The following is a 57671-nucleotide window of genomic DNA, read 5'->3' as shown; positions in this document are numbered from 1 at the left end:
ATATTAAAGCGGAAGCCAGGGCTCTGGCGGACTGTGAGCCTATGCTCGCCAGTTTCTATCACGCGACGTTACTCAAGCACGAAAACCTCGGCAGCGCTTTAAGTTACATGCTCGCCAACAAGCTGGCTTCGCCGATTATGCCTGCCATCGCTATCCGCGAAGTGGTGGAAGAAGCCTACGCCGCAGACCCGGAAATGATTGCCGCCGCCGCCTGTGATATTCAGGCCGTGCGTACCCGTGACCCGGCGGTCGACAAATATTCTACGCCGCTGCTGTACCTGAAGGGCTTTCACGCCTTACAGGCCTACCGTATCGGCCACTGGCTGTGGGCGCAGGGGCGACGTGCGCTGGCCATTTTCCTGCAAAACCAGGTATCGGTGTCGTTCCAGGTGGATATTCACCCGGCGGCGAAGATTGGCCGCGGCATCATGCTTGACCACGCGACCGGCATTGTGGTGGGCGAAACCGCGGTTATCGAAAACGATGTCTCTATCCTGCAGTCCGTGACCCTCGGCGGTACCGGTAAAACCAGCGGCGACCGTCACCCGAAAATCCGCGAAGGCGTGATGATTGGGGCCGGGGCGAAGATCCTCGGAAATATCGAAGTGGGTCGCGGGGCGAAGATCGGCGCGGGCTCGGTGGTGCTTCAGCCGGTTCCACCACACACCACCGCTGCGGGCGTACCAGCGCGTATCGTTGGCAAGCCGGAGTCGGATAAACCAGCGATGGATATGGACCAGCACTTCAACGGCATCAATCACGGATTTGAGTACGGCGACGGGATTTGATTCCTTGCCTGGTGGCGCTGCGCTTACCGGGCCTACCAAACCGTAGGCCGGATAAGGCGTAGCCGCCATCCGGTAAATATCAACTGCGCAATACCGCGGCTTTCCCGGCGTCGCTTCGCTCGGCCGGGCTACCTTTAACTGTAGCCCGGGCAAGGCGCATCGCGCCGCCCCCGGGAATGCGCTAGCTGCGCAATACCGCGCCCGGATACCCCAGCTGGCGCCACGCCTCATATACCACCACCGACACTGCGTTCGACAGGTTCATGCTGCGGCTGTCCGGCATCATTGGAATACGAATTTTTTGCTCCGGTGGCAGCGCGTCCAGAATGGTCGCCGGCAGCCCACGCGTTTCCGGGCCAAACATCAGATAGTCACCGTCCTGATAGCTCACCGCGCTGTGGGCGGGCGTGCCTTTGGTGGTCAGGGCAAACAGACGCTGCGGGTTTTCGCTCTCAACAAAGGCGGCGTAATTGGCATAGCGCGTGACGGCGGTGAACTCGTGGTAGTCCAGCCCGGCGCGGCGCAAACGCTTGTCATCCCAGGCAAAGCCCATCGGTTCGATGATATGCAGACGAAAGCCAGTGTTGGCGCACAGACGGATGATGTTCCCGGTATTAGGTGGGATTTCAGGTTCGAATAAAACGATGTTAAGCATGCTGCCCCCTTGGATTGCGGGGCAGGATAGCAGAATTTGGGGAAACCCTCACCCCGGCCCTCTCCCTGAAAGGGAGAGGGAGCAGAGCAGGTCTGCGGGTGAGCAAACGAAACCGAACAATCCCCTTGCCCCTAGGGGGATGCGGGTGTGCAAACGATACTAAACGGTCCCCTCGCCCCTACGGGGAGAGGGTTAGGGTGAGGGGAAAAAACCGCACGACCCTACGCCGCGCTCCCCTGCTGAATAGCCCCAAACGTCTGTGCCACTTCCACACTCTGCACCAGCGAATCACGGCTAATCTCTTTAATCGATTTCGCCCCGGTCAGCGTCATCGCCACCTTCATCTCTTTCTCAACCAGATTCAGCAGGTTAGCGACACCTGCCTGGCCGTGAGTCGCCAGCGCATACAGATACGCACGGCCTAACAGCACGCTGTCCGCGCCCAGCGCAATCATGCGCACCACGTCCAGGCCGTTGCGGATACCGCTGTCGGCCAGGATCGTAATATCGCCTTTCACCGCATCGGCAATGGCCGGCAGCGCGCGAGCGGAGGAGAGTACGCCGTCAAGCTGGCGGCCGCCGTGGTTGGAAACGACGATCCCGTCGGCACCAAAGCGCACCGCGTCGCGGGCATCTTCCGGGTCGAGGATCCCTTTGATCACCATCGGGCCGTCCCAGAACTCACGGATCCACTCCAGGTCTTTCCACGAGATGGACGGATCGAAGTTATTCGCCAGCCAGCCGATGTAATCTTCCAGCCCGGTTGGCTTGCCGAGGTAGGTGGAGATATTGCCTAAGTCGTGCGGGCGACCGTTCAGGCCCACGTCCCACGCCCACTGCGGATGGGTGGCGGCCTGCCAGTAGCGGCGCATGGCGGCGTTGGGGCCGCTCATGCCGGAGTGGGCGTCGCGGTAGCGTGCGCCGGGGGTTGGCATATCAACGGTAAAGACCAGCGTTGAACAGCCTGCCGCTTTGGCGCGCTCCAGCGCGTTGCGCATAAAGCCGCGATCGCGCAGCACGTACAGTTGGAACCACATCGGGCGCTTGATGGTCGGGGCGACCTCTTCAATCGGGCACACCGACACGGTGGAAAGCGTAAACGGAATACCTTTGGCATCGGCGGCGGCGGCGGCCTGCACCTCACCGCGACGAGCGTACATGCCGCACAGACCAACCGGCGCGAGCGCCACCGGCATCGAGAGCTGCTCTTTGAACAGCGTGGTTTCCAGGCTCAGGTCGGACATATTTCTTAAGATGCGCTGGCGCAGCGCCACATCTGACAGGTCTTCCACGTTGCGGCGCAGGGTGTGTTCCGCATACGCGCCACCGTCAATATAGTGGAACAAGAACGGCGGCAGGATGCGCTGGGCGGCGGCGCGATAATCGCTCGCGGCGGAAATAATCATGCTTTTTTCTCCCTGGAAAGTTCAGTGTGGTCGTCGGGCAGGCGGGTAATCCGCGCCTGGCGGGCCAGGTCTTCATCGAAACGTTTAATGGTGGTGTGGACAAAGCCGAGATGCGCCATCATCGCCTGACGAGCACCTTCGGCATCGCCAGCGGTGATGGCGTCGAGGACGGCCAGATGCTGCTCGGTGAGCTTCGCAAACACCGGCGGCACCAGATACATGCGCTCGCGACTCTGAATCACCGAAGATTGCAGCAGGTCGAAGAAGCCACGCATGGTTTGCAGCAGCACCACGTTGTGAGATGCCTCTGCGATGGCCAGATGGAAGCGAACGTCGGCCTGTGAGGCGAGGTCCGGGTCGTCGCTCTGGGTGGCTTCAAAGCAGAGGCGGATTTTTTCTTTATCGGCCTCGGTCGCGCGCATCGCGGCGTACCAGGCGGTGCTGGCTTCGATGGCGTGGCGGGCTTCGAGGATATCGAAGCTGTAGTCCGGGTCATCGGCCAGCAGGGTTTTCAGCGGTTGCACAATATTCTGTTCAGACCAGCCCTCATGCTGCCAGCGCACGAAGGTGCCGCCGCCGCGACGACTAAGCAGTAATCCTTCGCTTACCAGCTTCGCCAGCGCTTCGCGCAGTGAGTTGCGCGAGACGCCGAGCTGGGCTGCCAGCTTCCTTTCGGCGGGTAATCGCATACCCGCTTCCAGTTGCTGTTCTTCAATCAATGCCCGCACGCGGCAGGCGACATCGTCTGACAGACGTTTGGGCACGATTATCACGGGATCATCCAGGTTAAGACGTACGCCTGCAGCGTGGTAATCACGCCCACCATACAGGTGAAGATCAGGCTGTGTTTCACGGTAAAGCGGAACAGGTCAGACTCTTTGCCCACCAGACCCACCGCCGCACAGGCAATGGCGATAGACTGCGGTGAAATCATCTTCCCGGTCACGCCGCCGGTGGTGTTGGCAGCAACCAGCAGCACGTCCGACACGCCAATCTGCTGCGCGGCGGTAGCCTGAAGCGCGGCAAACAGGGCGTTGGAGGAGGTGTCTGAACCGGTCAGGAACACGCCGAGCCAGCCGAGGAACGGTGAGAAGAAGGTGAACGCATGGCCGGTATGCGCCAGCGCCAGTGCCAGCGTCGACGACAGGCCGGAGTAGTTCGAGATAAAGGCGAACGCCAGCACCATGCCGATGGAGTAAATCGGTAACGCCAGCTCTTTCAGCGTGGAGCCAAAGGTGCTGATGGCATCTTTCGGCTTCATGCGCAGCCAGACGATAGAGAGCAGGGCGGCAAACAGAATCGCGGTGCCGGTCGCTGACAGCCAGTCAAATTTATAAACCGCCGCATAAGCCGTGGCCTGACTGACTACCGGAGGCATACGCGCAACCAGCTTGTCGAGGTACGGTACCGAAATGTTAATTACCAGGTCATACAGCGCGCCGCCCGGGGCAAACAGCGCTTTGAATGGCGGAATGCTCCACAGGGTGACGGTCGCGGTCAGGAACAGGAACGGCGACCAGGCGCGAACCACTTGTCCTGCGGTGTAGTGAGTGCGCGACAGGTTCATATCGACCTGCGAAGCGCCCATATCGCCAAAGCGGAAAATACGTACCGGCTGCCAGCGCTTGAGGAACAGCGTCAAACACACCAGAGAAACCAGCGAAGAGATGATGTCCGGCAGTTCCGGCCCGAGGAAGTTGGAGCTGAGGTACTGGGCGATAGCAAACGAACCGCCCGCGACCATCACGGCAGGCCAGGTCTCTTTGATGCCGCGCCAGCCGTCCATAATCGCCATGATCCAGAACAGCACGATAATGGTCAGGAACGGCAGCTGACGGCCAACCATCTGGCCGATTTCAAAGCTGTCCAGGCCGGTGACTTGCCCGGCCACCAGGATGGGAATACCCATCGCGCCGAACGCTACCGGCGCGGTGTTGACGATAAGGCACAGGCCTGCGGCATACAGCGGGTTAAAGCCAAGGCCAACCAGCAGCGCGGCGGTAATCGCCACCGGTGCGCCAAAGCCTGCCGCCCCTTCGAGGAATGCGCCGAAGGAAAAGCCGACAATCAGCATTTGCAGACGCTGGTCCGGGGTAATCGAGAGGATCGACGAACGAATAATGTCGAATTGCCCGGTCTTCACCGAGATTTTGTAGACGAAGACGGCGGCGATAATAATCCAGGCAATCGGCCACAGGCCGTAGAAGAAGCCGTAAACCACCGACGCCAGCGCGCGGTCAACCGGCATCTTGTAGAACAACAGCGCCACGGCCAGCGCGATAAATACCGTCCAGCTTGCCGCGACATAGCCTTTCAGCTTGAGCTTAATCAGCGCGAAGAAGAAGAACAGGATCGGAAGTGATGCGATCAGGCTGGACAGCCAGATATTCCCGGCCGGATCGTAGTTTTGTTGCCAGAGGCTCATGCAGGTCTCCAGGGGGCCACACGCGCCGGTTGCGGTGAGTCTATGCTCAGCTCTGCGTCACGGTTTATGTAAAATTGGCCCTGCCAATATGGTGATGTAGGGGTAATGCCAATGAATGGTTAACTAAATGTTATGTTCTAGCAATGTGTTTGTGACTAGAAATAATGGAATTGTGAACCAATAGCGATTTGGTTGTGAAATTGGTTGGGCCAATTGCGGGAGAGATTTTTGGGGGGGGAGGAAAGGCAACCTTCTCCCGGCGGGAGAAGGTTCAGGGGAGAGACTTAGAACTCGCTCTTCGCGAACCCGGTCATCTCCTGCAGGCCCATTTCGCGGCCAAGGGCGCTCATTGGGTGCACAACGACCAGACCACGGACGCTTTTCTTCAGCTTGCCCATGTCGGCCTGTTCTTTTTTGGTAATCGCGCGGCTGAACGGCAGTTTGGTCAGCTGCTGCGCTTCTTTACTGAGTTTCTGAGTACGCACTTCACGCAGACGCGCGATTTCCGTTTCAAGCTTAGTTTTTTCAACCTCAAGCTCGGCGTACTTCTCGGCGCCTTCCACCAGGGACAGCGCTGCCTGCTGGTGGCGAATCGCATCAAGCAGGTCGCTCAGGCGTTTAATTTCGTTTTTTTCGATTTCTTTCATGTTGCTGGTATCTGATAACAAATAGACGTAATAGCCTCTAGTATGCGCGTTGTCGCTCATTTCTGGTAGTTAATTATACAAAATGGAGAAGTTTCTTTGCGTGATAATAAGCATATTACTCAAGTAATGACATGAATTATAAAGTGATTTCTGAAATGAGTTAACGCGATCGCTTTTTTGAAAATAAGTGACAAAAATCCGCACATTTTCCTTAACCTGGTTGGCGTTGATTAACCATTCTTAAAGTAAGGTTAAACGATGAGGAGGACGTGCGATGAGCAATAAAATGGGTGAAAACATTCCGCAGATTATCGATAAAGCGGTCGATTTTATGGCCTCCAGCCAGGCGTTTGTCGAATACCTGCACAAAAAGCCGCATAACGATCGCGTGCCGGAGGATATTCCGGAAGATAAAGCCGAGATGTTCCTTGAGCGTCTGGCCTACTATCGCAACCTGTACCGTCCGGTAGATTCTCAACACAAATAGCGTCGGTTTGGGCTGTTTCTCAAACGGGTAATGCACTGGGTATTACCCGGGATATACTTTGCCTCTCTCCAGAAATAAAAATTACCCCGCCGGGTGATGGCGAAAATAGCGTTTGAATATTATTTTCAACATATCGGTCAGTCGTGTCTTCGGCCGCCAGACATCTCAAAAACCCGAATAGCGTGAATCTGAGGCAGGTATGTTTCTAAACTATTTTGCGTTGGGTGTGCTCATCTTCGTCTTTCTGGTGCTGTTTTACGGAATCATCATGATCCATGATATTCCCTATAACATCGCGAAAAAACGCAACCATCCCCATGCCGATGCGATTCATACTGCCGGGTGGGTTAGCCTGTTTACTCTGCACGTGATATGGCCCTTTCTATGGATCTGGGCGACGCTCTACCAGCCCGACCGGGGGTGGGGCATGCAGGCGCATATTCCCGCGCCAGAACCCCAACCGCCCGCTGACGATACTCTCGCCCGGCTTACCCAAAGGGTGACGGAGCTTGAGCAAAAGCTGGCGGACATTCGCCCCTCGGCTGACACGACTGCGGAGCAATAAACATGGATCTGCTGATTGTTTTGACCTACGTCGCGCTCGCGTGGGCGGTATTTAAAATATTCCGTATTCCGGTGAATCAATGGACGCTGGCAACCGCGGCATTGGGCGGTATCTTTTTAGTTAGCGGACTTATTTTATTAATGAACTATAACCACCCTTATACCTTTACGGCCCAGAAGGCGGTGATTTCCATTCCAATTACGCCGCAGGTCACCGGCGTCGTCAGCGAAGTAACGGATAAAAATAACCAGCTGATTAAAAAAGGCGAGGTGCTATTTAAACTCGACCCGACCCGCTATCAGGCACGGGTAGACCGCCTCCAGGCCGACCTCGTTACCGCCACGCACAATATCGATACCTTAAAAGGCCAGCTTTCCGAGGCTCAGGCCAACACCACGCGAGTCTCGGCGGAGCGCGACCGTTTGTACAAAGACTATCAGCGTTACCTGAAGGGCAGTCAGGCGCGGGTGAACCCTTTCTCTGAAAGCGATATCGACAACGCCCGACAGAACTATTTGGCCCAGGATGCGATGGTCAAAGGCTCGGTTGCCGAGCAGTCGCAGATTAAGAGCCAACTGGACAGCATGGTTAACGGCGAGCAATCGCAGATTGTCAGCCTGCGCGCACAGTTGGCGGAAGCCAAATATAACCTCGACCAGACGGTGGTTCGCGCACCCAGCGATGGTTACGCCACGCAGGTGCTGATCCGCCCTGGTACTTACGCCGCCGCGCTGCCGCTGCGCCCGGTGATGGTGTTTATCCCGGAACAGAAACGGCAAATAGTGGCGCAGTTCCGCCAGAACTCGCTGCTGAGACTGGAAGCGGGTGATGATGCCGAAGTGGTGTTTAACGCGCTACCCGGCCAGGTGTTTCACGGCAAACTCGCCAGTATATTACCGGTGGTACCAGGCGGTTCTTATCAGGCACAGGGAGCACTGCAATCGCTCACGGTGGTTCCGGGCACCGACGGGGTGATGGCGCTTATCGATTTGGACCCTAATGCCGATGTTGATGCGTTGCCGGACGGCATCTACGCCCAGGTTGCCGTTTACTCTGACCACTTCGCCCACGTCTCGGTGATGCGTAAAGTCCTGCTGCGCATGACCAGTTGGATGCATTATCTCTATCTGGATCACTAGGCGGGCAAAAACCAGAGGGCGAATGCGGCGACCTGAGCCATACTGATCTCTTTGTTGGCGCAAAGGAGATGAAGATGAAACTGGTCGGCAGCTATACCAGCCCATTTGTACGCAAAATATCGATCCTCTTACTGGAAAAGGGGATCGCTTTTGAGTTTGTTAACGAACAGCCCTACAACGCCGAAAACGGCGTGGCGCAGTATAACCCGCTGGGCAAAGTGCCCGCGCTGGTGACGGATGACGGCGAGTGCTGGTTCGACTCCCCGATTATCGCCGAGTACATCGAGCTGTTGGGCGTGGCGCCGGAGATGGTGCCGCGCGACCCGCTAGCCGCGCTGAAAGTGCGTCAGATGGAGTCGCTGGCCGACGGCATTATGGATGCGGGGCTGGCGTCGGTCCGCGAGCAGGCGCGCCCGGCGGCACAGCAGTCGGAAGCCGAAGTGCTGCGCCAGCGCGAGAAAATTCGCCGCAGTCTGGACGCGCTGGAAGGCTATTTGGCGGACGGTACGCTGAAAACCGATACCCTCAACCTGGCCACCATTGCCATTGCCTGTGCGATTGGCTACCTGAACTTCCGCCGCATTGCGCCGGGCTGGTGCGTGGATCGGCCAAATCTGGTGAAGCTCGCCGAAACGCTCTTCCTGCGTGAAAGTTTTGCGCGCACCGAACCGCCAAAGGCTTGATTGAACGCTATAACGCGGAGCTGCTGTACATTGTACAATCCCTCCCTTATGACTCCCTCTCCCGTCGGGAGGGGTAACATTTAACCGTCAGGCCTACTCATGACTACCGATACCCGTTCGCTCTACAGCCAGCTTCCGGCGACCGATCGCCTGCTTCGCGATCCCGCTTTTGCCCGTTTACTCGATACCCATGGTCACTCGCAGGTGGTGGAACAACTCCGCCAGATGCAGGATGAGGCGCGCCTTTGCATTCGCGAGCAGCAGATGCTTCCCGCCTGGTGCGACGATTGGGCGCAGGAGACGCAGCGCCGTTTGAACCGTGATGCACAAAGCGCGTTGCGCCCGGTGATTAACCTGACGGGGACGGTACTGCACACTAATCTTGGGCGCGCGCAGCAGGCGCAGGCGGCGATTGCTGCTGTGACCCAGGCGATGCGCGACCCGGTGACGCTGGAGTACGATCTCGACGGCGCAGGGCGAGGGCACCGTGATCGCGCGCTTGCCGATCTGCTGTGCCGTTTAACCGGTGCGGAAGATGCCTGCATTGTGAATAACAACGCCGCGGCGGTGCTGCTGATGCTGGCGGCGACGGCGGCGGGAAAAGAAGTTGTGGTTTCACGCGGTGAGCTGGTGGAGATTGGCGGGGCGTTTCGCATTCCCGACGTGATGCGTCAGGCGGGCTGCGTTCTGCATGAAGTGGGCACTACCAACCGCACTCATGCGAAAGATTACCGTCAGGCCTTCAACGACAACACCGGGCTGCTGATGAAGGTACATACCAGCAACTACAGCATTGAAGGCTTTACCAAATCGGTAGAAGAAGCGGAACTGGCGGAGATTGGCCGCGAGCTTGGCGTGCCGGTGGTGGCAGATCTCGGTAGCGGTTCGCTGGTTGATCTCAGCCGCTACGGCCTGCCGAAAGAACCCATGCCGCAGGAGATGATTGCCGCAGGCGTCAGCCTGGTCAGTTTCTCCGGCGATAAGCTGCTCGGCGGCCCGCAGGCCGGGATTATCGTTGGCAAAAAGACGCTGATAGCCCAGTTACAGCAGCATCCGCTTAAACGTGCGCTGCGCGCTGATAAAATGACCCTCGCCGCGCTGGAAGCCACGCTGCGCCTCTATTTACACCCGGAAAAGTTGGCGGCAGAGCTGCCGACGCTGCGCCTGTTAAGCCGCCCGGTTGAAGAGATTCACCAGCAGGCGTTACGCCTGCGCGAGCCGCTGTTGCAGCGCTATGGCGATGAGTTTGCGGTGCAGGTCATGCCGTGTGCGTCGCAGATTGGCAGCGGTTCGCTGCCGTCTGAAAGCCTGCCGAGCGCCGCGATTGCGCTGACGCCGCTTGATGGCAGAGGCAGCCGGCTGGAGGCGCTTTCCAGCGCCTGGCGCAGCCTGCCCGTTCCGGTCATTGGCCGTATTTATGATGGGCGTCTGTGGCTCGATTTACGCTGCCTTGAAGATGAACCCCGATTCCTGGAGATGTTGCTGAAATGATTATTGCCACCGCCGGTCACGTTGACCACGGCAAAACCACCCTGCTGCAGGCGCTCACCGGTATTAACGCCGACCGCCTGCCGGAAGAGAAATCCCGCGGTATGACGATTGACCTCGGTTACGCCTACTGGCCGCAGCCGGATGGGCGCGTGCTGGGCTTTATCGATGTGCCAGGGCATGAAAAATTCCTCTCCAATATGCTGGCAGGCGTGGGTGGCATTGACCATGCCCTGCTGGTGGTGGCATGCGATGACGGCGTGATGGCACAAACCCGTGAGCATCTGGCGATCCTCCAGTTGACCGGTAACCCGACGCTGACCGTCGCATTAACTAAAGTCGACCGCGTTGATTCCGCGCGTATTGACGAAGTTCGCTGTGAAGTCGCCGATGTTCTGCGTGAATACGGCTTTGAACAGGCGACGCTGTTTGAAACCGCTGCGATGGAAAACCGCGGTATTGATGAGCTGCGCGACCATTTGCGCCAGCTGACCGCCCGCGAGCACCCGGAAAACCAGCGTTTTCGTCTGGCGATTGACCGCGCGTTTACCGTTAAAGGCGCAGGGCTGGTGGTGACCGGCACGGCGCTGTCGGGCGATGTGCGCGTGGGCGACACGCTGTGGCTAACCGGCATGAACACGCCGATGCGTGTGCGCGGCCTGCATGCGCAGAATCAGCCGGTCGAACAGGCCCACGGTGGCCAACGTATTGCGCTGAATATTGCCGGGGCGGCGCAAAAAGAAGATCTTAACCGTGGTGACTGGCTGCTGAGCGAAGCGCCGCCCGCACCGTCTGAACGGGTGATCGTCGAGCTACAAAGCCATGTGCCGCTGACCCAGTGGCAGCCGCTGCATATCCACCATGCGGCGAGCCATATCACCGGGCGCGTGTCGCTGCTGGAAGATAACCTGGCCGAACTGGTGCTCGACGCGCCGCTGTGGCTGGCGGATAACGACCGGCTGGTGCTGCGCGATATCTCAGCAAAAGTGACGCTGGCCGGGGCGCGCGTGGTGACGCTCAATTCGCCGCGTCGCGGCAAGCGTAAACCTGAATATCTGGCGTGGATTGCCGCACTGGCGCTGGCCAAAGAAGATGCGCAGGCACTGGCGGTGCATCTCACCCGCGACGCCGTTAATCTGCGTGATTTTGCCTGGGCGCGCCAGTTGAGCACTCAGGGCCTTGAGAAGCTGATTGCCCAGCCGGGCTTTATTCTCGCGGGCGATAGCCTGCTGGATGCGCCGCTGGCGGCCCGCTGGCAGCGCAAACTGCTGGACGCGCTGGCGATTTATCATGAGCAGCACAAGGATGAGCCGGGGCCAGGCCGCGAGCGCTTACGCCGCATTGCGCTGCCGATGGAAGACGAAGCGCTGGTGCTGACGCTTATCGAGCAGATGCGTGAAAGCGGCGTGATTGCCAGCCACCATGGTTGGCTGCATCTGCCGGACCATAAAGCGGGCTTTACCGATGAACAGCAGGCAGTGTGGCAGAAAGCCGCGCCGCTGTTTGGTGATGAACCTTGGTGGGTGCGTGATCTGGCGACGCAAACCGGTACTGATGAAAACATCATGCGCAGCGTGTTACGCCTGGCGGCGCAGCAGGGGATGATTACCGCGATTGTCAAAGACCGCTACTATCGTAACGACCGGATTGTGACCTTTGCGAGCATGATTCGTGAGCTCGACCAGGAGAAAGGCTCGACCTGCGCGGCGGACTTCCGCGACAAGCTTAACGTCGGCCGTAAGCTGGCGATTCAAATTCTCGAATATTTTAACCGTATTGGTTTTACCCGCCGTCGCGGGAATGACCATTTATTACGCGATGCGCTACTGTTCCCGGATAATAAAAATTAACAAAACACTGCGAAAAGATATCAAATAAAATACATGGATATATAAAACTCTAAAAAGCACACCATAAACAATAACATGGTGTGCATTTTGTTTTATTAATAGATAAAAATGCCAACTTGATCGGGTTTTCTCGATAAATATTGCTATAGCCTCGACAGCCTGCTTATTAAATAAAGGAACTATCATGGCTGCATCGACTTTCTTCATTCCATCTGTGAATGTCATCGGTAATGGCGCGTTAAATGACGCAATGAGCACAATGAAAGAGTACGGCTATCGCCGTGCGCTGATTGTCACCGATGCAGTGCTGAACAAGCTGGGCGTTGCCGGTGATATCCAGAAACGTCTGCAGGAATTCGACATCATGAGCGTGGTGTTTGATGGCACCCATCCAAACCCTACAACGGTCAACGTTGAAGAGGGTCTGGAAATGCTGCGCGCCAATGATTGTGATTGCGTCATCTCCCTGGGCGGCGGTTCTCCGCACGACTGCGCGAAAGGGATCGCGCTGGTGGCTGCCAACGGCGGCGATATCCGTGATTACGAAGGCGTTGACCGCTCTGCGAAGCCTCAGCTGCCAATGATCGCGATTAATACCACGGCGGGCACGGCGTCTGAAATGACCCGTTTCTGCATCATCACCGACGTCACGCGTCATATCAAAATGGCGATTGTCGACAAACACGTGACGCCAGTGCTGTCCGTTAACGACTCTTCCCTGATGGAAGGCATGCCGAAAGGGCTGACCGCCGCCACCGGTATGGATGCGCTGACCCACGCGATTGAAGCCTACGTTTCTATCGCCGCCACGCCGATTACCGACGCCTGCGCGCTAAAAGCGATCACCATGATTGTTGAAAACCTGCCGACCGCCGTTGAACACGGTAGCAACAGCGAAGCGCGTGAAGCGATGGCCTACGCGCAGTTCCTGGCGGGCATGGCGTTCAACAACGCTTCCCTGGGCTACGTTCACGCAATGGCGCACCAGTTGGGCGGTTTCTACGACCTGCCGCACGGCGTTTGCAATGCGGTACTGCTGCCACACGTTCAGGTGTTCAACAGCAAAGTGGCTGCTGCGCGTCTGCGTGATTGTGCGAAGGCGATGAATATCGATGTGAGCGCGATGAACGACGAGCAGGGTGCGGCGGCATGCGTTGATGCGATCCGTAAACTGGCGCGCCAGGTGAATATCCCTGCCGGCCTGCGTGACCTGAATGTGAAGGAAGAGGATATCCCGGTGCTGGCAACCAACGCGCTGAAAGACGCGTGCGGTTTCACCAACCCTATCCAGGCCACCCACGACGAGATTATGGCGATTTTCCGCGCGGCGATGTAATTCGGGCTCGGTAATAAAAAAAAGCAGAACGCTCGCGTTCTGCTTTTTTTGTGCCTGATGGCGCTGCGCTTATCAGGCCTACCGCTCTGGGTCGATGAGTGAGAGGCGTACTATCAGTGGGCGGAACTGGCTATAGAACCATAGCCCTGCCCAGCTCAGGCTGCCGAGAACGCCGGTAAACATCAGCGCCATCAGCGCAAACAGGCAGGGGCTGATAATCAACGTGCTAGCGCCATGTATCACTTCCCCATTCCAGCGAACGGCGAACAGCGTAATCCCAATCGCGCCGAGAATACCGTTCAGGATACCTATCGGAACGAGTGAGCAGAGCAGCCCCAGAAGGTAGATTTTATAAATTGAGCCAGCGCTGATTTTCTTTAAAGCGACGGTTTTGAATTCATCCATGTGATTGTGTTTATGCGTTATTTATCGAATGAGAACACTATAAATTATCTGGCGGTGGATGAGGTAGGCAGGATCGCCATTATGGGATGAACCTACAAATAATCATAGCCCGGCCAAGCACAGCGCCGCCGGGGAACCCGGAGTCGGCGTATTCACGCCTCGTCCGGGCTACGGGTCGTAGGCCTGATAAGCGCAGCGCCATCAGGCAACATATCGCACGATCACTCAGCCTGTTTCTCTTCGTTGACCCAAATCCGCATTTCTCCCTCGCCACGGTTCGCCCAGCTAAACCACGGAATAAAGGTCAGCGTTTGCGTCTGACGCTCGGCGGGTGCCGTGTCGTAATGCCACAGCGACTGTTTTTCTGGATGGCGCGTGGTGTACTTCACGCCCTGCGCCTGTAGCAGCACCTTGTGGGCGAAAATGCCTTTGCCTTCCAGCTCGGTAAACGTTGCGTTATCCGGCAGCCATAGATTATGCAGCTCCTCGCCGTTGTCGTCCTGCTCCAGGCAGTAGACCAGCGGCCCGCGTTTCACGGCGACTTTCCCAGCGACGTGGCGCACCAGCGGGTTACCGTAGACGCGGCGCACCGGCATCGGCATTGTCAGGGTGAGCGTATCGCCCTCAACCCAAGTGCGGCTGATATGCAGATAGCCTTTTTTCACCGTCCCCGCGACGTCACGACCGTTCAGCGCCACCTGCGGCGCGCTGCACCAGTCCGGCAGACGCAGCGCCAGCGTGTGGTTCAGCGGCTCCGGTGAATCAATGGCTACCTTGACCTGATCCTGCCACGGGTAGTTACCGCTAATTCGCAGCCGCAGCGTTTGCTCACCCACCGGCACTTCTACACTGTTACCAATGTAGAGGTTTACGTACAGCGCATCTTCGCGCGGCGTGTAGATATAGTGGCCGATGGAGGTCAGTACGCGTGCGATATTCGGTGGGCAGCAGGCGCAGCCGAACCAGCGCTGGCGCACGGGCTTCACGTGGTCGTAGATGTGGTTAAACTGCAGCGTTTTCGGGTGCACTTCCAGCGGGTTAACGTAGAAGAAGTGCTTACCGTCCAGCGCCATGCCGCCGAGCACCGTGTTATACAGGGCGCGCTCCATAACGTCGGCATACTGGCTGTCGCCTTCCATTTCCAGCATGCGACGGGCGAACATCATCAGGCCAATCGAGGCGCAGCTTTCGGCGTAGACCGTGTCGTTCGGCAGGTCGTAGTCGCTGCTAAAGGCTTCCCCGCTGCTCTGTGAACCGATGCCGCCAGTAATGTACAGCTGGCGCTGCGCCATGTTGTTCCACAGGCGCAGACAGTCCTGGCGTTTACTTTCGTCGTGGCTTAGCCGGGCAAGGTGCGCCACGCCGGTCATCAGGTAGACAAAGCGTACCGCGTGGCCGATAGCGGTTTGCTGCTCGGCCAGCGGCTGATGCGCCTGGCTGTAGGCTTTGTCTTTCACCATCCACGCCGGGCCATAGGTGTGCCAGTAGGATGTTTTACCGCGCTTCTCGTATTCATCGTCATAGAAGTGCGGCTGTTTGCCGCGCTCTTCGACGAAATAGTTCACCAGCGCCATATAGCGCGGTTCCTGAGTCACTTCGTACAGGCGCATCAGCGCCAGTTCGATCTCCGGATGGCCCGGATAGCCGTGGATCTGCTGCTCACTGGTACCGAAGACCTGGTGGATATGGTCAGCCAGACGGCATACCACCTCGAGCAGGCGGCGCTTGCCGGTGGCCTGGAAGAAGGCCACGCCCGCTTCAATCATATGCCCAGCGCAGTAAAGCTCGTGGCATTCGGCCAGGTTGGTCCAGCGCTCATCGGGCGCTTTTGCCGTAAAGTAGGTATTGAGATAACCATCTTCGCACTGGGCGGCGGCAACCAGTTCGATAACCTCATCGGCGGTGCGTTCAAGCTCGGCATCCGGCTTCTGGCACAGCGACCAGGCGACGGCTTCCAGCCACTTCGCCACGTCGCTGTCCTGGAAGACCATGCCGTAAAACTCCCCCTCCTGCTGGCCTGCGGCAATGCGGAAATTCTCTATCGCATGGCTCGGTTCGGCGTCGTCTATCCGGTCATTCAGCGCATCCCATTGATACGGGATCACCACATCGCGTACCAGCTGCTGGTACTGGGCGAAAAACGGGTCATTCACTTTCAACGTATGCAGATCGACTTCCATAACGGACATGACAAACTCCTTAAGACGAAACGTGACGCGCGCGCAGGTCGGTAGCAATGCGCGACATCATTGGGTTATTGAGCTTGCAGGCGCGGATGGAGAACGCCAGCAGCAGGTGGAACAGCGCCGGCAGAAGCGTTTCCATCGAGGATATTCCCGCCAGCGAGGATGCCGTCTGGTTTCCGGCACCCGGCTGATAAGCCACGTAGATAAAGACAAGGCTGATAATGCCCGCGCTGGAGGCCCAGGCCAGCTTGATGAAAAACAGGTTAAAGGCGAAGTTCATCCCGGAAGAGCGCACGCCGGTTTTCCACTCGCCGTAGTCATCGGAGAAGGCCATCAGCGAGAAATGCAGCGGCAGCGTGAAGCCGAGAATAATGCCGTTGCCGAGAATGACCGCGAGCCACAGGGTCTGATAGGCGGGGCCGGTGGGTAAAAACCACATTCCTACGGCGAGCGCCGCCAGCACCAGATTGGTGTAGTAATAGAGTTTGACGGTATCAAAGCGGCGCGACAGAAAGTTGATGATCACCGACCCGAAAATCGATGCGAAGGTCACCATGGTGAAGAACAGCGAGGTGTAGCCGGTCGAGCCGCCCAGCACGTAGGTGATGAAGTACATGTAGCCGCCGCCGCGAATATTAAAGACGTTAATCAGCAGGAATGACATCACCAGCATCAGCAGTAGCTGATCGTTTTTACGCAGCCCGGCGATGTGCTCGCGTAGGGTGAATTTGCCCATCATATCCAGCGACACGCGCTCGCGGACCCAGAAAAAGCAGCACAGGAACATTACCGCGGCAATCGCGCACAGCACGGCGACGCCGTATTGATACCCCTGCGCGGTATTGCCCTGCCCAAGCGCTTTCACCAGCCACGGCAGGCCAACGGAGACCAAAAAGCCCGCCACGCCGCACAGTACAAAGCGCCATGCCTGGCAGGAGATGACCTCGCTGTGGCGGGTGGTCATGGTGTTGATGAGCGCGCAGTAAGGCACGTTGATGGCGGTGTAACTGACGGAGAGCAGCAAATAGGTGCCGAAGGCCCACGCAATCTTCACGCCCATGCTGGCATCGGGCACGGTGAAGGTGAGCACACCCACAATCGCAATCGGAATCGCAATCCACATCTGCCATGGACGGAATCGGCCCCAGCGGCTCTGCGTGCGGTCGGCCAGCACGCCCATGATTGGGTCGGAAATTGCGTCAAAAACGCGCAGTGCCAGGAATAGCGTGCCGACCAGGGCAGGCGTCAGACCGAAAACGTCGGTATAAAAGAAGGTCAGGAAGTTCATGATCAGGCAGGTAATGACGGTGCCGCCTGCATCGCCAAGGCCGTAGCCGATTTTCTCCCGAACGGTTAACTTCTCGTCCAGGGTACCCGGCACAACCTCGCTGGTGGAAATGGGTGTAGCGGTCATGGGATGCTCCTCGCAATGTGGAGATGTCTGCTTTTAGTAGGGATATTGTTGTAGTGTCATGACCTGTTTAATTTTGCCTGGAAAACGGTGACCAACAAGGTCACAAAGAAGTATAAAAAGTGGGTAATTCCGACCTGATTGGAAAAGTGTGAAGGCGATCGAGCGTAAACGACTTTAATTATTAATAATCAATTAGAAAGAGTGTTTTTGCTCCACGAAAAAGCGGGATTATTAATATTTATGCTCAATCTATCCATAGCGCTTCCGATTAAGGTGCAAAACGGCGGGCTTTTTATCTCTCGGGGCGTGGGGCGTCACCCGGCCCGCAGGCTGCGTTCGTGGGAGGTGCTGTTTGTTGAGAAAGGGACGTTAGCGATTCAGGAAGAGGATCGTACTTTTCACGTTGCTGCGGGGGATAGTCTGCTGCTCTGGCCCGGTCGACGGCACGTTGGCCTCGAGGATTTTCCCGCCGATCTGAAATTCTACTGGCTGCATTTCGAGATTAACGCCTCGACGCCGCCACACCCGCTGGTCACGCATTTAGCTATTCCTCAGCAGACCACGCTACACGACCCTCAGTACCTCACATCGCTGTTTCGCCAGTTTCTCAACGAGCAGGAAAAAATTCAGCGTAACGCCTCGCTGGAACTCATTTTGCTTTTGATCTTGCAGCATATTTCGCTTTCAGCACAGCAGGCGGAGCCAAAGGATGAAGGCGGCGCGGCGCTGGCATGGAAAGCGCAGCAGGTGATTCACACGCGCTACCATCTCCCGCTGTCGACCTCCATGCTGGCGCGAGAACTGCACTGCAACGCGGACTATCTGGGGCGCGTTTATCGCCGCGTTTTCCACCTCACCATCACCGAAGCCATTCATCGCCAGCGGGTGAGGGCGGCGGAGAAGCTACTGAGCAATCATGCGCGTTCACTGAAGGAGGTCGCCGAACAGTGCGGTTTCGCTGATGTGGGGTATTTCCGACAAATCTTCCGCAAGCACACCGGGCTGACGCCCGCTGTGTGGAAGCGGCGGTACTGTAAGGAACATATCAATTCGGCCTGAGGCAAACGACTGAATTGACTCTGGCATTTAGCAAAAAATGCCCATTCCCCACGTCGGATCAAAGCGAATCGCCCCGCCGCTCTGGCACTCTTAGGGTTTATCTCTCGCAACGGAGTGGGGAATGAACCCGTTTATTGTCGCTGATTCCTTAAAGTGCATTGGCTGTCGAACCTGTGAAGTGGCCTGCGTGGTGGCGCATCAGGATGAGCAGGCGTGCGCTAGCGTCTCGCGCGAGGCGTTTCTTCCCCGCATTCGGGTGGTGAAGGGCGGGACGTTTTCCACGGCGGTGGCCTGCCACCAATGTGAAGATGCGCCGTGCAGTAACGTGTGTCCTACTGGTGCGATCCGGCGTGAAAATGGCATGGTTGCTGTTCAGCAGGCACTATGCATCGGCTGTAAGAGCTGCATGCTGGCGTGTCCATTTGGAGCGATGAACGTCAGTGTGCAGGCTCGACGACCACAGGCGATAAAGTGCGATTTATGCCGTCACCGTGAAGAAGGCCCTGCCTGTGTGGCGGCGTGTCCGACCGGAGCGCTGGCCTGTGTTGACGTTAGCCAGCGCCCGGTGCCGGGATTAATGTAGGTTGTTGAAGTTCCAGCTGAACGTCAGGCTGTAGCGCCAGTCACGATTGTGGCTGTCGGTTGGCACATCGCCCACCGGGCGCGCGGCCTCGACCGTCAGGCTGTAGTGCTTGTTGTCGCCAAACATCACCCCGGTGGCAACAGACGCAAGCCGCTGATGTGGGAGACCTGGCGCGTTGAACCAGGTCTGGGCGGTGTCGGTCAACACGTACGGCTGCACGGTGGCAACCCAGCTGTTCTCTTTTATCGGGTGCACGTAGCGAAGCTCAACCTGCCCACCATAACCGTAGTCACCGCTGGCCTCTCCGTCCTGGTAGCCGCGGCCAAAGCGCTGGGCACCGAAGCTGACGCGTTCAGGTTCGGGTAAGTCGTTATCTGACCAGTCGCCTTCCATCGAGGTGGAGAGCCGCCATTTGTCGGTGATCATCCAGGCCGCATCGATATTACTTTTCCACAGCGTGAACGAGAGATCGTTGCCGAAGGCTGGCGCGGCATCCGCCATAGACGAAATGTCTACGCCCTGACGTAGCGTTAGTTTGCCGTTAATGCTGGCGCGATCGAACGCCTGCAGGCCGTTGATGCCGAACTCAAATGCCGGGTAGCGAACGTGGCTGTTGATATCGCCGCTCGCGACTGTCTGGTTATTCTGAATCTGGCGGAGATGATTGTCATTGCGTCGGTCGGTATAGTCCACGCCTCCGTTGATGTTGAGCTGTTGCTTGCCGGTGAGGATCACCGGATAGCTGAACATCGCGCCGCCGTTATACTGAGTGGTTTTTTGTCGGGAGTCTAAGTAGCCGCCCGGGAAGTACAGAAGCGGCGTGTAGTCCCGCGGGTTATCGCGGTAGAAGCTACCTTTGAGCTGCATCATCAGCCCGTCGTCGGTCAGGAACTGTTGATAGTTCAACCCTAAATAGGATTTCCGCGTTGAGCTGTCGAGCGGAATCAGTGTCGCCAGCCCGAGCTGATCGCCATAGCTGGTTAAGTTGCTCAGCGACCCGGTGACGAACGCCATGTTTTGATCGCGACGGGTATCAATGGTCGATGAGATATCCCAGATATGCGGCTGAATACTTTTAGCCTGCATGGCCGCGGCACCATAGATGTTTTGCGGCAGCTGTGCGCTTGCATCGACGGTGACGCCGGGGGTGCGAGTCATCAACTGGGTATAGCGGTCGAAGGTTGCCTGCGTCAGCGGCTTCTCGGCCATGATTTTGGCGGCAAGCCGTTTTAAGCGCTCTGCCAGATTGGGGTTATTACTTTGAATGTCGCTGTGCGCAACATAGCCCTCGACCAGAACGATTTTGATCGTGCCGTCATGAAAGTTGTCATCCGGAAGCCAGGCGTAGGAGAGCGGATAGCCGTCAGCACGGTAGCGAAGCGTAATATCATTAATAAGCCCGACCAGCGTTTTTAACGGAACCTGTTTATGTGCGTAGGGAACAAAAGGCTGCAATAGCTCTTTTAACGGATATACAGTGCCGCCAATAAATTGAATATGATCGACTTTAATAAGCGTTTCCGGAGTTAATTTATTTTTAGGAACGCTTACGGTTAAACTCGGGGCTGCTGCAGGAGGGGCTTGCGGCGTGCTGTTATGTTCCGCCTTTGCCGGGTTATTGGGGTCAATCAATGCGGGTAATGTGTCTGCTCTGGCTATATTAAGCAGAACAACCCCCGATAGCGCATAAGCCAGGGTCGTTTTCATGACGCGTTCCTTGTGTATTTTATTGTGCAAGGATGATTATTGTTATTCTGCTGAAAAACGTGCCCCCATTGCGGGGGCACGGAAAGCATTAATAAATATATAGCTTATTTTTTTAACGTTAACCCGCTAAGCAGACCACCTAAAGGAGTGGTGGTGGTCGTGGTTGAAGAGCTGCTGGCGCTGGCGTTAGCAGAGGTGCTGACGTTGAGCGTATTGGTTAATGAGCTGACCGTGCCGCCCAGTGAGGCGTTTGCCAGCAGGCCGCCGCTGCTGGTCTGTGTGCCGGTTGGTTTCACTAAGCCACCGGCATCCGTCACGATATTCCCGACGCTAGTGACGACCTGCCCGACGCCGCCCAGTGCCGGCGTTGAGGTGCTGACGTTGTTACCAAGCCCGCTTACGGTGGTGCCCACCTGGGTGAGCAGGCCGTTAACCGGAGTGCCTAAACCGGTTGTAGTCCCGACGCCCTGAGTGACGCCCTGGACCCCAGAAAGCGTGTTATTGACGACGGAGGTTACGCCGGTCGTGGCGGCTACGGCACCTGGGCTTTGCAGCGTGCTGGTTAAGCCAGTACCGGTGCTGCTGACAATCTGACCCGCGCTATTCACCACGTTGCCAACTAACCCAGTCACCCCAGCCACCGGCGTGCCGGAGGTGCTGGTGGACAGGTTGCTACCCACGCCGGATACCGTATTCCCCAGCACCGTAACGGTACTGGTGGTCCCCTGCAGCGTCGTCCCCACGCCGTTAGGGTTTGATGAGTTCCCAACGCCGTTGGTTACGCCAGTTCCTAAGGTATCGACCGCGTTACCCACGCCGGTGACGGTTGTTGAAATGGTTGAAGTGACCGGGTTGTTGCCCGCCGTGCTGGTCAACTGACTACCCAGACCGCCCAACGTATCGCCCACGCCGGATACCGCTTTTCCGGTTTCACCCAGAATGCTGCTGCCAGCGGTTTGGCTACCGGTACCCGATCCATTGCCGTTACCATTACCGTTCCCGCCGCCGCTACCATCGCCGCCGCCGGAGCCGTCTCCACCGCCAGAACCGTCTCCACCGCCAGAACCGCTACCCGTCGTGGTGCCGTTTTTGGCCGTTGAATGTGAACCTCCGCCGCTTCCGCTACAGGCAGAGAGTGAGAAAGCAAGAAGCACCGCCATAGCAATTATGCTTAATTGGCTAATTTTTTTAGAGGCCATGATCTTATCTCCACCAGTTAAAAACGCCGAGTGCGTATTAGTCAGTGTATGGTGAAAATTAAGCCTTGCATGGGGCGTTTATTTTCATACGAAAGTATGGATTCGTCCGATTTAACTTAGGTATAAACAAAGTCTGCTATGCAAATAAATATGATCTTGAGAAACATATTGTTACTTCACATTTAACATATTAAGTCATGGTAAATAATAGGTGTGAGTATGTAGTGGTAATGAAATAGGAGGCCGAAATTGGGAGTAATCCGAGTAGGGTAGTTAGAGGATATTTCTGTTTTCTTTTTATCAAATAACAATGGAGATCACGGAAAAATATCAGCCCCCGTTTTTAGAGACTGATATATCATATTTTAATGCTGTTCTTTCCAGGCGAATTCAATTTCTTCCGCGAGAATTTTGACACCGGCTTCAATTTTATCCGGCTCCGGCACATAGTTCATTCGCATACACTGGTGGGTGTGCGGCCAGGGTTTATCCAGCCCTGGGAAGAAGAAATCGCCAGGCACCATCAGGACGCCGCGTTTTTTCAGACGCTGATAGAGCACTTCAGTGGTAATCGGCAAATCTTTAAACCACAGCCACAGGAAGATGGCCCCTTCAGGCTTATGGATGAGGCAGCGCTCTTCCGGCAGGTAGCGGCGGATCGTGGCAATGGTTTCCTGTACGCGCTGGTAGTAGAACGGCTTGATGACCGTTTCTGACAGACGCAGCAGATCGCGACGCTTAATCATTTCGCACATGATGGCCGGCCCAATGCTGCCCGGCGCAAGACTGATGATACCGTTCATATTGCTGATGGCGGTGATTATCGATTCGTTGGCAATGATGATGCCGCAGCGGCTGCCCGGCAGGCCGAGTTTGGACAAACTCATGCACAGCACGGTGTTCGGGTTCCACAGTGGGCGCGCCTCGCTAAAGATAATGCCTGGGAAAGGAACGCCGTAAGCATTATCGATAACCAGCGGCACGCCGTGCTTATTCGCTAATGCATCGAGCTGTTTCAGTTCATCGTCGGTTATCACGTTACCCGTTGGGTTTGTTGGGCGTGAAACGCAGATCATCCCGGTGTCTTCACCGATCGGTAAATTATCGAAATCGACGTGATACTTAAACTGCCCTTCCGGGAGCAGTTCAATGTGCGGGCGGGTAGAGACAAACAGATCGTCTTCGAGGCCGGAATCCGCATAGCCAATGTACTCTGGCGTCAGCGGGAACAGGACTTTGCGAGTAGAACCGTCCGCGCGTCGACCGGCGAACAGATTGAACAAGTAGAAAAACGCGCTTTGGCTGCCATTTGTCAGTGCAATATTCTGTGGGCCGATCTCCCAACCTAATTCATTGCGCAGCATATCGGCCAGGGCGACGAGCAGTTCATTTTTGCCCTGAGGACCATCGTAATTACACAGCGCTTCAGAGACTTTGCCGCTTTCCAGCATCTCCGCCAGTAGATTATTGAAGTACGCGTTCATCTCAGGGATCTGCGCCGGGTTACCGCCGCCTAGCATGATGGCACCTGGAGTGCGTAAACCGTCGTTGAGGTCTTCCATCAGGCGGGTAATGCCTGAATGGCGGGTGAATTTGTCGCCAAAAAGTGAAAATGTCATAGCCGAGTTTCTATTGCTTGTTCTGTGAAGTCGGTAACGATAACGCCACTGACGGTAGGGTGCAAATGGCCTTGCGGAAAGGGTTTTAGCGGATAACGCGTGATATTTGTGTTTATGCAGTCGTTTATTCTAAAGAGGCTCGTATGATACATACGAGCCGTAATAAGAAAAGATTATGGCTGCCCGGCCCAGACCACCATTACTTTGTCCTCGCCCATTTCGCGAACAAAACCATAGCCTTGCGGCAGAGTGAGGGGCGTCTGTTTGCCCGCGCCAATGGCAGGGTGACGGGCGCGGAACTGGCCCAGCGTCTGCCAGTGTGCAACGACAGCGGCAGATTGGCCAGTAACGTCCTGCCAGTTCATCTGCGAGCGGGTGCCCTGTAACGGGTCAGAGCCGGTGGGCCCAAAGGGACGGCTGGACTCATCGCCGTAGAAGATCTGCACGGCACCGGGAGCAAGCAGCAGTAGTTCAGCAGCGTTATTGCCTTTCTCGCGGAACAGACGGGTATCGTGCGATGACAGATAGCTTAAGACGTTGAAGCTTTGCAGCTTGTCGGCCATTTGCTGCCAGGTCATATCGATATTGGCCAGGCAGTCGGTGGCTTTCGCTGCCTGATCCTGGTAATCGAAGTTGATCATCGCGTCAAAGCCGTGGCGGTAGTAGTCGCTCTCCATCACGCCGTGTCCCCAGGCTTCGCCAGTCATCCAGAACGGTGCCGCATCGAGCGCTTTTTGCGGGTTGGCTTTCTTCCATTCGGCTAGCGCCTCGATAGATTGCGCTTTGAGCTGCTGCCAGGCCGCCATCTCAACGTGTTTGGCGGTATCCACGCGGAAACCATCAATACCGTAGTCGCGCACCCATTGGCTGAGCCAGTGGGTGAGATAGTCGCGCGGTGTAAAATCCGCGATAGCTTTGGCGTGGGTATCCGGCTTGTGGTGGTAGAAATTCGGCAGCCCGCTCGGCGTGGTGGACTCGGTTTTTAAATCCGGCAGGAACGCCAGCGACATGGTTAAATCATCAAAACCGGGGTTGTCGTAATCACCGATATCGGTGCGGACCCATGCTTTGCCCCACCATTTTTCCCACGCGGCTTTATCGCTAAAGTTGATGTAATCGTTAAAGCTATGCCAGGTCTGGCCGGGGCCGGGTTTCCAGTCTGTCCACTGCTGGCCTAGCGTTTTTGTGACCTCATCGCCTTTAAGATAGAGCGCGCCGAACTGATACTGCTGCATATCGGCAAGGGTAGCGTAGCCGGTGTGGTTCATTACCACGTCGAACAGAATGCGTATGCCACGCTGGTGTGCGCCATCCACCAACGCGCGTAGGTCGTCTTCGCTGCCCATATTGGCGTCCAGACGTGTCCAGTCCTGGGTGTAATAGCCGTGATAGGCGTAGTGCGGGAAGTCGCCTTTTGTGCCGCCGCCAACCCAACCGTGGATCTGTTCGAGCGGCGAGCTAATCCACAGTGCATTCACTCCTAGCTTTTGCAGATAGTCGAGTTTGCTGGTCAAGCCTTTCAGATCGCCGCCGTGGAAGGTGCCAATCTCCTGCATGCCGTCGTTATGGCGACCATAGCTATGGTCGTTGCTGGGGTCGCCGTTGACGTAGCGGTCGGTCAGTACGAAATAGACCGTGGCGTTGTGCCAGCTGAAAGGCGCAGTGCTGGAGACCTCTGCGCTTTCAAGTAGCAGTAGCCCGTTGCTGTTATCGGCGGGGCGTAGCGTGATTTTCCCCTGTTTCACCGTTGCCGTCTGGCCGCTGTAAAAATCGCGTACGGTGCTGCCTTCCAGGAAAGTGTTAGTGACGTCCAGCGTTAGTGGTTTGCCGTCCCAGCGCGGGCACTGGCGGACGGCCACCGGGTTTGCGCTGCCCTGGGCATCGTTTTGTACCGCGATGGTGAGCGTTGGTGTCCCTGAGCGGGTATCAACCTCCAGTGCGTAACTGCCGTCACGAAAGAGACGCCACTGTGGCGCTTCGCCCTGGCACGGTTCCAGCGACAACATTTGGTTGAGGCGAATGGGCGAAGAGGGCTGCCAGCACTGTTGGTCAAAATTCAGTCTTAGCGGGCGAGTACCCTTAGCGAGCATTTTTTGGCTGCTGAACTTGCCGGTGCCTTCCGCTGAAAAAGCAGGAAAGCCCTCGCTGGACCAGCTCGCTGCGCTGGCAACAGTGGGAATTAGTAGCGGTATCAGGGCGGCGAATTTCATTCCGGGATCCTTGTGCCAACGAATTTTTCCTTAGTGTGCCAGTCGCTTATCGCGCTGTACTCCTCCTGGCAAAAGGAGGAGAAGCAGGGCTGAGTGATAGAGGTCAAAAAATGAACTAAAATGAGAGGTGGCTGACATTCTGCCTGCGTAATTTGCCCTATGCTGAATCGCGTCCACATGCCGATTCGGAATCGGACTATTTCCTGAGCGTGCGTTGGCGGGCTATTTTTGCTATAATTTGAGATTCAGCTCTCAATTTTTTGAAATAATAAGGCGTTGGAATGATTAAATCCGACCTGGAGACCTAATGATATCGACTCCCATTCGACGATATGGGGCCGCGATACTTATGTTACTCATCTGGACTTTTTCAGGTGGGGTGTTTGCAACAACACACACGGTAACGAAGCATCAAAAAGCCTCGGTAACAAAACATACGAAGGCGACGGCACCAAAAGTAACAAAGGCAAGTTATAGCAAGGCAAGCAGTAAACAAGAGTATTCTCGCAATAGTGTAAAGAGCAGTTCACTTCCTGATTTGCGAAAATACCCTTCCGGAACCCCAAGGAAAAGAGCGTTTCTCCGGACGGTAATGCCTTATATCACAAGCCAAAATGCGGCTATTACTGCCGATCGTAACTGGCTGGTTTCTAAGCAGTACGAAGGTCGTTGGTCGCCGTCTGAACGTGCGCGTCTGAAAGATATTGCTGCGCGCTATAAAGTCAGCTGGAACGGCAACACCCGTAAGGTGCCGTGGAACTCGCTGCTTGAGCGTGTCGACATTATCCCAGGCAGCATGGTCGCAACGATGGCAGCTGCAGAAAGCGGTTGGGGTACTTCTAAACTGGCACGTGCCAATAACAACCTGTTCGGCATGAAATGCGGTAGAGGCTGTAAAAATGGCTCAGGTTCAGTGAACGGTTACACCAAGTTTAATTCCGTAAAGGAGTCCGTTCAGGCCTACGCAGCTAACCTGAATACGCACCCGGCTTATTCCTCGTTCCGTAAATCTCGCGCCCAGATGCGTAAGTCGGATCAGGAACTCACCGCCACGGCGATGATTCATAAGTTGAAAGGGTATTCGACCAAGGGTTCAAGCTATAACGACTACCTGTTCGCGATGTACCAGGACAACCAACGTCTGATTGCTGCACATATGTAATCAGCGCTGCATTGAAAAAAGGCCTTCCACTGGAAGGCCTTTTTTATGTCTCTGGCTTAGGTTTGAATCAAGGATTCACTGTGCTGCTCGCGATACTCTTTTGGCGTGGTGTCGTACTCTTTCTTAAACACCGAATAGAAGTACTGCAATGACGGATACCCGCACATCTGTGAGATTTCGTTAATTGATAGCGAGGTTGAAACCAGCAGGCTGCGGGCTTTTTCCAGCTTTTCGCTGTGGATCACCGCATGAATTGTCTCCCCTACCTCTTCTTTAAAACGCTTCTCGAGGTTTGAACGAGAAATCCCCACCGAGTCCAGCACCTGCTCGACCTTAATGCCCTTACAGGCGTTATTGCGGATGTAGTGCATCGCCTGAATCACTGCCGGATCGTTCAATGAGCGGTAATCGGTGGAGCGTCGCTCCATCACCCGCATCGGAGGGACCAGCACGCGCTGAAGCGGCAGGACTTCGTTATCCAGCAGCCGCTGCATCAGTTTTGCTGCTTGATAGCCCATCTGCCTGGCCCCTTGCGCCACGGAGGAGAGAGCCACGCGTGAGAGGTAGCGGGTCAACTCTTCGTTATCAATGCCAATCACGCACAGCTTCTCCGGTACCGGAATATGCAGATGTTCGCAGGCTTGCAGGATATGGCGGGCGCGGGAGTCAGTAACGGCAATAATGCCGGTTTGCGGCGGGAGGGTTTGCAGCCAATCGGCAAGCCGGTTTTGCGCGTGCTGCCAGTTTTCCGGCGCGGTCTGCTGGCCCTGGTAGATGACGCCGCGATATTTCTCTTTGGCGACTATCTGGCTAAAGGCATATTCGCGCTCTTCGGCCCAGCGTTTACCGCTAGCAGAAGGAAGCCCGTAAAACGCAAAGCGATGCACCCCTTTTTCCTTCAGATGCAGAAAGGCGCTTTCGACCAGCGCGTAGTTGTCGGTGGCAATATAGTGAACGGGAGGATACTGCTCCTGACGATGATAGGAGCCACCTACGCCGACGATGGGGACGTTGACGTCGGTCAGGAGCGCTTCGATGGTTGGGTCGTCGTAGTCGGCAATAACGCCATCACCCAGCCACTCTTTGATGTTTTCGATACGTGCGCGGAAGTCTTCCTCTATGAAGATATCCCACTCAGATTGCGACGCCTGTAAGTATTCACCCACGCCTTCAACTACCTGACGATCAAAGGCTTTATTGGCATTGAATAGCAGCGTCACGCGGTGACGTTTTCCAAACATGGTTCAGGGTTCCTCGTGAATCATGAGGGGTGTTGCCGTCATGGGGAACGGCAACACCACGGCTGGGCAATCAAGCACGCCGTTTGGTTGCAGAGTCCATCCAGACGGCAAGTAATAAAATTGCACCTTTGACGATATATTGCCAGAAAGTGGGCACGTCCATCATACTCATTCCGTTGTCGAGTGAAGCCATAATAAATGCCCCCATCACCGCGCCGGCAACGCTACCGACGCCACCCGCCAGGCTGGTTCCGCCAATAACGCAGGCGGCAATGGCATCCAGTTCGGCAATGTTCCCGGCAGATGGCGAACCGGCTCCCAGACGTGAACTAAGGATCAGCCCGGCAATTGCGACCATCAGGCCATTAATGGCGAAGACCGCAAGCTTGTTGCGCTCAACGTTAATACCGGAGAGTCGCGCCGCTTCGATATTGCCGCCGATGGCGTAAATGCGCCGACCAAAAGCGGTGCGGGTTGCCATAAACATCCCTGCTAATAGCAGCAGTGTGAGCAGCAGTACCGGAGTTGGGACGCCGCGATAATCGTTGAGCAACCAGATGGCACCCAGCACGATCACCGCCGTCAGCGCCTGACGCCCCACCACGCCGCTGGATGCCGGAGTACCCAGCCCCATCGACTGGCGACGCATTCGCCCGCGCCATTGCCAGGCAACAAACGCCATCAGCCCGATGGCGCCGAAGGTAAAGCCGATGCCGTTTGGCAGATAGCTTTGACCAATCTGCGACATGGCCGCGCTGGTAGGGGAAACGGTGGTGCCGTTAGTGATGCCAATCAGAATGCCGCGGAAGGCGAGCATCCCGGCAAGGGTGACGATAAACGACGGCACTTTGCGATAGGCCACCCACCATCCGTTCCAGGCACCGAGCACCAGGCCCATCGCCAGCGTAACGATAATGGTCAGCGGCAGCGGCCAGCCCAGCCAGACGTCAAAGATGGCGGCAGCCCCACCCAGTAAGCCCATCATGGAACCGACGGAGAGGTCGATTTCGGCGGAGATAATCACAAACACCATGCCAACGGCGAGAATGCCGGTGATGGCAGTCTGGCGCAGCAGGTTTGAGACGTTTCGCGCACTGAGGTAGGCACCCTCGGTGGTCCAGGTGAAGAACAGCATAATCACAATAATGGCCGCGATCATGACGAAGACCTGCAGGTTAAGCGATTTCAGCCGCAATGCAGGGGCGGATGCAGGGGCCGCCAGTTTGATTTCAGACGGGTTGTTTTTCGACATGACGTTCACTCCTTAAAGCGGCTTCCATCACTTGTTCCTGGGTCAGATTGTCGTTGACCAGGTTGGCTTTTAATTTCCCTTCATGCATCACCAGCACTCGGTCGCTAAGACCCAGCACTTCCGGCAGTTCCGAAGAGATAACGATGACGGCAATGCCTTGCTGCACCAGTTGATTGATCAGCTTGTAGATTTCGTACTTCGCACCGATATCGATACCGCGCGTGGGTTCATCAAGAATGAGGATGCGCGGATTGAGCAGCAGGCAGCGCGCCAGAATGGCTTTTTGCTGGTTGCCGCCGCTCAGGCGGCCAATAGCGAGATCCGGCGAAGAGGTTTTGACCTTCAGGCGCTGAATGGATTGCAAAATGCACTGCTGCTCTTTGGCATCATCCAGGCTGCTGAGCGCGCCGCTGAAGTCACCCAGCGCCGCGAGAGTAATGTTCTTACCGACCGCCATCACCGGCACGATACCGTCTTTTTTACGATCTTCCGGTACCATCGCAATGCCGTGGGCAATGGCCTGCTGGCAGTTGCGGATATCCACCTGCTTGCCATCAATAAAGATTTTTCCCTCCCAGCGCCCGCGCCATACGCCAAACAGACACTGCACCGCCTCGGTTCTGCCTGCACCAACCAGACCAGCGATACCGAGAATCTCTCCACGCTTGAGGCTAAAGGAGATGTCGTTAACGCGCTTAATGTGGCGGTTCACGGGGTGCCAGGCGGTGAGGTGTTCCACACGCAGAATTTCATCGCCGGCGGTGTGAAGTTCGCTTGGGTAAAGCGCGGTCAATTCTCGCCCAACCATCATGGTGATGATGTCATCTTCGGTCATGTTGGTGGCATCGCGGGTGCCAATGTGCTGACCGTCGCGGATCACGCAGATGGTGTCAGAAATGGCTTTGACTTCGTTGAGCTTATGGGAGATGTAGACGCAGGCGATGCCATGGTTCTGTAGATCGCGAATAATCCCTAGCAGCACGCCGGTTTCCTGCTCGGTTAACGACGCGGTGGGTTCGTCGAGGATCAGCAGTCGCACCTGTTTATTCAGCGCTTTGGCAATTTCAACCAACTGTTGTTGCCCGAGCCCTAAATCTCCCACTCGCGTATCCGGCGAAATCGCCAGGTTCACCTGCGTGAGCAGCTTTTCGCAGCGCAGCGTCATGGTGTCGTAATCCAGTACGCCGTGGCGACTAATTTCCGCCCCGAGGAAAATGTTCTCTAGCACGGTCAGATGCTTAACCAGCGCCAGCTCCTGGTGAATAATGGCAATGCCTTTACGTTCGGTGTCGCGAATATGCGTCGGCTGTAGCGTCTCACCGGCAAAAATGATTTCCCCTTCATAGCTGCCATGCGGGTAAATACCGCATAGCACCTTCATTAAAGTCGATTTCCCTGAGCCATTTTCGCCGCACAGAGAAACCACTTCGCCGGGGTTTAATCGCAAGCTGACATTATCAATCGCCTTCACCACCCCGAAGGTTTTGGTGATGTTTTTCATTTCGAGTAAATACGGCATAAGTGCTTGTGCTCCGCGTAAGCCAGGCTGCCCCAGCGCGAGGCCGGGGCGGGCCGTTTAGAGTTCGCTCTTCTTATGGAAACCGTCTTTTACTACGGTCTCGTCAATATTGGTTTTATTGACTTCAATTGGTGTCAGCAGGCGGGACGGCACATCTTTCAGCCCGTTATTCAGCGTGGCGTCGGCTTTAGGCTGTTTTCCGTTACCAAGTTCGACGGCAATCTCAGCCGCGCTATTGGCCAGCAGCGTAATCGGCTTATACACGGTCATGGTCTGCGTGCCGTTGATAATGCGCTTCACGCCTGCCAGGTCGGCATCCTGGCCAGAAATGGCCACTTTGCCAGCCAGACCCTGGGCGCTGAGTGCCTGAATGGCACCGCCTGCGGTGGCATCGTTTGAGGCGACCACGGCATCCACTTTGTTATTGTTGGCGGTGAGGGCATTTTCCATGATTTTCAGCGCATTTTCCGGTAACCAGCCGTCAACCCATTGATCGCCTACGACTTTAATCTTGCCGTCATCAATATAAGGTTTTAATACTTTCATCTGCCCGGCGCGGAACAGCTTGGCATTATTATCAACCGGCGAGCCGCCCATCAGGAAATAATTTCCCTGAGGGACCTGATTGACCAGACTTTGTGCCTGCATTTCACCGACTTTTTCATTGTCGAAGGAAATATAAAAATCAATATCCGCATTATTAATCATGCGGTCATAGGCCAATACTTTAATGCCTTCTTGTTTGGCTTCTTTAATTACGTTGCTAAGTACTTGCCCGTTATAAGGAATAATAACAAGGACATCTACGCCACGGTTGATCATATTTTCAATCTGCGACATTTGCGTCTCTTCATTGCCGTTGGCGGACTGCACAAAGACCTGCGCACCCAACTGTTCGGCTTTGTTCACGAAGATGTCGCGGTCTTTTTGCCAGCGCTCCAGGCGCAGGTCATCAATAGCCATACCGATTTTAACTTCTTTAGCACTGCTCGCCATGCTGGTGAAAAGTAGCGATGCGCAGAGTGTGAGGCAAAGGTTCTTTATCTTCATAATCGTAATGCCTTCTGTAGGGATAGGAGATGAGATTGGCGATAAAAGAAACAGAGATGACTTAACACGCAGCAAATTTTTAACATGTATACGTCTGCTGGCAATTACAGATTTTTATCTTCCCATTACGATATTTCGTTTAATTGTCAATTTTTGACCGCGATCTGATTTTAAAATTACCGTATGCAAAATTTGCTGACATAAAGGGAGGCGGATTCCTATTTATTTTGCGAGCCAGCGCACATTTGTGGATTCTCTTAATAGCAGTGTGAAATAACGTAATTGAGCAACCGCAAATCAGAATTCAGTATGACAACACGAATTATTTCTCGCCGCCTGTCAGATTATGGAGTTCATTATGCAAGCTTATTTCGACCAACTGGATCGTGTTCGTTTCGAAGGCCCAAAAACCGAAAATCCGCTGGCTTTCCGCCACTACAACCCAGATGAACTCGTGCTGGGCAAACGCATGGAAGACCACCTGCGCTTTGCAGCCTGCTACTGGCATACCTTCTGCTGGAACGGCGCGGATATGTTTGGTGTTGGTTCATTTGATCGTCCGTGGCAGCAGCCAGGCGAAGCCATTGAACGTGCGAAACGTAAAGCTGACGTGGCGTTTGAATTTTTCCACAAACTGAACGTGCCTTACTACTGCTTCCACGACGTGGACGTCTCTCCGGAAGGTGCCAACCTGAAAGAGTATCTGAATAACTTTGCTCAGATGGTGGACGTGCTGGCTGAAAAACAGCAGCAAAGCGGCGTGAAGTTGCTGTGGGGTACCGCAAACTGCTTCACCAACCCACGCTACGGCGCGGGTGCAGCGACTAACCCAGACCCAGAAGTTTTTAGCTGGGCGGCGACTCAGGTGTTCACTGCGATGAATGCGACTCATAAACTGGGTGGCGAAAACTATGTGCTGTGGGGTGGTCGCGAAGGTTATGAATCGCTGCTGAATACCGACCTGCGTCAGGAGCGTGAACAGATTGGCCGCTTTATGCAGATGGTGGTTGAGCACAAACACAAAATTGGTTTCCAGGGGACGCTGCTTATCGAGCCGAAACCTCAGGAACCTACCAAGCACCAGTATGACTACGATGCATCAACCGTTTATGGCTTCCTGAAGCAGTTCGGCCTGGAAAAAGAGATTAAGCTCAATATCGAAGCGAACCACGCAACGCTGGCGGGTCACTCTTTCCATCACGAAATTGCTACCGCCATTGCGCTGGGTCTGTTTGGTTCTGTCGATGCAAACCGTGGCGACCCGCAGCTGGGCTGGGATACCGACCAGTTCCCGAACAGCGTAGAAGAAAACGCGCTGGTGATGTACGAAATCCTGAAAGCGGGTGGCTTCACCACTGGTGGCCTGAACTTCGATGCGAAAGTACGTCGTCAAAGCACCGACAAATATGACCTGTTCTACGGCCACATTGGCGCGATGGATACCATGGCGCTGTCCCTGAAAGTGGCGGCTCGTATGATTGAAGGTGGTGAGCTGGATAAACGCGTGGCGAAACGCTATGCGGGCTGGAACGGCGAACTGGGTCAGCAGATCCTTAAAGGTCAGATGTCACTGCAGGATCTGGCGAAATATGCTGAGCAGCATCAGTTGGCGCCGCAGCACCAGAGCGGCCATCAGGAACTGCTGGAAGGGCTGGTAAACCACTACCTGTTCGACAAATAAGTTCATCACGCATTTCGCAGTATACCGTGCCCGGGAGCGCAAGCTTGCCGGGCATCGTACCACCTAAAGGAGCAGTCGCGATGTATATCGGCATAGATCTAGGCACGTCTGGCGTTAAGGCGATTCTGCTTGATGAGCAGGGTACCGTCCTGGCGTCGCAGACGGAAAAACTGACGGTTTCCCGTCCGCATCCGCTATGGTCCGAACAGGACCCGGAGCAGTGGTGGCAGGCGACGGATCGTGCCATGAAGGGGCTCGGCCAGCAGCATAGCCTGCAAGGGGTGAAAGCGCTGGGGATCGCCGGGCAAATGCACGGCGCGACGCTGCTGGATAAACAACAGCGCGTGCTGCGTCCCGCGATTCTGTGGAACGATGGCCGCTGTGCACAAGAGTGTGAACTGTTGGAAGCGCAGGTTAAAACATCGCGCCAGATAACCGGTAATCTGATGATGCCGGGCTTTACCGCACCGAAACTGCTGTGGGTACAGCGCCATGAGCCTGAAATATTCCGTCAGGTTGATAAGGTTCTGCTACCAAAAGATTATCTTCGTCTACGGATGACCGGCGACTTTGCCAGCGATATGTCAGATGCTGCCGGCACCATGTGGATGGACGTGGCGAAGCGTGACTGGAGCGATGAGATGCTTGCCGCCTGCCATCTGAGCCGTGACAACATGCCCGCGCTGTATGAAGGCTGCGATATCACCGGACACCTGCTGCCAGCGGTAGCCAGCGCATGGAATATGCCCGCAGTACCGGTCGTGGCCGGTGGTGGCGATAACGCCGCGGGCGCCGTCGGCGTCGGGATGGCGGATGCCGGTCAGGCGATGCTGTCGCTTGGCACCTCTGGTGTCTATTTTGCGGTGAGCGAAGGGTTCCTGAGCAAGCCGGAAAGCGCCGTACATAGCTTCTGTCACGCGCTGCCGGGCCGTTGGCACCTGATGTCGGTGATGCTGAGCGCGGCTTCCTGTCTGGACTGGGCCGCCAGGCTGACCGGTCTGACGACCGTGCCTGCGCTGATTAGCGCGGCGGAATCTGCCGATAATCAGGCTGATCCTATCTGGTTCCTGCCGTATCTTTCCGGTGAACGCACGCCGCACAATAACCCGCAGGCCAAAGGCGTGTTCTTTGGTCTGACTCACCAGCATGGGCCTGCCGAGCTGGCGCGAGCGGTGCTCGAGGGCGTGGGCTACGCGTTGGCTGATGGGATGGACGTCGTCCATGCCTGTGGCGTGACGCCAAAGAGCATCACGCTTATCGGCGGCGGTGCGCGCAGCCCCTGGTGGCGACAGATGCTGGCGGATATTAGCGGCCTGCAGCTGGATTACCGCACCGGGGGGGATGTTGGCCCGGCGTTGGGCGCAGCGCGGCTGGCACAAATTGCCGTTAATCCGGACAAGCCGCTTTCAAACCTGTTGCCGCAACTGCAGCTGGAACAAACGCATTGCCCGGATACTCAGCAGCATGCGGTTTATCAGCAGCGCCGCGAGACTTTCCGCAGTTTGTATCAGCAGCTTCTCCCGCTGATGTCCTGATGATAAATCCCTCCTGTTCGCAGGAGGGATTTACTACTTCGATTAAACCGACTCAAACAATAAAAAAGTCACATGATTTTATTCTGAAATGCTCTCCTGATTCCCTTTTTTCAGTGTCGCCAGTCTCCCGTTTCCCATAATGTGCATTTGATGGATAAGGAGATCCCAATGAAACGTTCTGCGCTTATGGCATGGTTATTTATGCTAGTTGGAGCCCTGATTTACCTCATTGGTTTATGGCGGGCTTGTCCGTTATTAAGCGGTAAAGGCTATTTCCTGGGCGTGCTGATAACCGGCATGTTTATCATCTACGTCTACCAACGCGAGTCGAAACGCAGCCTGATGGACGATCGTTTTGTTTCTGTTTGCCAAATGATGGCACTTATTACTAGCGGGATGCTGCTGGTGGGATTATGGAATGCGCCACTCTCGCTGGTCGAAAGAGGCGCATATCTTGCGGCATTCTGTCTTTGTATATCAGGTCAGTATCTTCTGATACGGGTAACGGTATTAACTGACCAGCCTACGGGTATCGACACGCTGAAGTAGCGTAGAAAGTACCAGGCTCCCGGCAAGTGTTGCAGTGAATATCCAGAGAATATCCAGGGCAGGCCAGCGTTTTAATTCCAGACCACCGGTACGTAAGGTGTAAATAATCAGCGCGTGAAAGCCATAAATACCCAGTGAATGTTTTGAAATAAATCCCAGCCCCGGAAGGACGCGGGCATTTAGCGTGTTTTTAACCAATGTTAACAGCGATGCGGCGCAGATAAAGACCATCGGGCCGCAGTAGACGTACCAGGTGTCGGCGAAGTTGCCACGCCATTGCAATTCATGGAGCGTCCCGCGCGAAATAATCCACACCGCGGCTGCAAATAACAGCCCGCAGCACCACGTCAGCGATTTTTTATCGGTCTCCATCATGCCAATGGCGCGTCCAAGTAGCCCGTAAATAACGTAATAGAAGGTGTCGCCGTTGATGTATAAATTGATCGGCAGCCATTCAATGCCGTGCGTACTCATCGAAACGGTATTGGGGTTCGCCACCAGGCCAATCACCACCATTAAAGCCAGCAGCATCTTGCCGCTAATAGCTTTGACCTCAATCAGGGGAGAAACCAGATAAATGACGATGATGGCGAAGAAAAACCATAGGTGATAGAACACCGGTTTTTGCAGCACATGCTTCAGTGAGGCCTCAACGTTGATATGGGTAAAAGAGGCGATAAATAGCAACGCGACGGCGCTATAGAACAGTAGGCAGAGTGCAATACGTAAAAAATGGCGCGGCTGGGCGCTGCGTGGGCCAAAAAATAGGTAGCCTGAAATCATAAAAAAGAGCGGCACGCTGACGCGGGAAGCGGAGTTTAAGACATTAGCAAAGTCCCAGCTTAGCGGACTAACATCGTGCGGGTGGGTGATATACCAGGTCGTGGTATGAATCATCACTACCATCAGGCAGGCAATTCCGCGTAAGTTCTCAATCCAGTTAATTTTTGCTTGCATCGGATACCTTTTTCTCCGCTATATTTAAGGTCAGACTCGACTCAGTGCGCACTATTTCACTGGATAATTCTGAGTTTTTCCCTCCGCGCTTGTGGTGATGTAGAGATATTCGCACAATGCGGTGGTGTAAAAGGCTACAGCCTAAAATAACCGCCCGGTAAGATAAATAATAATGATGATGAAATCTCTCCCAACGTTGCTGACGCTTATTTTGCTTGCCGGGTGCTCGTCGGCTGAGCCGCCGGTGGTGCAAAAATCGCAAAGCGCGCGGGTGAATTCCGAGCGCTCGCTCTCAATGGAGCAGTTGTGCAAAGACAACGCAGCAGAGCGTTATAACACGGCGGCGAAGAAAATCGACGTCACTGGGTTTGAACGTTTTCAGGGCAGCTACGAACTGCGTGGCTATACCATGCGAAATGAAAGTTTTGTCTGTTCTTTCGATGCCGATGGCCGATTTTTACATCTCTCCATGAGCTAAAACAGGTAGGTTCGCGGCAAAAACCGGCCTGTTTTTCCCAATTTAGTCTAAACAACCTCGTTTCATACTGTATATCTCGCAGCCAGCGGGTATACTGACTCCTTCCTTTAAATCCACACGTATCCAGCACGAAATCATATGCAAAAGTTTGATACCAGGACCTTCCAGGGCCTGATCCTGACCTTACAGGATTACTGGGCTCGTCAGGGCTGCACCATTGTTCAACCACTGGACATGGAAGTTGGCGCCGGCACCTCACACCCGATGACTAGCCTGCGTGCGTTGGGGCCAGAACCGATGGCAACTGCCTACGTGCAGCCTTCCCGTCGCCCAACCGATGGCCGTTATGGCGAGAACCCGAACCGTTTACAGCACTACTATCAGTTCCAGGTAGTGATTAAGCCGTCTCCGGATAACATTCAGGAGCTGTACCTCGGATCGCTGAAAGAGCTGGGTATGGACCCGACCATTCACGACATTCGTTTCGTGGAAGACAACTGGGAAAACCCAACGCTGGGTGCCTGGGGTCTGGGTTGGGAAGTGTGGCTGAACGGCATGGAAGTGACGCAGTTCACTTACTTCCAGCAGGTTGGCGGTCTGGAATGTAAGCCGATCACCGGCGAGATCACCTACGGTCTGGAACGTCTGGCGATGTACATTCAGGGCGTAGACAGCGTTTACGACCTGGTCTGGAGCGACGGCCCGCTGGGTAAAACCACCTACGGCGACGTGTTCCATCAGAACGAAGTGGAGCAGTCCACTTACAACTTCGAATACGCGGACGTGGACTTCCTGTTCACCTGCTTCGAGCAGTACGAGAAAGAAGCGCAGCAGCTGCTGGCGCTGGAAACTCCGCTGCCGCTGCCTGCTTACGAGCGTATTCTGAAGGCCGCCCATAGCTTTAACCTGCTGGATGCGCGTAAAGCCATCTCCGTCACCGAGCGTCAGCGCTATATCCTGCGCATCCGCACCCTGACCAAAGCAGTGGCAGAAGCTTACTATGCTTCCCGTGAGGCCCTCGGCTTCCCGATGTGCAACAAGAATAAATAAGAGGCGGCCATGTCTGAAAATACTTTTCTGGTGGAAATCGGCACTGAAGAGCTGCCACCAAAAGCGCTGCGCAACCTGGCTGAATCCTTTGCTGCGAACGTCACGGCAGAGCTGGATAACGCCGGTCTCGCGCACGGTAACGTTGAATGGTTTGCTGCACCACGCCGTCTGGCGCTGAAAGTAGCAAATCTGGCGGCCGCGCAAGCGGATCGCGAAGTTGAAAAACGCGGCCCGGCAATTGCCCAGGCGTTCGACGCGGAAGGTAAACCAAGCAAAGCGGCTGAAGGCTGGGCGCGCGGCTGCGGTATCACCGTCGATCAGGCTGAACGTCTGACCACCGACAAAGGCGAATGGCTGCTGTATCGCGCGCACGTGAAGGGTGAAAGCACCGAAGCACTGCTGCCGAACATGATTGCCAATTCGCTGGCTAAGCTGCCCATTCCTAAGCTGATGCGCTGGGGCGCGTCTGACGTACACTTCGTGCGTCCGGTTCACACCGTGACCCTGCTGCTGGGTGATAAAGTCGTTCCGGCGACCATCCTCGGCGTACAGTCCGATCGCATCATCCGCGGTCACCGCTTTATGGGCGAGCCTGAGTTCACCATCGACAATGCCGACCAGTACCCGCAGATTCTGCTGGAACGCGGCATGGTGATGGCTGACTACGAAATGCGTAAGGCCAAAATTAAAGCTGATGCTGAAGAAGCGGCGCGTAAGATTGGCGGCAACGCGGATCTCAGCGAAAGCCTGCTGGAAGAAGTTACCTCGCTGGTGGAATGGCCAGTGGTGCTGACCGCGAAATTCGAAGAGAAATTCCTCGCGGTACCGGCTGAAGCGCTGGTTTACACCATGAAGGGCGACCAGAAGTACTTCCCGGTTTACGACAACGCGGGCAAGCTGCTGCCAAACTTCATCTTCGTGGCGAACATCGAGTCGAAAGACCCGCAGCAGATTATCTCCGGTAACGAGAAAGTGGTTCGTCCACGTCTTGCTGATGCAGAGTTCTTCTTCAATTCTGACCGTAAAAAACGTCTGGAAGATCATCTGCCGCGTCTGCAAACCGTGCTGTTCCAACAGCAACTGGGTACGCTGCGCGATAAGACTGACCGTATTCAGGCGCTGGCCGGCTGGATCGCGGGCCAGATTGGCGCTGACGTCAACCACGCAACCCGCGCGGGCCTGCTGTCCAAGTGTGACCTGATGACCAACATGGTCTTCGAGTTCACCGACACCCAGGGCGTGATGGGGATGCACTACGCACGCCACGATGGTGAAGCGGAAGACGTTGCCGTTGCGCTGAACGAACAGTATCAGCCACGCTTTGCCGGTGATGACCTGCCGTCTAACCCGGTTGCCTGTGCGCTGGCGATTGCTGACAAGATGGACACCCTGGCGGGTATCTTCGGTATTGGTCAGCATCCGAAAGGCGACAAAGACCCGTTTGCGCTGCGTCGTGCCGCGCTGGGCGTGCTGCGTATCATCGTTGAGAAGAACCTGCCGCTGGATTTGCAGACCCTTACCGAAGAAGCGGTACGTCTGTACGGTGACAAGCTGACCAACGCGAAAGTGGTGGATGAAGTTATCGACTTCATGCTCGGTCGTTTCCGCGCCTGGTATCAGGACGAAGGCTACACCGTTGACACCATTCAGGCGGTACTGGCACGTCGTCCAACTCGTCCGGCAGACTTCGATGCCCGTATGAAGGCGGTGTCCCACTTCCGCACTCTGGAAGAGGCCTCTGCGCTGGCTGCGGCCAACAAGCGTGTATCCAACATCCTGGCGAAATCTGACGAGACGTTGAACGATATCGTTCACGCTTCCGTGCTGAAAGAAGCGGCGGAAATTAAGCTGGCGGGTAACCTGGTTGTGCTGCGCGACAAGCTGCAGCCGTACTTTGCGGAAGGTCGTTATCAGGATGCGCTGATTGAACTGGCTGCTCTGCGTGAGCCAGTGGATGAGTTCTTCGAGAACGTGATGGTTAACGCTGAAGACCAGAACGTGCGCGTGAACCGTCTGACGCTACTGTCTAAACTGCGCGATCTGTTCTTGCAGGTAGCGGATATTTCGCTGCTGCAGTAATTGTTCTGCTTATAAATAAAAACCTGCTCTCGGGCAGGTTTTTTTATGTCTGAGATATTATTACCTGAACCATTAATAATTCCAGTTTTAATATATATGCTTATAGGTGTTCATGGTTGAAAAATATTTTATGAATACATCAAAGTAAGATGGTTTAATATTTAAGGTAGAATGATTGCGGGTGCTTGAGACTGTCTGTCTCAGGTATTCGCCCGATGGCAGACAGAGAAAAGCCCCACCTGACGTTAAATCAAAGTGAGGCCAACTCTATGCATGAACACCATAAGGTTAGCCTCTTACTTGTTGAAAATCAACACAGGAGGCAAAGGATGCCGCAAAAATCTATGTTGTGTAGTTTGATAGTGATATGTCTCACTATTCTATTATTTACCTGGATGGTTCGTGATTCATTATGTGAATCGCATATTAAGCAAGGAAACAATGAATTAGCGGCATCTTTAGCCTGCGGTATTAGACAGTAAGGGCGTACGGCGGGGGATATTCCCCGCCTCTATTGCGGCGTTATGCAGGCTCAATGCACCCTATTTTATTTACCAAAATAATATTAAGGCTTTCCGTTCGCGGAAGGCCTTTTTTATGGATATGAAGATTGTGCAAAAAAGAACCTTGAAATGGCAGGCGCAATGCGTTTATTCTTTGCCGCGACGAACCCCTCGTCTCACTGAGGCACACTGAAAATGGACAAACACACCTGCTGAATTCGAATCCTTGCTGGGCGCTTGCCGCAAGCAGGGGAACTATTGATTTCATTCAGGAGTGCTTATGGCCCATTGTGCGCAATCCCCTTCTTTTATTTTACATCAGGTTACCTGCCAGTTTGCGACGGGTGATACCCTTTTTGGCCCGCTGAATTTATCGCTGGAACGTTCGCGCTGTGGTCTGGTTGGGCGCAACGGTGTGGGTAAATCCCGACTGCTACGACTGTTGGCTGGCGTCGATGACCCCGCAGACGGGCATATCGAACGTTTTGTATCCTGCGCTTATGTCGCTCAGCAGCATGCGGCCTCAGCGGAGACCACGCTGGCGGAACTGTTGGGTCATGAGGCAATTTTCGCCGCCTTGCAGCGTCTTGAACGAGGCCAGCCCCATGATGACGACATCGAGAAGCTGGACGGTTTCTGGAATCTACCGGACCGGCTCCATGTCGCTTTTCAGGGCGCAGGGTTGGATGAATTTAGCCCGCTAAGGCTGGCTGGCTCCTTAAGCGGTGGCGAACGGGTCAAAGCGCTACTTTGCGCTGCGTTCACCTCCGGTGCCAATTTTCTATTGCTTGATGAACCCACCAACCATCTGGATAGGCCAGGACGCGAGTGGTTCTATCAACAACTCAATGCCTGGCAGGGCGGGGCGCTGATCGCGAGCCACGATCGGGAGCTGCTGGCGCGGATGCCGCGCATTCTTGAGCTGACCCCTGCGGCGCTGCGCAGCTATGGTGGCAACTACGAGCACTATCAACAGCAGCGTGATGCGGAGCAGCAGGCAGCGCGAGCCGCGCTCGATCATGCTGCCACTGAACGCCGCCGCACGCGTGCCAGGCAGCACAAAGAGCATGATGACTGCCAGAGGCGTTCAGCTAAAACGCTCCGCACCGTCGATTCTCTCAATATCGCATCGTTTGAACGAGTGAAGTACAAAGGAGCCGCAAAAGAGCGGCCAGGTACACTGCTGCGCCAGCATCGTGAGCAGCAGGGTGCATTGGACAGTGCGGTGAAGCAGGCGCGGGAGCGGGTGGAAGAGGATACGCCGGTAATGTTTACTCTGCCCGGTAGTGTGGTGCCCTGCGGTAAGCAGGTGCTGGTGCTGGAGGCGCTACAGCTGGCACATCAGACACATCCAGCGCTCGACTGGCGTATGGATGGCCCGATGCGGGTAGCACTACGTGGCCCCAATGGCTGCGGAAAAACCACGCTGCTTAAAACGCTAATGGGTCTTGAAACACCGCTTGCCGGGCGTTGCCAGCTGTCGGTTGCTGCCGCCTGGCTGGATCAGCATCTTAGCCAGTTCGACTTATCGTTATCGGTAATGGACCATCTTCGCGCGGGTGACACACCGCTCGAAGAAGGGGGGCTGCGTACCCGGCTGGCGCAGCTACAGCTTGGGGCGGATAAAGTGAATCTGCCGTTATCGGCGCTCAGCGGTGGTGAACGGTTAAAGGCGGCGCTGGCCTGCGTACTGTGGCGGCGAGAATCAACACAGCTCTTACTGCTGGATGAACCGACCAATCATCTCGATCTGGCATCGGTACAGGCGATTGAGGCGGCACTGGCTGATTTTCCAGGGGCGATGCTGGTGGTGTCTCACGACGAGGCGTTCTTACAGGGGCTGAAACTGACCCATGCGCTGGAGTGGTGCGAGTCAGGCTGGCATTTTACCGCGCTATAGATAAAAAAAATCCCCGCCATAAGGCAGGGATTTTCAATTCTTAGCGGCGTTAACTTACAGGGAAGTTACGTTGCCAGCTGCTGGGCCTTTAGCGCCGTTCTCGATGGTGAAGGAAACTTTCTGACCTTCGTCCAGAGATTTGTAGCCATCGTTCTGGATAGCAGAGAAGTGTACGAACACGTCTTTAGAACCATCGTCAGGAGTGATGAAGCCGAAACCTTTATCAGCGTTGAACCATTTTACGATACCAGTCATTTTACCGGACATAGAAATTACCTTTAAAAATTAATTGAGCCTTACGGCGATATGGCATGCTTTACAGAATTTAAAGCGTAAAGGAAATGTCACTACGAGGGGTACCAATGGATAACCTTGAAGGGAACTGCTTTACTCAACTGCTTTGTGGTCTGTATGTCAAACCGTGGATGTATTAACGCATACTTCTTATCGCAAAAGCAAACGTTATCTACGGAAAAATTGCAAAGCCCCTGGGGTTTTAGCATTGGCATTGATTATTAATTAATTGATAAATAATGACTATTTATACTTGTGAGTGGTTTGTAAAAAACGTTATTTGACCCCGGCAGCGCACTGCCGGGGTCAAATATCAGACCTTTTGTGCCGATTCAGGCAGCGTTGCCGCTGCGTTGTCGCTTTGATTCTGCTGATTTTTACCGGCCGCGTACTTCACCATTAGCGCGATGGCCGACAGTACTGCGGGGATAGCCAGCAGGGCAAAAATTGTCTTAAACGACAGCTCTGCCTGCATCAGGAAGGCGCCGCTGAAGGCACCGAGGATCCCGCCGAAGCGCCCCAGGCCCAGCATCCAGGCCACGCCAGTTGCACGCCCTTGGGTTGGATAAAAGCCGGCGGCCAGCGCTGGCATCGAGGATTGTGCGCCGTTCATAATCGTCCCCGCGATAAATACCATCACGCCCATCAGCACCAGGTTGCTGGTAGAGAAGCCCACCAGGCAGACAAAGATGCCGGTTAGCAGGTAGCCCACCGCTACCACTTTATTCGGGTTGATTTTGTCCATCAGCGCGCCCAGCACCAGCACGCCAATTCCCCCTCCGAGCGGGAACAACGCGGTGATGACGGAAGCCTGGCTCAACGTTGCGCCGGTCTCACGGATCAGCAGCGGTAGCCAGCTGGTCAGCAGGTAGAAGATCAGCAGGCCCATAAAGTAGGTCAGGCACAGCATGATGGTTCCGACCAGGTAGCGCGGGGAGAAAATGACCCCCAGCGCCGACTGCTCTTTGACCTGGCCTGCTTCCTGCAGAACAAAGCGAGTGTTCTCTGGCAGCGCGGCAATGCGGCGCAGAATATTGCCAATCTGTTGCTGAGAGCGGTTTTTGACCGCCAGATAACGGGCCGACTCCGGCAGCAGGAAAATTAACGCGACCGCCAGCGCCAGCGGCATTACGCCGCCCAGCACCAGTACGCTCTGCCAGCCGTAATGCGGGATCATCCATGCGGAGATAAAGCCGCCCATTGATGAACCAATCGGGAAGCCGACGAACATCAGGTTAACCAGCAGCGCGCGGCGGCGCTCTGGCGCGTATTCGCTCATTAACGTTGCGGCGTTTGGCATGGCGGCACCAAGCCCCAGGCCGGTTAAGAAACGCAGAACCGTCAGCTGCGTTAGCGAGGTGGCGAAGGCGGTAATCAGGCTGAAGCCGCCAAAGACCAGAATCGACAGCACCAGTACCTTCTTACGACCAATGCGGTCGGCCATTGGCCCTGCGGTCAGTGCGCCAACGGCAAGGCCTACCAGCGCGGCGCTCATCACCGGGCCGAGGTCAGATTTTTGCACGCCCCATTCCTGAACCAGGTCGGAGGCAATAAAGCCGATAATGGCGGTATCGAAGCCGTCCATCGCCACGGTCACAAAGCACAGCACCAGAATCATCCACTGGTACTTTGAGAAGGGGTGGCGGTTGATAAAAGCCTGAATATCCGTTGTTGTCTGTGTTGTCATGCGGTAATTCCTGCTAATCGGTGCGAAGAAGTGGTTTTTTCAACGCTTATCTTCTTCGTTGGTATTGAGGTATTTGGGCGATTATCGAACGTTTTGTCGTTAATCGTTCGTTAAATAAAATCACTTATGCCGCAGGACAACAATCCGCTGTGGTCAGGAAGTGTGCGATTATCGCGCTATCCGTGATGAATTGGCTTGTTATTAGATGAAAAATAGCGATATATCAGTGTGTTATTTCTGTTTTTGTACCGGGTTTTCGCGATGATAAATGTGATGGATGCAACAGCTTGTTAACATTTTGCGGTAACCGCCGGAGAACGTATGAAAAAGGTATCTTGCGGCGCGGCTCTGGACTATCCTTGTCACCGTTAGGCACGCGTGTGCCGGTTTGCGCTTTTTTTGGCTGAAGGAGTATGAAAATGGCGACAGGAAAGTCCTGCTCTCGCTGGTTTGCGCCTGTTGCGGCGTTATTAATGGTGGTTAGCCTGAGTGGGTGTTTTGACAAGGAAGGCGATCAGCGTAAAGCATTCGTCGATTTCCTGCAGAATACCGTTATGCGCGGCGGTGAACGCCTGCCGACGCTGACCGCTGACCAGAAAAAACAGTTCGGACCTTTTGTTTCCGACTACGCCGTTATTTATGGCTACTCACAGCAGGTAAGCCAGGCGATGGATGCAGGTTTACGTCCGGTGGTTGATAGCGTTAACGCGATTCGCGTGCCGCAGGATTACATGACCCAGCGCGAGCCGCTGCGTCAGGCTAATGGTTCACTGGGCGTTCTGAGCCAGCAGCTGCAGAATGCGAAAATGCAGGCTGATGCCGCGCACGCTGCGCTGAAGCAGGCAGATGACCTGAAGCCGGTGTTTGATCAGGTGTACAGCAAAGTGGTGACCGGCCCGTCCGATGCGCTGCAGCCGTTGATCCCAGCCGCGCAGGTGTTCACACAGCAGCTGGTGCAGGTGGGTGATTTTGTTGCGCAGCAGGGTACTCAGGTGAGCTTCGTGGCGAACGGTATCCAGTTCCCAACTTCGCAGCAGGCAAGTCAGTACAACTCGCTGATTGGCCCACTGGCGGCACAGCACCAGGCGTTTAGCCAGGCGTGGACCGCAGCAGTTAACGCCACCAGATAAGCATTATGGCTGCCCGGCGCGATGCCGGGCAGCGTCGTTTATCCCGCAACCTGCGGGTTCACGCAGTTCTTCTCCACGTTCCCTTGCAGCGCATCAATCAGGTTATCCACCGCACAGGCCGCCATGTTGTAGCGGGTTTCATGCGTCGCGGAACCAATATGCGGCAACGCCACCACGTTAGGTAACTTCAGCAGCGGGGAGTCCACCGGCAGCGGCTCTTGCTCAAATACGTCCAGCCCGGCGGCGTGGATCTCACCGTTTTGCAGCGCGGTTATCAGCGCTTGCTCGTCTACTACCGGGCCACGGCCGGCGTTAATAAAGATGGCGGAAGATTTCATACGGGCAAACTGCTCGGCGCCGAACAGGTGGTGTGTCTCTTCGCTCAGCGGCAGGATCAGGCAGACAAAATCGGCTTCTTCCAGCAGCGTATTTAAATCACAGTAGCGGGCATTAAAGCGCTCTTCCGCCTGCGGATGATGGCGTCGGGCGTTGTAGATAATCGGCATGTTGAAGCCGAAATGCGCGCGCTGGGCGAGGGCCATACCAATACGCCCCATCCCGACAATCCCCAACGTCTTGTGGTGTACGTCGATGCCGAACCAGTCCGGGCCGATGCCCTGTTTCCACTCGCCTGCTTTGACACGTTCGGCCACTTCTACCACGCGACGAGCGGAGCTTAATACCAGCGCCATCAGCGTATCGGCTACGGTTTCGGTTAGCACCGTCGGCGTGTGCATCAGCAGAATGCGACGAGCGTTTAGCGCATCGACATCGAAATTATCATAGCCCACGGAGATGGTGGAGGTGGCACGCAGCTTCGGCATCTTCTCTAACAAAGCGGTATCAACGGTTTCACTGGAGCCCAGCAGCCCTTCAGCATTGGCGAACGCCTCAGCATGCTGTTGCACAGTCTCCGGGTACAGGTTGGGTACGCGGGTGACGGCGAAATGATCGTTCAGGCGTTGTAACAAATCATCGGGCAGGGCTTTGTAGAGAATAACGGACGGCTTCATGGGGATCTCCATGGATTGAAGAAGGAAGAGTTGATCGTTAGCAGGCTTAACAATCCCACAGCGAGGTGAAAAGTGCCAGCCCAGAAAATAGGGAGGGATGAAAGCCGGGCAGAGCGCAGGCCCTACCCGGCAGGGGATTACTGCGGGCTTAAGGTGATTTCTACGCGACGGTTCTGCGCTTTGCCTTCAGCAGTGCTGTTGCTGGCGATAGGATTTGCCGGGCCCATACCGGAAGTACGGATACGAGCAGCGGCCACGCCCTGGGTGATAAGCGAGCTGGCTACGGAGTCAGCGCGTTGCTGCGACAGCGTCATGTTCAACTGCTGGCTGCCGGTGCTGTCGGTATAGCCGACCACGTTCACCGCGGTTTTCTCATACTCTTTCAGCACCATTGCCACGCCGGTCAGGGTGTTAGCCCCTGCGGGTTTCAGGGTGGAAGAGGAGCTATCGAAGGTGACGTTGTTTGGCATGTTCAGCACGATATTGTTGCCGTTACGCGTGACGCTCACGCCGGTCCCCTGCATTTTCTGACGCAGTTTGGCTTCTTGAGCATCCATATAATAGCCCACGCCGCCGCCAACGGCTGCACCAGCCGCCGCGCCAATCAGCGCGCCTTTGCCGCGATCGTGTTTAGACGAGGCCAGCGCGCCGATACCCGCGCCCACGAGTGTCCCGAGGCCTGCGCCAATGCCGGTTTTACTGGCTTCCTGTTCGCCGGTATACGGGTTAGTGGTACAGCCGGAAACGGCCAGTGCGCCGCTAACCAGGGCCGCAATCATGAGCATGCGTTTTTTCATCTTATTTCCTTAATCCTTTTTATTCTTTGCCACGGCAGGTGTGGCGGTTGATTATGACGTGCAAAACCGGGGAAAATTCCCGGAAGATTTTGTCTTTTTGTAAAAAACATTGAGCGATGAACAAAACGTCGCCGAACTACCTGCATCAGCTATCCGGGAGCTTGCTTTGCCACATTCACCGACCACGAAAACTATCCTTACTGCCGCCCACTGGGGCCCCATGTGGGTTGAGACCGACGGCGATCGCGTGCTCTCTTCACGCGGTGTGCTGAAAACGTCGTTCACCAATTCGCTGCAAAGCGTGGTCCGCGATCAGGTGCACAGCAAAACGCGCGTACGCTACCCGATGGTGCGTAAGGGCTTTCTGGCATCGCCGAGCCAGCCTCAAGGCGTTCGCGGCCAGGATGAGTTTGTGCGGGTGAGTTGGGACGAGGCGTTGACGCTGATTGACCAGCAGCACCGTCGTATTCGTGAAAGCTACGGGCCGTCGTCCATTTTTGCGGGATCTTACGGCTGGCGTTCAAATGGTGTGTTACACAAAGCGGCGACGCTGCTTCAGCGTTATATGAGCCTGGCGGGCGGTTATACGGGGCATCTGGGCGATTACTCTACCGGCGCGGCGCAGGCGATCATGCCGCACGTGGTGGGCGGCAACGAGGTCTATCAGCAGCAGACCAGCTGGCCAATGGTGCTGGAGCACACCGATGTGGTGGTGCTGTGGAGCGCCAACCCGATGAATACGCTGAAGATTGCCTGGAACGCTTCTGACGAACAGGGGCTGCCCTATTTTGAACAACTGCGAAAGAGCGGTAAACGCCTGATCTGTATCGATCCGATGCGATCGGAAACCGTTGCCTTTTTTGGTGAGTCGATGGAGTGGATTGCGCCGCATATGGGCACGGACGTGGCGCTGATGCTGGGTATCGCCCATACGCTTTTAGTCAATAGCTGGCACGATACCGACTTTTTATCACGCTGCACCACCGGTTTCCCGACGTTTGCTGATTACCTGCTGGGTAAAAACGACGATGAGGCGAAGTCCGCTGAATGGGCGGCTGCAATCTGTGGCGTTAGTGCAGATAAAATTCGCGAACTAGCGGATATCTTTCACAAAAACACCACCATGCTGATGTCTGGCTGGGGAATGCAGCGCCAGCAGTTTGGCGAACAAAAGCACTGGATGCTGGTGACGCTTGCCGCCATGCTGGGGCAGATTGGCACGCCGGGTGGCGGCTTTGGCCTCTCTTATCATTTTGCGAACGGCGGTAACCCGACGCGTCGCGCGGCGGTGCTGGCATCAATGCAGGGTACGGTGAAAGATGGCGTTGATGCCGTTGATAAAATCCCGGTAGCGCGAATCGTCGAGGCGCTGGAAAACCCTGGCGCGCCGTACCAGCATAACGGATTGGATCGCCACTTCCCGGATATCCGCTTCGTCTGGTGGGCGGGGGGTGCCAACTTTACCCATCATCAGGATACCAACCGGCTGATTCGCGCCTGGCAAAAACCGGAACTGGTCGTCATCTCCGAATGCAACTGGACGGCAGCGGCACGCCATGCCGATATCGTGCTGCCAGCCACTACCTCGTTTGAACGTAACGACCTCACCATGACCGGCGATTACAGTAATCAGCACCTGGTGCCAATGAAGCGAGTGGTGATGCCGCGTGATGAAGCGCGCGATGATTTTGAGGTGTTTGCCGACCTCAGCGAGCGCTGGGAAACCGGCGGACATGCACGCTTTACCGAAGGGAAAAACGACCTTCAATGGTTGGAAACCTTCTATCACATTGCCGGGCAGCGCGGAGCCAGCCAGCAGGTGACGCTACCTCCGTTTGCTGAATTCTGGCAAGCCAACGAATTGATTGAGATGCCGGAGAGCGAGCAGAACGCCGCCTTTGTGCGCTTCGGCGCGTTTCGCGCTGACCCGCAGGCAAATCCGCTGAAAACGCCAAGCGGTAAAATTGAAATCTACTCCGAGCGTATTGCCAGCTTCCAGTATCCCGACTGCCCGCCGCACCCGATGTGGTTGGAGCCAGACGAGTGGCACGGCAATGCGCAGCCGGGCCAGCTTCAGCTTTTGTCCGCCCATCCGGCGCATCGCCTGCACAGCCAACTCAACCATACGACGCTGCGTGAACGCTATGCGGTTGCCGGGCGTGAGCCACTAACGCTGCACCCGCAGGATGCGCAGGCACGGCAGATTAACGATGGCGATCTGGTACGCGTCTGGAACCATCGCGGGCAGGTGCTGGCGGGTGCGGTGGTGAGTGAGGACATCAAGCCCGGCGTAATCTGCCTGCATGAAGGGGCATGGCCGGATTTAGACCTTCAGGCGGACGGTATCTGTAAAAACGGTGCGGTGAATGTTCTCACCAAAGATATCCCCAGCTCTCGGCTGGGGAACGGGTGCGCGGGGAATACGGCGCTGGCCTGGATTGAAAAATATGCGGGGCCAGCGCTTACGTTAACGGCGTTTGATCCGCCTGCCAATGCATAATCCAGGTCGGATGCCGGGTTTCATCTTGCCACGCGCTGTCCTGAATACGGAAACCCTGCGCGTGGTAGAAATTCACCGCCCGGCTGTTCTTCTGATACACCTCCAGGCTGAGCTCGGAGAAGCGCTGCTTCACGACGCTCAGCAGCGCGCTACCAATGCCGTGGTGGAGTAGGTTCGGCGCGACAAACAGCGCGCCAACGAACCTTGCTTCAATCACGCTGACAAACCCCTGTAGCCGCTGCTCCTCCTCAAAGACCCAGGTTTCTGCCGCCGGGAGATAGGTGTCGCGCACGATGGGCAGGCTCTCCTGCCAGTACTGGGGGGCGATAAACGGGTGAGCGTAGGTAGTGCTTTCCAGCCAGAGCCCCAACAGCGGTTCAAACTGGCTAGTGTTCCATTTTCTTATCATGCTGAGCTCCAGGATGGCAGAAGCAGTGGGTGACGTGGTCGTTGACCAGCCCACAGGCTTGCATGAAGGAATAACAAATCGTGGTGCCAACAAACTTAAAGCCGCGTTTTTTCAGTGCCTTAGATAGCGCATCAGAGGCGGGCGTTGAGGTGGCAATGCCGCTCAGTTCGGCAGCCTGGGTGACGATTGGAGTGTTATCAACAAACGACCAGACAAAATCGTTAAACGATTCGCCGTTGGCTTCCATCGCCAGGAAGGCGCGAGCGTTGCCGATAATGGCCTGAATTTTTCCCCGATGGCGAATGATGCCGGCATCCAGCACCAGCCGCTCCACGTCGGCTTCGGTCATTGCGGCGACCTTGACCGGGTTGAAATGGTGAAACGCATGGCGATAGTTTTCGCGTTTTTTCAGTACGGTAATCCAGGAAAGCCCGGCCTGCTGTCCTTCCAGACAGATCATCTCAAACAGCTCCTGGTTATCCCTTTGGGGCACGCCCCATTCAGTGTCGTGATACGCGATGTACAGCGGATCCTGACTTACCCAACCGCAGCGTTGCATTTGATTCTCCCTGTTTTTGTTGATGGATCACGCCTGATAATAAAACCCTGCACTTCTCTTGACGCTGATAAGAAAATAGCAATAGTTAGTACAGGGGAGTTCCCCTCTAAAAACATAACAATAATTGCCGAATCTGGCTCTTTAGTGGAGTCAATTAATGAATAATAAGAAATGCAATGGCCTTTGGCGATGTGCTGTTCCGGCATCGGGCTTTGTGTGGATGTTACTTTCGCCACATGCAAATGCCTGGCAACAGGAATATATCGTGTCTGATGGGCAAAGTAATACTGCCGAGCGCTATACATGGGATAGCGATCACCAACCGCGCTATGACGATATCCTTGCCGAACGCATTGAGGCACTGCAGATGGGGGCCGGGGTCAATATGAATTTGCCGGATAACACCCCGCTGGATGCGACTAAAACCATGAGCATCGGCTTAAATATTCCGCTGACGGAAAATATGACGATGGGCCCCGTCGCCGCCTGGCACTACGACGGTTCGCCGGGCTTCATGTGGAATGAATTCGGCGATACGGTGAACAGCGTTTCGCAGTCCGATGCGTTGTGGCATGCCAGCGTCAGTACGCTGGGCTGGCGCGTTGATTCGCATCCGTGGTTAGGGATCCGCCCGTGGGCGCAGGTGAGCTACAACCAGCAGTTTGGCGAAAACCAATGGAAAGCGCAGTCCGGGCTTAACCGTACGCCAACCTCAACGCAGGATGGCAACTGGGTTGATGTGACTCTGGGGGCAGATATGTTATTAAATTCACATCTGGCCGCCTATGCCGCGCTCTCGCAGGCCGATAACATGTCTGCTGGCACCAACTACTCCTACATGATGGGCGTGAGCGCGCGCTTCTGATCTACGATGTTTCTTTGAAAAATTCAGCGGCAGGTTATTTTTCGCAATGCCATTCATTCCGCCGCTGATGCATTTCATTCCGTCCTGAATGCACTTCATGCCTTTTAAAACCCGCAAAAATGCTAACTTCGTTATCGTTGGCAGCAGTTAATTTAAGAAGGCATCATCATCATGAACGCTGCAACCAAAAATCATACCCGCTGGCTGACATTATTCGGCACCATCATTACCCAATTCGCATTAGGTTCCGTTTATACCTGGAGCCTGTTTAACAGCGCGTTGTCCACTAAGCTGGATGCATCCGTTAGCCAGGTGGCGTTCTCCTTCGGTTTATTAAGTTTAGGTCTGGCGCTCTCTTCTTCCGTAGCCGGTAAATTACAGGAACGCTTTGGCGTAAAACGCGTCACGATGGCTTCCGGTATTCTGCTGGGTATCGGTTTCTTCATGACGGCTCATGCGAACAATCTGATGATGCTGTGGCTGAGCGCGGGGGTTATTGTGGGTCTGGCGGACGGTGCGGGCTACTTGCTGACGCTCTCCAACTGCGTGAAATGGTTCCCGGAGCGTAAAGGTCTGATCTCCGCCTTTGCGATCGGTTCTTATGGTTTAGGTAGCCTCGGTTTTAAATTCATCGATAGCCAGCTGCTGGCAACGGTCGGCCTGGAAAAAACCTTCATGATCTGGGGCGCTATCGTACTGGTGATGATTGTCTTCGGTTCCATGCTGATGACCGATGCACCAAACCAGAAAGTCACCACCACCAACGGCGTTGTCGCGAACGATTTCACCCTGGCAGAGTCTATGCGTAAACCGCAGTACTGGATGCTGGCCGTGATGTTCCTGACTGCCTGCATGAGTGGCCTGTACGTAATCGGCGTAGCGAAAGACATCGCGCAGGGCATGGTACATCTGGATCTGGCAACCGCAGCGAACGCCGTGACCGTTATCTCCATTGCTAACCTGGGCGGCCGTCTGGTGCTGGGTATTCTGTCTGATAAAATTGCGCGCATCCGTGTTATCACCATCGGTCAGGTTATCTCGCTGGTGGGTATGGCGGCGCTGCTGTTTGCTCCGCTGAATGAAGTGACCTTCTTTGCGGCGATTGCCTGTGTGGCCTTTAACTTCGGCGGCACCATCACCGTCTTCCCATCGCTGGTCAGCGAATTCTTTGGCCTGAACAACCTGGCGAAAAACTACGGTGTGATTTATCTGGGCTTCGGTATTGGCAGCATCTGTGGTTCCCTGATTGCGTCGATGTTCGGCGGGTTCTACATCACCTTCTGCGTCATCTTCGCCCTGCTGATTCTCTCTCTGGCACTGTCTACGACAATTCGTCAGCCAAAAACAGAAGCTCTGCAGGAAGCTCACGCTTAATTATTACCTCTCATCTTTAGTTGATTCTGACCAAATATTGTAAATGTTTGGTCAGATCACACTCTCTCCGAATACTTTTCTCCTTTCTTGTTGTCTACTTATCGCGCTTGCATGTGATGCCTGTAATGGCATAACGCATATATTAATTGGTCCGCTAATAATGTGATTTGGCACCAGTTTTTCTTTTTCCCTTTTTCCCAGGGTTTTGTTGAATGCGATATATAAAAGCGATGTCCCAGCAGACGTTGAGTCTTCTGCTGGCGGTCTACATCGGCTGGTTTATGAACTTCTCCGTATTGTTCCGTCGATTTGAGGGGTATTTGCAGGACTTCAGTTTCGAGAAAGGTCTGTTCATCGTTATTGAGCTTGTTGCTACGCTGCTGGTGACTTTCTTCTTATTCCGCGTGCTCTCTATTGGGGGCCGTCGGTTGTGGAAGGTGCTGGCAACGCTGGTGGTGCTGATTTCTGCCGGCGCCAGCTATTACATGACCAACCTGAACGTCGTGATTGGCTATGGCATTGTGGCTTCGGTCATGACCACTGACGTCGATCTTTCGAAGGAGGTCGTAGGCTGGCACTTTATCAGCTGGCTGGTGCTGACCAGTATCCTGCCGCTGGCCTGTATCTGGATTAATCAGGCGCGCGATACGCTGCTTTATCAGCTGCGCACGCCAGGGCAGCGCATTCGCGGCATTGCAATTGTGCTGCTGTCGGCGCTGCTGGTCTGGGGGCCGATTCGTCTGATGGAGGTTCATCTGAAGGAGGGCGAACGGCAAGCACAGGTGGATTTGCCGAGCTATGGCGGCGTTCTGGCCAACTCCTATCTGCCGAGCAACTGGGTGGCGGCGTTGGGCCTTTATGGCTGGACGCAGGTTGACGAGTCAACCGACACCCGGGAGTTGTTCGACCCGGCGAAGAACTTCACCTATGTCCCGCCAAAGGATATCGATGACACCTATATGGTGTTTATCATCGGTGAAACCACCCGCTGGGATCATATGGGCCTGTTTGGCTACGCGCGCAATACCACGCCGGGGCTGGCAAAGGAGAAAAACCTGGTCGCGTTCCGCGGCTACTCCTGTGATACCGCCACCAAGCTTTCGCTGCGCTGTATGTTTGTCCGCCAGGGCGGCGCGAGCGATAATCCGCAGCGTACGCTGAAAGAGCAGAACGTCTTTGCGGTGCTGCATCAACTGGGCTTCACCGGTGACCTGCTGGCGATGCAGAGTGAGCTGTGGTTCTACAGCAACACGATGGCGAACAATATTGCTTATCGTGAGCAGATTGGCGCGGAGCCGCGTAACCGTGGTAAGAGTGTGGACGACATGCTACTGGCCGATGAGCTACAAAACGTGCTCGCCCGTCAGAGTGAGAAGGGCAAACACCTCATTATTATCCACACTAAAGGCTCGCACTTTAACTACACCCAGCGTTACCCGCGCAACTTTGCGCAGTGGAAACCGGAGTGCGTGAACGTGGACGACAAGTGCAGCAAGGCGGAGCTAATCAACTCTTACGATAACTCCATAACCTATGTCGATCACTTCCTGGTGAACGTTTTCGATCAACTGCGCGATAAGAAGGCGATTGTCTTCTTTGCCGCGGATCACGGCGAGTCGATTAATGAGCACGAACGCCTGCACGGCACGCCGCGTAAGATGGCGCCGCCAGAGCAGTTCCGCGTGCCGATGATGGTCTGGATGTCGGATAAATATCTGCAGAACCCGGACCACGCGAAGTCGTTCGCCTACCTGCAACAGCAGGCGGCGATGAAGCAGCCGAAGCGCCACGTGGAGCTGTACGACACGATTATGGGTTGCCTGGGTTATACCTCGCCAGACGGCGGTATTAATGAGTTCAACAACTGGTGCCACGTGCCTGAAAGTAAGAAAACGGCGCAGTGATGCGTTCTTCACCGAACAAAAGGCATGGATTTAATAAGGGATTGACGGCCCAAAAACGCAGCAGTAAGATCTGCTGCGTACGGTGATTGGCGCAGCCTGGTAGCGCACTTCGTTCGGGACGAAGGGGTCGGAGGTTCGAATCCTCTATCACCGACCAGTTTGGAAAGCCTGCTCAACGAGCAGGCTTTTTGCGTTTATAGCATCTGGTAACCGGACCAGGCGTTTACGTCGGCGAAACCCCGGCGGCGCTTCGCTTGGCCGGGCTACGTGTTCTGCGATTGTAGGCCGGAAAAGGCGTTTACGTCGCCATCCGGCAATGCGTGATTCCTGAAGCCTCCTTCCGGCAACACAAACGCTTCCCCTGCCTGTTCACAATTTTGTGACATATTCCATTGTATTTTCGTATGCATAGGCGAATCTTTTTTTTCGCTGCTTATGACTAAGCTCAGCATTTTCCCCTGTGCGTTTTAACGTTCGCGGCATTAATCGCTCAGATTATCATCATATCGAAATAAATTTTTCACATAACGGCTAAATGTTAATCGCTGAATGTTGCAAATTATTAAGTGGATTACTCTGCCTTCTTGCCCATAGCATAAATTTCTCTGCTGAAAATAGTGCTTCGGGGTTTTTTTAATCTTTGCCCATCCATTCTCACCTTCAATACAAATCCCGGTTAACTGTATTGACGTTTTCACATTCTATTGACAGATTGTAGGGCATGAGGGGCATTTCATGGAGAATCCGCACTGCAACTCAGATGTTCCAGTGAAAGGAATCCCTCGCCTCTAAATGCATCGACCCAGCCGGTTCAAAAATAAATAAGGTCAGGCGGTGTAACCCAATGCAAAGGGTAAAAACAACACATAATCACATTGGAGCAGAATAATGAGTATTTCCTTGAAGAAGTCAGGGATGCTGAAGCTGGGTCTCAGCCTGGTCGCTATGACCGTTGCAGCCAGCGTACAGGCAAAAACCCTGGTTTATTGTTCAGAAGGCTCGCCGGAAGGCTTTAACCCACAGCTCTTTACGTCTGGTACCACCTATGATGCCAGCTCCGTACCTATCTATAACCGTCTGGTTGAATTCAAAACCGGTACCACGGAAGTGATTCCAGGTCTGGCTGAGAAGTGGGACATCAGCCCGGACGGCAAAACCTACACTTTCCACCTGCGTCAGGGCGTGAAGTGGCAGGACAATAAAGATTTCAAACCAACGCGTGACATGAACGCCGACGACATCGTCTTCTCCTTCGACCGTCAGAAAAACGCACAGAACCCGTACCACAAAGTCTCTGGCGGCAGCTATGAATACTTTGAAGGCATGGGCCTGCAGGACCTGATTAGCGAAGTGAAAAAAGTCGACGATCATACCGTTCAGTTCGTGCTGACTCGCCCGGAAGCGCCGTTCCTGGCCGACCTGGCGATGGACTTCGCGTCTATTCTGTCAAAAGAATATGCTGACAACATGCTGAAAGCCGGCACGCCGGAGAAAGTTGACCTGAACCCAATCGGTACCGGTCCATTCCAGCTGGTTCAGTACCAGAAAGACTCCCGTATTCTGTACAAAGCCTTCCCGGGCTACTGGGGCACCAAGCCGCAGATTGACCGCCTGGTCTTCTCCATCACGCCTGACGCTTCCGTGCGTTACGCTAAGCTGCAGAAGAATGAGTGCCAGGTCATGCCGTACCCGAACCCGGCTGACATCGCGCGCATGAAAGAAGACAAGAGCATCAACCTGATGGAGCAGGCTGGCCTGAACGTCGGCTACCTCTCCTTCAACACCGAGAAAAAACCGTTTGATGACGTGAAAGTGCGTCAGGCGCTGACCTACGCGGTGAACAAAGAAGCGATCATCAAAGCCGTTTATCAGGGCGCTGGCGTTGCGGCTAAGAACCTGATCCCGCCAACCATGTGGGGCTATAACGACGACGTCAAAGACTACAGCTACGATCCGGAAAAAGCTAAGGCGCTGCTGAAAGAAGCGGGCCAGGATAAAGGCTTCACCGTTGAGCTGTGGGCGATGCCGGTACAGCGCCCGTACAACCCGAACGCTCGCCGTATGGCCGAGATGATTCAGGCTGACTGGGCGAAGATCGGCGTACAGGCCAAAATCGTGACCTACGAGTGGGGTGAGTACCTCAAGCGTGCGAAAGCCGGTGAGCACCAGGCGGTCATGATGGGCTGGACCGGCGACAACGGGGATCCGGATAACTTCTTCGCGACGCTGTTCAGCTGCGCGGCGGCGAAAGACGGTTCCAACTACTCTCGCTGGTGCTACAAGCCGTTTGAAGATCTGATTCAACCGGCACGTGCTACCGACGACCACAACA

Annotated in this window: 49 protein-coding genes and 1 tRNA gene (2 of these 50 cut by a window edge); 26 read left to right on the top strand and 24 right to left on the bottom strand. The window is 55.2% G+C overall.

What is annotated here, in order from left to right; genetic code table 11:
• Window positions 1-788, top strand: partial view of a serine O-acetyltransferase gene (gene cysE, locus ACLGE8_RS05415; protein ID WP_185667467.1) — the 3' portion only. It extends 34 nt beyond the left edge of the window; the window shows 788 of its 822 coding nt (coding positions 35-822); its start codon lies beyond the left edge, outside the window; it ends in the stop codon at window positions 786-788.
• Between the two features lie 181 nt (window positions 789-969).
• On the opposite strand, the gene trmL is transcribed toward cysE, so the two are convergent.
• The 5 genes from trmL to ACLGE8_RS05390 form a co-directional block, all read right to left on the bottom strand.
• Window positions 970-1443, bottom strand: coding sequence for a tRNA (uridine(34)/cytosine(34)/5-carboxymethylaminomethyluridine(34)-2'-O)-methyltransferase TrmL (trmL, locus tag ACLGE8_RS05410; RefSeq protein WP_333495458.1), 474 nt, complete (start codon window positions 1441-1443; stop codon window positions 970-972).
• Window positions 1444-1664: 221 nt separating this feature from the next.
• Window positions 1665-2849, bottom strand: coding sequence for an FMN-dependent L-lactate dehydrogenase LldD (gene lldD / locus ACLGE8_RS05405; RefSeq protein ID WP_410997019.1), 1185 nt, complete (start codon window positions 2847-2849; stop codon window positions 1665-1667).
• The gene (lldR, locus tag ACLGE8_RS05400; RefSeq protein ID WP_410997017.1) at window positions 2846-3622 is read right to left on the bottom strand and encodes a transcriptional regulator LldR; all 777 of its coding nucleotides are present in this window, start codon (window positions 3620-3622) and stop codon (window positions 2846-2848) included. The genes lldD and lldR overlap by 4 nt, the downstream gene beginning before the upstream one ends.
• Complete coding sequence (gene lldP / locus ACLGE8_RS05395) at window positions 3619-5274, bottom strand: L-lactate permease (RefSeq protein WP_410997015.1); 1656 nt, start codon at window positions 5272-5274, stop codon at window positions 3619-3621. Before lldP ends, lldR begins: the two co-directional genes overlap by 4 nt.
• Before the next feature lie 284 nt (window positions 5275-5558).
• Entirely contained in the window at window positions 5559-5921 is a 363-nt protein-coding gene (locus ACLGE8_RS05390; RefSeq protein ID WP_185667462.1) for a YibL family ribosome-associated protein, read from the bottom strand.
• 274 nt (window positions 5922-6195) lie between these two features.
• Here ACLGE8_RS05390 and ACLGE8_RS05385 point away from each other — a divergent pair, with 274 nt between their 5' ends.
• The 7 genes from ACLGE8_RS05385 to yiaY all read left to right on the top strand — a co-directional run bounded on the left by ACLGE8_RS05385 (window position 6196) and on the right by yiaY (window position 13469).
• Complete coding sequence (locus ACLGE8_RS05385) at window positions 6196-6408, top strand: hypothetical protein (protein WP_410997013.1); 213 nt, start codon at window positions 6196-6198, stop codon at window positions 6406-6408.
• Between the two features lie 199 nt (window positions 6409-6607).
• Window positions 6608-6973, top strand: a complete 366-nt coding sequence (locus ACLGE8_RS05380) for a DUF3302 domain-containing protein (protein WP_410997012.1) — start codon at window positions 6608-6610, stop codon at window positions 6971-6973.
• 2 nt (window positions 6974-6975) lie between these two features.
• On the top strand, window positions 6976-8112 hold the full coding sequence (locus tag ACLGE8_RS05375; protein WP_410997011.1) for an HlyD family secretion protein: 1137 nt from the start codon (window positions 6976-6978) through the stop codon (window positions 8110-8112).
• A gap of 74 nt (window positions 8113-8186) precedes the next feature.
• Window positions 8187-8795, top strand: coding sequence for a glutathione S-transferase (locus ACLGE8_RS05370; RefSeq protein WP_410997010.1), 609 nt, complete (start codon window positions 8187-8189; stop codon window positions 8793-8795).
• Window positions 8796-8894: 99 nt separating this feature from the next.
• Window positions 8895-10286 (top strand): L-seryl-tRNA(Sec) selenium transferase, encoded by a 1392-nt coding sequence (gene selA, locus ACLGE8_RS05365; RefSeq protein WP_410997009.1) that lies wholly within the window; start codon window positions 8895-8897, stop codon window positions 10284-10286.
• Window positions 10283-12133, top strand: a complete 1851-nt coding sequence (gene selB / locus ACLGE8_RS05360; RefSeq protein WP_410997008.1) for a selenocysteine-specific translation elongation factor — start codon at window positions 10283-10285, stop codon at window positions 12131-12133. The genes selA and selB overlap by 4 nt, the downstream gene beginning before the upstream one ends.
• Before the next feature lie 184 nt (window positions 12134-12317).
• A complete protein-coding gene (gene yiaY / locus ACLGE8_RS05355; RefSeq protein WP_410997007.1) occupies window positions 12318-13469 on the top strand; it encodes an L-threonine dehydrogenase in 1152 nt (383 codons plus the stop codon).
• 78 nt (window positions 13470-13547) lie between these two features.
• Here yiaY and ACLGE8_RS05350 read toward each other — a convergent pair whose 3' ends face one another.
• The 3 genes from ACLGE8_RS05350 to ACLGE8_RS05340 all read right to left on the bottom strand — a co-directional run bounded on the left by ACLGE8_RS05350 (window position 13548) and on the right by ACLGE8_RS05340 (window position 17474).
• Window positions 13548-13874 carry a hypothetical protein gene (locus tag ACLGE8_RS05350; protein ID WP_410997006.1) on the bottom strand — a complete coding sequence of 109 codons (327 nt, stop codon included), beginning with the start codon at window positions 13872-13874 and terminating at the stop codon, window positions 13548-13550.
• Window positions 13875-14095: 221 nt separating this feature from the next.
• Window positions 14096-16063, bottom strand: coding sequence for a glycoside hydrolase family 127 protein (locus ACLGE8_RS05345; RefSeq protein WP_410997004.1), 1968 nt, complete (start codon window positions 16061-16063; stop codon window positions 14096-14098).
• Between the two features lie 10 nt (window positions 16064-16073).
• On the bottom strand, window positions 16074-17474 hold the full coding sequence (locus tag ACLGE8_RS05340) for an MFS transporter (RefSeq protein WP_410997002.1): 1401 nt from the start codon (window positions 17472-17474) through the stop codon (window positions 16074-16076).
• Window positions 17475-17714: 240 nt separating this feature from the next.
• Between ACLGE8_RS05340 and ACLGE8_RS05335 the strand changes: the two genes are divergently transcribed.
• Entirely contained in the window at window positions 17715-18533 is an 819-nt protein-coding gene (locus tag ACLGE8_RS05335; protein WP_410997000.1) for a helix-turn-helix domain-containing protein, read from the top strand.
• A 121-nt stretch (window positions 18534-18654) separates the two neighbouring features.
• On the top strand, window positions 18655-19116 hold the full coding sequence (locus tag ACLGE8_RS05330) for a 4Fe-4S dicluster domain-containing protein (protein WP_410996998.1): 462 nt from the start codon (window positions 18655-18657) through the stop codon (window positions 19114-19116).
• Here ACLGE8_RS05330 and ACLGE8_RS05325 read toward each other — a convergent pair.
• The 4 genes from ACLGE8_RS05325 to ACLGE8_RS05310 all read right to left on the bottom strand — a co-directional run bounded on the left by ACLGE8_RS05325 (window position 19108) and on the right by ACLGE8_RS05310 (window position 25851).
• Complete coding sequence (locus ACLGE8_RS05325) at window positions 19108-20823, bottom strand: ShlB/FhaC/HecB family hemolysin secretion/activation protein (protein ID WP_410996996.1); 1716 nt, start codon at window positions 20821-20823, stop codon at window positions 19108-19110. The two genes, ACLGE8_RS05330 and ACLGE8_RS05325, sit on opposite strands and share 9 nt — an antisense overlap.
• 104 nt (window positions 20824-20927) lie before the next feature.
• Window positions 20928-22022: a collagen-like triple helix repeat-containing protein gene (locus ACLGE8_RS05320; RefSeq protein WP_410996995.1), complete on the bottom strand. Its 1095-nt coding sequence runs from the start codon at window positions 22020-22022 to the stop codon at window positions 20928-20930.
• 365 nt (window positions 22023-22387) lie between these two features.
• Window positions 22388-23641, bottom strand: a complete 1254-nt coding sequence (gene avtA / locus ACLGE8_RS05315) for a valine--pyruvate transaminase (protein ID WP_410996994.1) — start codon at window positions 23639-23641, stop codon at window positions 22388-22390.
• Between the two features lie 173 nt (window positions 23642-23814).
• On the bottom strand, window positions 23815-25851 hold the full coding sequence (locus ACLGE8_RS05310) for an alpha-amylase (protein WP_410996993.1): 2037 nt from the start codon (window positions 25849-25851) through the stop codon (window positions 23815-23817).
• Window positions 25852-26158: 307 nt separating this feature from the next.
• On the opposite strand from ACLGE8_RS05310, the gene ACLGE8_RS05305 reads away from it, so the two are divergent.
• Window positions 26159-27013 carry a protein bax gene (locus tag ACLGE8_RS05305; RefSeq protein ID WP_410996992.1) on the top strand — a complete coding sequence of 285 codons (855 nt, stop codon included), beginning with the start codon at window positions 26159-26161 and terminating at the stop codon, window positions 27011-27013.
• Between the two features lie 56 nt (window positions 27014-27069).
• Here ACLGE8_RS05305 and xylR read toward each other — a convergent pair whose 3' ends face one another.
• From xylR to xylF, 4 genes are all read right to left on the bottom strand, one after another.
• A complete protein-coding gene (xylR, locus tag ACLGE8_RS05300) occupies window positions 27070-28254 on the bottom strand; it encodes a D-xylose utilization transcriptional activator XylR (protein WP_410996991.1) in 1185 nt (394 codons plus the stop codon).
• Window positions 28255-28324: 70 nt separating this feature from the next.
• A complete protein-coding gene (gene xylH, locus ACLGE8_RS05295; RefSeq protein ID WP_220440682.1) occupies window positions 28325-29506 on the bottom strand; it encodes a xylose ABC transporter permease XylH in 1182 nt (393 codons plus the stop codon).
• Window positions 29484-31025, bottom strand: coding sequence for a xylose ABC transporter ATP-binding protein (locus tag ACLGE8_RS05290; protein ID WP_410996989.1), 1542 nt, complete (start codon window positions 31023-31025; stop codon window positions 29484-29486). Before ACLGE8_RS05290 ends, xylH begins: the two co-directional genes overlap by 23 nt.
• Before the next feature lie 57 nt (window positions 31026-31082).
• Window positions 31083-32075, bottom strand: a complete 993-nt coding sequence (gene xylF, locus ACLGE8_RS05285; RefSeq protein WP_410996987.1) for a D-xylose ABC transporter substrate-binding protein — start codon at window positions 32073-32075, stop codon at window positions 31083-31085.
• A gap of 358 nt (window positions 32076-32433) precedes the next feature.
• Between xylF and xylA the strand changes: the two genes are divergently transcribed.
• From xylA to yiaB, 3 genes are all read left to right on the top strand, one after another.
• Window positions 32434-33756 carry a xylose isomerase gene (gene xylA, locus ACLGE8_RS05280; RefSeq protein WP_185667441.1) on the top strand — a complete coding sequence of 441 codons (1323 nt, stop codon included), beginning with the start codon at window positions 32434-32436 and terminating at the stop codon, window positions 33754-33756.
• 80 nt (window positions 33757-33836) lie between these two features.
• Window positions 33837-35291, top strand: coding sequence for a xylulokinase (xylB, locus tag ACLGE8_RS05275; RefSeq protein WP_410996985.1), 1455 nt, complete (start codon window positions 33837-33839; stop codon window positions 35289-35291).
• 168 nt (window positions 35292-35459) lie between these two features.
• Entirely contained in the window at window positions 35460-35840 is a 381-nt protein-coding gene (yiaB, locus tag ACLGE8_RS05270) for an inner membrane protein YiaB (protein WP_410996983.1), read from the top strand.
• On the opposite strand, the gene ACLGE8_RS05265 is transcribed toward yiaB, so the two are convergent.
• Window positions 35802-36797, bottom strand: a complete 996-nt coding sequence (locus tag ACLGE8_RS05265; RefSeq protein WP_410996981.1) for an acyltransferase — start codon at window positions 36795-36797, stop codon at window positions 35802-35804. The genes yiaB and ACLGE8_RS05265 overlap by 39 nt on opposite strands.
• 172 nt (window positions 36798-36969) lie before the next feature.
• On the opposite strand from ACLGE8_RS05265, the gene ACLGE8_RS05260 reads away from it, so the two are divergent.
• From ACLGE8_RS05260 to ACLGE8_RS05240, 5 genes are all read left to right on the top strand, one after another.
• A complete protein-coding gene (locus ACLGE8_RS05260) occupies window positions 36970-37275 on the top strand; it encodes a YsaB family lipoprotein (protein WP_410996979.1) in 306 nt (101 codons plus the stop codon).
• A gap of 138 nt (window positions 37276-37413) precedes the next feature.
• Window positions 37414-38325, top strand: a complete 912-nt coding sequence (gene glyQ, locus ACLGE8_RS05255) for a glycine--tRNA ligase subunit alpha (RefSeq protein ID WP_035893112.1) — start codon at window positions 37414-37416, stop codon at window positions 38323-38325.
• A gap of 9 nt (window positions 38326-38334) precedes the next feature.
• Complete coding sequence (gene glyS, locus ACLGE8_RS05250; protein ID WP_410996978.1) at window positions 38335-40404, top strand: glycine--tRNA ligase subunit beta; 2070 nt, start codon at window positions 38335-38337, stop codon at window positions 40402-40404.
• Window positions 40405-40733: 329 nt separating this feature from the next.
• On the top strand, window positions 40734-40886 hold the full coding sequence (gene hokA / locus ACLGE8_RS05245) for a type I toxin-antitoxin system toxin HokA (RefSeq protein ID WP_410997125.1): 153 nt from the start codon (window positions 40734-40736) through the stop codon (window positions 40884-40886).
• A gap of 301 nt (window positions 40887-41187) precedes the next feature.
• Entirely contained in the window at window positions 41188-42807 is a 1620-nt protein-coding gene (locus ACLGE8_RS05240) for an ABC-F family ATP-binding cassette domain-containing protein (protein WP_410996976.1), read from the top strand.
• 54 nt (window positions 42808-42861) lie between these two features.
• On the opposite strand, the gene cspA is transcribed toward ACLGE8_RS05240, so the two are convergent.
• Together cspA and ACLGE8_RS05230 are read right to left on the bottom strand one after the other, a co-directional pair.
• The gene (gene cspA / locus ACLGE8_RS05235; protein ID WP_035893107.1) at window positions 42862-43074 is read right to left on the bottom strand and encodes an RNA chaperone/antiterminator CspA; all 213 of its coding nucleotides are present in this window, start codon (window positions 43072-43074) and stop codon (window positions 42862-42864) included.
• A gap of 340 nt (window positions 43075-43414) precedes the next feature.
• A complete protein-coding gene (locus ACLGE8_RS05230) occupies window positions 43415-44788 on the bottom strand; it encodes an MFS transporter (protein WP_410996974.1) in 1374 nt (457 codons plus the stop codon).
• 419 nt (window positions 44789-45207) lie between these two features.
• Here ACLGE8_RS05230 and ACLGE8_RS05225 point away from each other — a divergent pair, with 419 nt between their 5' ends.
• Window positions 45208-45918 carry a DUF3053 domain-containing protein gene (locus ACLGE8_RS05225; protein WP_185667433.1) on the top strand — a complete coding sequence of 237 codons (711 nt, stop codon included), beginning with the start codon at window positions 45208-45210 and terminating at the stop codon, window positions 45916-45918.
• A gap of 38 nt (window positions 45919-45956) precedes the next feature.
• On the opposite strand, the gene ghrB is transcribed toward ACLGE8_RS05225, so the two are convergent.
• Window positions 45957-46931 (bottom strand): glyoxylate/hydroxypyruvate reductase GhrB, encoded by a 975-nt coding sequence (gene ghrB / locus ACLGE8_RS05220; RefSeq protein ID WP_410996972.1) that lies wholly within the window; start codon window positions 46929-46931, stop codon window positions 45957-45959.
• Window positions 46932-47068: 137 nt separating this feature from the next.
• Entirely contained in the window at window positions 47069-47728 is a 660-nt protein-coding gene (locus ACLGE8_RS05215) for an OmpA family lipoprotein (RefSeq protein WP_035893103.1), read from the bottom strand.
• Window positions 47729-47894: 166 nt separating this feature from the next.
• On the opposite strand from ACLGE8_RS05215, the gene ACLGE8_RS05210 reads away from it, so the two are divergent.
• A complete protein-coding gene (locus ACLGE8_RS05210) occupies window positions 47895-50228 on the top strand; it encodes a molybdopterin guanine dinucleotide-containing S/N-oxide reductase (protein WP_410996970.1) in 2334 nt (777 codons plus the stop codon).
• Here ACLGE8_RS05210 and ACLGE8_RS05205 read toward each other — a convergent pair.
• From ACLGE8_RS05205 to ACLGE8_RS05195, 3 genes are read right to left on the bottom strand one after another with little or no spacing between them, the layout of a single operon-like run.
• On the bottom strand, window positions 50191-50637 hold the full coding sequence (locus ACLGE8_RS05205; protein ID WP_410996968.1) for an N-acetyltransferase: 447 nt from the start codon (window positions 50635-50637) through the stop codon (window positions 50191-50193). The two genes, ACLGE8_RS05210 and ACLGE8_RS05205, sit on opposite strands and share 38 nt — an antisense overlap.
• A complete protein-coding gene (gene tag / locus ACLGE8_RS05200) occupies window positions 50615-51196 on the bottom strand; it encodes a DNA-3-methyladenine glycosylase I (protein ID WP_410996966.1) in 582 nt (193 codons plus the stop codon). The genes ACLGE8_RS05205 and tag overlap by 23 nt, the downstream gene beginning before the upstream one ends.
• Window positions 51175-51432: a hypothetical protein gene (locus tag ACLGE8_RS05195; RefSeq protein WP_333495628.1), complete on the bottom strand. Its 258-nt coding sequence runs from the start codon at window positions 51430-51432 to the stop codon at window positions 51175-51177. The genes tag and ACLGE8_RS05195 overlap by 22 nt, the downstream gene beginning before the upstream one ends.
• Between ACLGE8_RS05195 and ACLGE8_RS05190 the strand changes: the two genes are divergently transcribed.
• The 5 genes from ACLGE8_RS05190 to dppA form a co-directional block, all read left to right on the top strand.
• Complete coding sequence (locus tag ACLGE8_RS05190) at window positions 51354-52061, top strand: autotransporter outer membrane beta-barrel domain-containing protein (protein ID WP_410996964.1); 708 nt, start codon at window positions 51354-51356, stop codon at window positions 52059-52061. The two genes, ACLGE8_RS05195 and ACLGE8_RS05190, sit on opposite strands and share 79 nt — an antisense overlap.
• A gap of 171 nt (window positions 52062-52232) precedes the next feature.
• Window positions 52233-53435: an MFS transporter gene (locus ACLGE8_RS05185; RefSeq protein ID WP_410996962.1), complete on the top strand. Its 1203-nt coding sequence runs from the start codon at window positions 52233-52235 to the stop codon at window positions 53433-53435.
• 212 nt (window positions 53436-53647) lie between these two features.
• Window positions 53648-55339 carry a kdo(2)-lipid A phosphoethanolamine 7''-transferase gene (eptB, locus tag ACLGE8_RS05180; protein ID WP_410996960.1) on the top strand — a complete coding sequence of 564 codons (1692 nt, stop codon included), beginning with the start codon at window positions 53648-53650 and terminating at the stop codon, window positions 55337-55339.
• Between the two features lie 80 nt (window positions 55340-55419).
• Window positions 55420-55496 (top strand) — tRNA-Pro (locus ACLGE8_RS05175).
• Window positions 55497-56227: 731 nt separating this feature from the next.
• Window positions 56228-57671, top strand: partial view of a dipeptide ABC transporter periplasmic-binding protein DppA gene (gene dppA, locus ACLGE8_RS05170; RefSeq protein WP_410996958.1) — the 5' portion only. The gene runs 164 nt beyond the window's last position; the window shows 1444 of its 1608 coding nt (coding positions 1-1444); its start codon is at window positions 56228-56230; its stop codon lies off the right edge, out of view.

Source organism: Kluyvera sp. 142486, from assembly GCF_046569695.1.
GTDB lineage: Bacteria > Pseudomonadota > Gammaproteobacteria > Enterobacterales > Enterobacteriaceae > Kluyvera.
Note: the sequence above shows the minus strand (reverse complement) of the source record. Positions and strands in the feature narration are given on the sequence as shown.

Bases quoted from the DNA above. Each gene is read 5' to 3' on its own strand.
- ACLGE8_RS05225 (WP_185667433.1), top strand. From the start codon at position 45,208: ATGGCGACAGGAAAGTCCTGCTCTCGCTGGTTTGCGCCTGTTGCGGCG.
- ACLGE8_RS05240 (WP_410996976.1), top strand. From the start codon at position 41,188: ATGGCCCATTGTGCGCAATCCCCTTCTTTTATTTTACATCAGGTTACC.
- selB (WP_410997008.1), top strand. From the start codon at position 10,283: ATGATTATTGCCACCGCCGGTCACGTTGACCACGGCAAAACCACCCTG.
- ACLGE8_RS05230 (WP_410996974.1), bottom strand. From the start codon at position 44,788: ATGACAACACAGACAACAACGGATATTCAGGCTTTTATCAACCGCCAC.
- ACLGE8_RS05310 (WP_410996993.1), bottom strand. From the start codon at position 25,851: ATGAAATTCGCCGCCCTGATACCGCTACTAATTCCCACTGTTGCCAGC.
- ACLGE8_RS05380 (WP_410997012.1), top strand. From the start codon at position 6,608: ATGTTTCTAAACTATTTTGCGTTGGGTGTGCTCATCTTCGTCTTTCTG.
- ghrB (WP_410996972.1), bottom strand. From the start codon at position 46,931: ATGAAGCCGTCCGTTATTCTCTACAAAGCCCTGCCCGATGATTTGTTA.
- hokA (WP_410997125.1), top strand. From the start codon at position 40,734: ATGCCGCAAAAATCTATGTTGTGTAGTTTGATAGTGATATGTCTCACT.
- ACLGE8_RS05185 (WP_410996962.1), top strand. From the start codon at position 52,233: ATGAACGCTGCAACCAAAAATCATACCCGCTGGCTGACATTATTCGGC.
- ACLGE8_RS05385 (WP_410997013.1), top strand. From the start codon at position 6,196: ATGAGCAATAAAATGGGTGAAAACATTCCGCAGATTATCGATAAAGCG.
- cspA (WP_035893107.1), bottom strand. From the start codon at position 43,074: ATGTCCGGTAAAATGACTGGTATCGTAAAATGGTTCAACGCTGATAAA.
- trmL (WP_333495458.1), bottom strand. From the start codon at position 1,443: ATGCTTAACATCGTTTTATTCGAACCTGAAATCCCACCTAATACCGGG.
- avtA (WP_410996994.1), bottom strand. From the start codon at position 23,641: ATGACATTTTCACTTTTTGGCGACAAATTCACCCGCCATTCAGGCATT.
- glyS (WP_410996978.1), top strand. From the start codon at position 38,335: ATGTCTGAAAATACTTTTCTGGTGGAAATCGGCACTGAAGAGCTGCCA.
- ACLGE8_RS05320 (WP_410996995.1), bottom strand. From the start codon at position 22,022: ATGGCCTCTAAAAAAATTAGCCAATTAAGCATAATTGCTATGGCGGTG.
- glyQ (WP_035893112.1), top strand. From the start codon at position 37,414: ATGCAAAAGTTTGATACCAGGACCTTCCAGGGCCTGATCCTGACCTTA.
- ACLGE8_RS05330 (WP_410996998.1), top strand. From the start codon at position 18,655: ATGAACCCGTTTATTGTCGCTGATTCCTTAAAGTGCATTGGCTGTCGA.
- ACLGE8_RS05265 (WP_410996981.1), bottom strand. From the start codon at position 36,797: ATGCAAGCAAAAATTAACTGGATTGAGAACTTACGCGGAATTGCCTGC.
- ACLGE8_RS05305 (WP_410996992.1), top strand. From the start codon at position 26,159: ATGATATCGACTCCCATTCGACGATATGGGGCCGCGATACTTATGTTA.
- ACLGE8_RS05325 (WP_410996996.1), bottom strand. From the start codon at position 20,823: ATGAAAACGACCCTGGCTTATGCGCTATCGGGGGTTGTTCTGCTTAAT.
- ACLGE8_RS05260 (WP_410996979.1), top strand. From the start codon at position 36,970: ATGATGATGAAATCTCTCCCAACGTTGCTGACGCTTATTTTGCTTGCC.
- tag (WP_410996966.1), bottom strand. From the start codon at position 51,196: ATGCAACGCTGCGGTTGGGTAAGTCAGGATCCGCTGTACATCGCGTAT.
- xylB (WP_410996985.1), top strand. From the start codon at position 33,837: ATGTATATCGGCATAGATCTAGGCACGTCTGGCGTTAAGGCGATTCTG.
- ACLGE8_RS05370 (WP_410997010.1), top strand. From the start codon at position 8,187: ATGAAACTGGTCGGCAGCTATACCAGCCCATTTGTACGCAAAATATCG.
- lldD (WP_410997019.1), bottom strand. From the start codon at position 2,849: ATGATTATTTCCGCCGCGAGCGATTATCGCGCCGCCGCCCAGCGCATC.
- ACLGE8_RS05345 (WP_410997004.1), bottom strand. From the start codon at position 16,063: ATGTCCGTTATGGAAGTCGATCTGCATACGTTGAAAGTGAATGACCCG.
- ACLGE8_RS05290 (WP_410996989.1), bottom strand. From the start codon at position 31,025: ATGCCGTATTTACTCGAAATGAAAAACATCACCAAAACCTTCGGGGTG.
- xylA (WP_185667441.1), top strand. From the start codon at position 32,434: ATGCAAGCTTATTTCGACCAACTGGATCGTGTTCGTTTCGAAGGCCCA.
- ACLGE8_RS05190 (WP_410996964.1), top strand. From the start codon at position 51,354: ATGAATAATAAGAAATGCAATGGCCTTTGGCGATGTGCTGTTCCGGCA.
- ACLGE8_RS05335 (WP_410997000.1), top strand. From the start codon at position 17,715: ATGCTCAATCTATCCATAGCGCTTCCGATTAAGGTGCAAAACGGCGGG.
- ACLGE8_RS05205 (WP_410996968.1), bottom strand. From the start codon at position 50,637: ATGATAAGAAAATGGAACACTAGCCAGTTTGAACCGCTGTTGGGGCTC.
- ACLGE8_RS05375 (WP_410997011.1), top strand. From the start codon at position 6,976: ATGGATCTGCTGATTGTTTTGACCTACGTCGCGCTCGCGTGGGCGGTA.
- lldP (WP_410997015.1), bottom strand. From the start codon at position 5,274: ATGAGCCTCTGGCAACAAAACTACGATCCGGCCGGGAATATCTGGCTG.
- selA (WP_410997009.1), top strand. From the start codon at position 8,895: ATGACTACCGATACCCGTTCGCTCTACAGCCAGCTTCCGGCGACCGAT.
- yiaY (WP_410997007.1), top strand. From the start codon at position 12,318: ATGGCTGCATCGACTTTCTTCATTCCATCTGTGAATGTCATCGGTAAT.
- eptB (WP_410996960.1), top strand. From the start codon at position 53,648: ATGCGATATATAAAAGCGATGTCCCAGCAGACGTTGAGTCTTCTGCTG.
- yiaB (WP_410996983.1), top strand. From the start codon at position 35,460: ATGAAACGTTCTGCGCTTATGGCATGGTTATTTATGCTAGTTGGAGCC.
- ACLGE8_RS05340 (WP_410997002.1), bottom strand. From the start codon at position 17,474: ATGACCGCTACACCCATTTCCACCAGCGAGGTTGTGCCGGGTACCCTG.
- ACLGE8_RS05215 (WP_035893103.1), bottom strand. From the start codon at position 47,728: ATGAAAAAACGCATGCTCATGATTGCGGCCCTGGTTAGCGGCGCACTG.
- xylH (WP_220440682.1), bottom strand. From the start codon at position 29,506: ATGTCGAAAAACAACCCGTCTGAAATCAAACTGGCGGCCCCTGCATCC.
- ACLGE8_RS05390 (WP_185667462.1), bottom strand. From the start codon at position 5,921: ATGAAAGAAATCGAAAAAAACGAAATTAAACGCCTGAGCGACCTGCTT.
- ACLGE8_RS05350 (WP_410997006.1), bottom strand. From the start codon at position 13,874: ATGGATGAATTCAAAACCGTCGCTTTAAAGAAAATCAGCGCTGGCTCA.
- xylF (WP_410996987.1), bottom strand. From the start codon at position 32,075: ATGAAGATAAAGAACCTTTGCCTCACACTCTGCGCATCGCTACTTTTC.
- xylR (WP_410996991.1), bottom strand. From the start codon at position 28,254: ATGTTTGGAAAACGTCACCGCGTGACGCTGCTATTCAATGCCAATAAA.